Annotated in this window: 41 protein-coding genes; 19 read left to right on the top strand and 22 right to left on the bottom strand. The window is 41.2% G+C overall.

Features of this window, described 5'->3' with window-relative positions; all coding sequences use genetic code 11:
* Positions 1-608 (top strand): hypothetical protein (locus tag FL972_RS17570; protein WP_222116051.1); only part of this gene is annotated, 608 nt, incomplete at its 5' end.
* 13 nt (positions 609-621) lie between these two features.
* Here the strand turns inward: FL972_RS17570 and FL972_RS17565 are convergent.
* Together FL972_RS17565 and FL972_RS17560 are read right to left on the bottom strand one after the other, a co-directional pair.
* Positions 622-1,794 carry a tyrosine-type recombinase/integrase gene (locus FL972_RS17565; protein WP_144607301.1) on the bottom strand — a complete coding sequence of 391 codons (1,173 nt, stop codon included), beginning with the start codon at positions 1,792-1,794 and terminating at the stop codon, positions 622-624.
* A gap of 119 nt (positions 1,795-1,913) precedes the next feature.
* On the bottom strand, positions 1,914-2,873 hold the full coding sequence (locus FL972_RS17560; RefSeq protein ID WP_144607300.1) for a carbon-nitrogen hydrolase family protein: 960 nt from the start codon (positions 2,871-2,873) through the stop codon (positions 1,914-1,916).
* 92 nt (positions 2,874-2,965) lie between these two features.
* On the opposite strand from FL972_RS17560, the gene FL972_RS17555 reads away from it, so the two are divergent.
* Positions 2,966-4,093, top strand: coding sequence for an endo-1,4-beta-xylanase (locus FL972_RS17555; RefSeq protein WP_250161385.1), 1,128 nt, complete (start codon positions 2,966-2,968; stop codon positions 4,091-4,093).
* A gap of 57 nt (positions 4,094-4,150) precedes the next feature.
* Here the strand turns inward: FL972_RS17555 and FL972_RS17550 are convergent, their stop codons facing one another.
* From FL972_RS17550 to FL972_RS17540, 3 genes are all read right to left on the bottom strand, one after another.
* Positions 4,151-5,011 (bottom strand): ROK family protein, encoded by an 861-nt coding sequence (locus FL972_RS17550; protein ID WP_144607299.1) that lies wholly within the window; start codon positions 5,009-5,011, stop codon positions 4,151-4,153.
* A gap of 87 nt (positions 5,012-5,098) precedes the next feature.
* Entirely contained in the window at positions 5,099-7,426 is a 2,328-nt protein-coding gene (locus FL972_RS17545; RefSeq protein WP_144607298.1) for a PIG-L family deacetylase, read from the bottom strand.
* Positions 7,427-7,672: 246 nt separating this feature from the next.
* Positions 7,673-9,127 (bottom strand): DUF294 nucleotidyltransferase-like domain-containing protein, encoded by a 1,455-nt coding sequence (locus FL972_RS17540; protein WP_144607297.1) that lies wholly within the window; start codon positions 9,125-9,127, stop codon positions 7,673-7,675.
* A gap of 54 nt (positions 9,128-9,181) precedes the next feature.
* Here FL972_RS17540 and FL972_RS17535 point away from each other — a divergent pair, with 54 nt between their 5' ends.
* The 3 genes from FL972_RS17535 (at position 9,182) to FL972_RS17525 (ending at position 12,605) form a co-directional block, all read left to right on the top strand.
* A complete protein-coding gene (locus tag FL972_RS17535) occupies positions 9,182-9,661 on the top strand; it encodes a gluconokinase (RefSeq protein WP_144607296.1) in 480 nt (159 codons plus the stop codon).
* Positions 9,662-9,731: 70 nt separating this feature from the next.
* On the top strand, positions 9,732-11,105 hold the full coding sequence (locus FL972_RS17530) for an amidohydrolase family protein (protein WP_144607295.1): 1,374 nt from the start codon (positions 9,732-9,734) through the stop codon (positions 11,103-11,105).
* Between the two features lie 363 nt (positions 11,106-11,468).
* Complete coding sequence (locus tag FL972_RS17525) at positions 11,469-12,605, top strand: aldose epimerase family protein (RefSeq protein ID WP_144607294.1); 1,137 nt, start codon at positions 11,469-11,471, stop codon at positions 12,603-12,605.
* 46 nt (positions 12,606-12,651) lie between these two features.
* Here the strand turns inward: FL972_RS17525 and FL972_RS17520 are convergent, their stop codons facing one another.
* The 7 genes from FL972_RS17520 to FL972_RS17490 all read right to left on the bottom strand — a co-directional run bounded on the left by FL972_RS17520 (position 12,652) and on the right by FL972_RS17490 (position 20,459).
* Positions 12,652-13,389, bottom strand: a complete 738-nt coding sequence (locus FL972_RS17520; protein WP_144607293.1) for a hypothetical protein — start codon at positions 13,387-13,389, stop codon at positions 12,652-12,654.
* Between the two features lie 151 nt (positions 13,390-13,540).
* The gene (locus FL972_RS17515) at positions 13,541-14,371 is read right to left on the bottom strand and encodes a hypothetical protein (RefSeq protein ID WP_144607292.1); all 831 of its coding nucleotides are present in this window, start codon (positions 14,369-14,371) and stop codon (positions 13,541-13,543) included.
* Positions 14,372-14,498: 127 nt separating this feature from the next.
* The gene (locus FL972_RS17510; RefSeq protein ID WP_144607291.1) at positions 14,499-15,998 is read right to left on the bottom strand and encodes a glycoside hydrolase family 3 protein; all 1,500 of its coding nucleotides are present in this window, start codon (positions 15,996-15,998) and stop codon (positions 14,499-14,501) included.
* A gap of 382 nt (positions 15,999-16,380) precedes the next feature.
* The gene (locus FL972_RS17505) at positions 16,381-17,646 is read right to left on the bottom strand and encodes an MFS transporter (RefSeq protein ID WP_144607290.1); all 1,266 of its coding nucleotides are present in this window, start codon (positions 17,644-17,646) and stop codon (positions 16,381-16,383) included.
* The gene (locus FL972_RS17500; protein ID WP_144607289.1) at positions 17,643-18,122 is read right to left on the bottom strand and encodes a GNAT family N-acetyltransferase; all 480 of its coding nucleotides are present in this window, start codon (positions 18,120-18,122) and stop codon (positions 17,643-17,645) included. The genes FL972_RS17505 and FL972_RS17500 overlap by 4 nt, the downstream gene beginning before the upstream one ends.
* The gene (locus FL972_RS17495) at positions 18,119-19,768 is read right to left on the bottom strand and encodes a glycoside hydrolase family 10 protein (RefSeq protein ID WP_144607288.1); all 1,650 of its coding nucleotides are present in this window, start codon (positions 19,766-19,768) and stop codon (positions 18,119-18,121) included. The genes FL972_RS17500 and FL972_RS17495 overlap by 4 nt, the downstream gene beginning before the upstream one ends.
* Positions 19,769-19,772: 4 nt before the next feature.
* A complete protein-coding gene (locus FL972_RS17490) occupies positions 19,773-20,459 on the bottom strand; it encodes an N-acetylmuramoyl-L-alanine amidase (protein ID WP_144607287.1) in 687 nt (228 codons plus the stop codon).
* 152 nt (positions 20,460-20,611) lie between these two features.
* Between FL972_RS17490 and FL972_RS17485 the strand changes: the two genes are divergently transcribed.
* A complete protein-coding gene (locus FL972_RS17485) occupies positions 20,612-21,361 on the top strand; it encodes a DeoR/GlpR family DNA-binding transcription regulator (RefSeq protein WP_091654778.1) in 750 nt (249 codons plus the stop codon).
* On the opposite strand, the gene FL972_RS17480 is transcribed toward FL972_RS17485, so the two are convergent.
* The 3 genes from FL972_RS17480 to FL972_RS17470 all read right to left on the bottom strand — a co-directional run bounded on the left by FL972_RS17480 (position 21,358) and on the right by FL972_RS17470 (position 26,508).
* Positions 21,358-23,460 carry an acylase gene (locus FL972_RS17480; RefSeq protein WP_144607286.1) on the bottom strand — a complete coding sequence of 701 codons (2,103 nt, stop codon included), beginning with the start codon at positions 23,458-23,460 and terminating at the stop codon, positions 21,358-21,360. The two genes, FL972_RS17485 and FL972_RS17480, sit on opposite strands and share 4 nt — an antisense overlap.
* Positions 23,461-23,689: 229 nt before the next feature.
* A complete protein-coding gene (locus tag FL972_RS17475) occupies positions 23,690-25,360 on the bottom strand; it encodes a bifunctional metallophosphatase/5'-nucleotidase (RefSeq protein WP_144607285.1) in 1,671 nt (556 codons plus the stop codon).
* Between the two features lie 161 nt (positions 25,361-25,521).
* Positions 25,522-26,508, bottom strand: coding sequence for a c-type cytochrome (locus tag FL972_RS17470; protein ID WP_144607284.1), 987 nt, complete (start codon positions 26,506-26,508; stop codon positions 25,522-25,524).
* A 238-nt stretch (positions 26,509-26,746) separates the two neighbouring features.
* On the opposite strand from FL972_RS17470, the gene FL972_RS17465 reads away from it, so the two are divergent.
* From FL972_RS17465 to FL972_RS17455, 3 genes are all read left to right on the top strand, one after another.
* Positions 26,747-28,183 (top strand): amidohydrolase, encoded by a 1,437-nt coding sequence (locus FL972_RS17465; RefSeq protein ID WP_144607283.1) that lies wholly within the window; start codon positions 26,747-26,749, stop codon positions 28,181-28,183.
* Positions 28,184-28,307: 124 nt separating this feature from the next.
* Entirely contained in the window at positions 28,308-28,835 is a 528-nt protein-coding gene (locus tag FL972_RS17460; RefSeq protein ID WP_144607282.1) for a gluconate 2-dehydrogenase subunit 3 family protein, read from the top strand.
* 19 nt (positions 28,836-28,854) lie between these two features.
* Positions 28,855-29,217 carry a transmembrane 220 family protein gene (locus tag FL972_RS17455; RefSeq protein WP_144607281.1) on the top strand — a complete coding sequence of 121 codons (363 nt, stop codon included), beginning with the start codon at positions 28,855-28,857 and terminating at the stop codon, positions 29,215-29,217.
* A gap of 2 nt (positions 29,218-29,219) precedes the next feature.
* Here FL972_RS17455 and FL972_RS17450 read toward each other — a convergent pair whose 3' ends face one another.
* Genes FL972_RS17450 through FL972_RS17440 form a run of 3 tightly spaced genes read right to left on the bottom strand, consistent with a single transcriptional unit; the run spans position 29,220 to position 32,088 of the window.
* Entirely contained in the window at positions 29,220-30,635 is a 1,416-nt protein-coding gene (locus FL972_RS17450; RefSeq protein WP_250161384.1) for an NAD(P)(+) transhydrogenase (Re/Si-specific) subunit beta, read from the bottom strand.
* Between the two features lies 1 nt (position 30,636).
* Complete coding sequence (locus FL972_RS17445) at positions 30,637-30,948, bottom strand: NAD(P) transhydrogenase subunit alpha (protein WP_144607280.1); 312 nt, start codon at positions 30,946-30,948, stop codon at positions 30,637-30,639.
* Positions 30,949-30,951: 3 nt separating this feature from the next.
* Positions 30,952-32,088, bottom strand: a complete 1,137-nt coding sequence (locus FL972_RS17440; RefSeq protein WP_144607279.1) for a Re/Si-specific NAD(P)(+) transhydrogenase subunit alpha — start codon at positions 32,086-32,088, stop codon at positions 30,952-30,954.
* Between the two features lie 353 nt (positions 32,089-32,441).
* On the opposite strand from FL972_RS17440, the gene FL972_RS17435 reads away from it, so the two are divergent.
* The 5 genes from FL972_RS17435 to FL972_RS17415 all read left to right on the top strand — a co-directional run bounded on the left by FL972_RS17435 (position 32,442) and on the right by FL972_RS17415 (position 36,825).
* Positions 32,442-33,506, top strand: a complete 1,065-nt coding sequence (locus FL972_RS17435) for an NAD-dependent epimerase/dehydratase family protein (protein WP_144607278.1) — start codon at positions 32,442-32,444, stop codon at positions 33,504-33,506.
* Positions 33,503-34,411 carry a helix-turn-helix domain-containing protein gene (locus FL972_RS17430; protein ID WP_144607277.1) on the top strand — a complete coding sequence of 303 codons (909 nt, stop codon included), beginning with the start codon at positions 33,503-33,505 and terminating at the stop codon, positions 34,409-34,411. The genes FL972_RS17435 and FL972_RS17430 overlap by 4 nt, the downstream gene beginning before the upstream one ends.
* Positions 34,412-34,414: 3 nt before the next feature.
* On the top strand, positions 34,415-35,455 hold the full coding sequence (locus FL972_RS17425) for an MBL fold metallo-hydrolase (RefSeq protein ID WP_144607276.1): 1,041 nt from the start codon (positions 34,415-34,417) through the stop codon (positions 35,453-35,455).
* A 63-nt stretch (positions 35,456-35,518) separates the two neighbouring features.
* The gene (locus FL972_RS17420) at positions 35,519-35,869 is read left to right on the top strand and encodes an MmcQ/YjbR family DNA-binding protein (protein ID WP_144607275.1); all 351 of its coding nucleotides are present in this window, start codon (positions 35,519-35,521) and stop codon (positions 35,867-35,869) included.
* On the top strand, positions 35,866-36,825 hold the full coding sequence (locus FL972_RS17415; protein ID WP_144607274.1) for an ABC transporter ATP-binding protein: 960 nt from the start codon (positions 35,866-35,868) through the stop codon (positions 36,823-36,825). The genes FL972_RS17420 and FL972_RS17415 overlap by 4 nt, the downstream gene beginning before the upstream one ends.
* A 185-nt stretch (positions 36,826-37,010) precedes the next feature.
* Here the strand turns inward: FL972_RS17415 and FL972_RS17410 are convergent, their stop codons facing one another.
* Genes FL972_RS17410 through FL972_RS17400 form a run of 3 tightly spaced genes read right to left on the bottom strand, consistent with a single transcriptional unit; the run spans position 37,011 to position 40,665 of the window.
* Positions 37,011-37,541, bottom strand: a complete 531-nt coding sequence (locus tag FL972_RS17410; protein WP_144607273.1) for an FKBP-type peptidyl-prolyl cis-trans isomerase — start codon at positions 37,539-37,541, stop codon at positions 37,011-37,013.
* Positions 37,542-37,544: 3 nt separating this feature from the next.
* Positions 37,545-38,264 (bottom strand): class I SAM-dependent methyltransferase, encoded by a 720-nt coding sequence (locus FL972_RS17405; RefSeq protein ID WP_144607272.1) that lies wholly within the window; start codon positions 38,262-38,264, stop codon positions 37,545-37,547.
* A complete protein-coding gene (locus tag FL972_RS17400) occupies positions 38,251-40,665 on the bottom strand; it encodes a YfhO family protein (protein ID WP_144607271.1) in 2,415 nt (804 codons plus the stop codon). The genes FL972_RS17405 and FL972_RS17400 overlap by 14 nt, the downstream gene beginning before the upstream one ends.
* A 138-nt stretch (positions 40,666-40,803) precedes the next feature.
* Between FL972_RS17400 and ffh the strand changes: the two genes are divergently transcribed.
* From ffh to FL972_RS17375, 5 genes are all read left to right on the top strand, one after another.
* Entirely contained in the window at positions 40,804-42,141 is a 1,338-nt protein-coding gene (gene ffh, locus FL972_RS17395; protein WP_144607270.1) for a signal recognition particle protein, read from the top strand.
* Positions 42,142-42,367: 226 nt separating this feature from the next.
* Entirely contained in the window at positions 42,368-43,837 is a 1,470-nt protein-coding gene (locus tag FL972_RS17390) for a SprT family zinc-dependent metalloprotease (protein WP_144607269.1), read from the top strand.
* Positions 43,800-44,444, top strand: coding sequence for a hypothetical protein (locus FL972_RS17385; protein ID WP_144607268.1), 645 nt, complete (start codon positions 43,800-43,802; stop codon positions 44,442-44,444). Before FL972_RS17390 ends, FL972_RS17385 begins: the two co-directional genes overlap by 38 nt.
* A 10-nt stretch (positions 44,445-44,454) precedes the next feature.
* Positions 44,455-44,805 (top strand): hypothetical protein, encoded by a 351-nt coding sequence (locus FL972_RS17380; RefSeq protein ID WP_144607267.1) that lies wholly within the window; start codon positions 44,455-44,457, stop codon positions 44,803-44,805.
* A 375-nt stretch (positions 44,806-45,180) separates the two neighbouring features.
* Positions 45,181-46,314, top strand: a complete 1,134-nt coding sequence (locus tag FL972_RS17375) for a 6-bladed beta-propeller (RefSeq protein WP_144607266.1) — start codon at positions 45,181-45,183, stop codon at positions 46,312-46,314.
* A 165-nt stretch (positions 46,315-46,479) separates the two neighbouring features.
* Here FL972_RS17375 and FL972_RS17370 read toward each other — a convergent pair whose 3' ends face one another.
* The gene (locus tag FL972_RS17370; protein WP_144607265.1) at positions 46,480-46,956 is read right to left on the bottom strand and encodes a nucleoside deaminase; all 477 of its coding nucleotides are present in this window, start codon (positions 46,954-46,956) and stop codon (positions 46,480-46,482) included.
* Between the last annotated feature and the right edge of the window lie 200 nt (positions 46,957-47,156).

The following is a 47,156-nucleotide window of genomic DNA, read 5'->3' as shown; positions in this document are numbered from 1 at the left end:
CACAACGTAAAAGCATACCCGCAGTGGGGGAATTAAAAGCACAAACGATGAAATTAGAACTAAATTTTGATAATAGCACAAATGCCGAAAGTAGCACGTCAGCCCCCATTGCCGGGTATGCAGTGTTACCGGCTGGCGTTCTCGGTCCCGAATTTATTGATACGTCAAACAGGTCCGACCAAAGACACTACTGGCTGATGCCACCTGATAAATTGAAACCATTAAATGACGAGTTCAATTTTGACTTTGACCCTTGCCCATTTCCACGGCCTGATGGCTTTGATGGACTTGAAGTTGATTGGGGCAAAAGCAATTGGGTAAACCCACCATTTACCGGAATGGCAAAAGAACCAGGTAAACGCAAAATAGGCCCAATGGCTTGGGCAAGAAAAGCACTTGCGGAAAGGGACAAAGGCAATACCAGCGTATTGATATTTCCCATTTATCAGGTTCGGGTTATTTCGTTCCTTGAAGATAATGGAGCGGAAATAAGATACGCTGGTAAAATTAGGTGGCTTGCCGTTGAAGATAATACACCTAACCCGTGCAAGAGTTCGGATATTCAGCCCTGTTTGATTATGGTGCTGCGTCCTTACGCTTGCCGGTAACATCCGTATAAATCTAACTCCCCTCCCCAGTTTCGTGTATATCCGTTATGTGCGGAGTGGATTTGCCGGCTGTTTCTGAGGTCAAATTAATCAATTCGGTGATTTGATCAAGCGGAGAAACTACATTTTTGTTGGAAACGGCCAAAACATGGCTATAGATCTCTGTTGTCTTGCTACTGGCATGACCCAGCAGAACTTGGATCATCCTCAGATTGGTCCCCTGCTGCAATAAATGGGTTGCAAAGCTATGCCTAAGTGTATGAACCGTTGCCCATGGATTGGCTCCGCTTTTCTGTACTGCAGCCCTGAAAATATTCTGAATGCTTTTGACCGAATATTGGCCTCCTTCCTGCCCTTCAAATAACCAATAGGAAGGCTTGTATTGTCTGTAGTACCTTCTCAATTCCCCAAGCAAAATAGGCGATAAGACAGTTTTTCGGTCTTTTTTATTTTTAGACCCCTTGATAAAAAGATAGCCTTCGTCTGAGTGGATATCCCTTATCCGAAGGCGAATTGCCTCGCTGATCCGGAGCCCTGCACTGTAAATGGTAAGCAGGATCGTTCTATGTTTCAGATTGGATGTGGCTTGAATTATTCTTGCGATTTCTTCCTTGCTTAAGATATTGGGAAGCGTCTGCGAAGCCTTAGGGCGCTGGATTTCATAGTATTCTCTGGGTTTCCCCAAGACGTGTTCATAGTAAGCCTTGATCGCATTGATCAGACTATTCTGAGCTGATTCTGAAATTTTGTATTTGTTGATCTGATTGTAAATAAATCCTTCTATTTCCTCTTTGGTAATCGAGGTTAGCTCCCTTTGCTCAAAGAATCTCAAAAATTTGGCAAAGGCTGTGGAATAATTCCCCAAAGTAGCTGGACTGTAGGCCTTCAAGGTGAGTTTTTGCCGAAGCTGATCCAATGCTTCCTGGCTTCGCTCAGAAAGGGAAAAAACAGGTTGGGACTGTACCTGATTTTCCCTATCCGCTTCAATAAGCTTTTCACCGAATAGCTTCCTCACTTGGTGCAGATTCTCGGGAGTATTCACCAGACTCCAGAGCTTCTGAGAAGCATGATAGAAGCTGGTATTGAGCTTTTTGAATGCCTCCCGCTCTTTACCTAATTCATAGGGGATAAAAACTTTAAATCTGCTGGCTTTTGCCTGAGGTTTGAATACTATAATCTTGTTCATGGCTTTTTTTTGCCAAGAAAAATATTTTTTATCTGGATAGCCGGTAATTATCCGACAGTAGTCGATAGCAGTCGTTTGTTGTCGTTTGCAGTCGTTTGTTGTCGGATAATCTCACTAAATTAATCCTTGTTCATTTCCTTTACCGAATGTTGCCTTTGCCTGTTCACGCTTAGTTCTAAGATATCTGGTCTTGAGTAATGTCCTACAGGATCAAAATTCTGTCGCTCTTCCAGCACCCGGTTAAAGTCCAGTTCGGCAAATAAGAGTCCCTCGAAGTCGGCCCTGGGCTCCAAAACCCATTTTCCATCCGGTCCGGCTATGCAGCTGCCGCCATTCGCTAAGACTTCTGGACAATTCTTAAGAATCTCCCCCAAATGAAGAGTATCTGCGGGGAAATCAGATTGGCGCATCAAGCTGGAAACCGAAATAACAAATGACCTTCCTTCCTGAGCTATCATTCTCGTGATCAACTCGGTATTTCTGACTGCTCCCGGCCAAACTGCGACATGCAGGTTTTCACCCAATCCGTACAAGGCTGTTCTCGCTAGAGGCATCCAGTTCTCCCAGCAGTTGAGTCCGCCTACAGTAAAATCTTTTAGAGAATGCACCTGAAGCCCATGCCCATCACCTGGTGCCCAAGCCAGTCGCTCATCGTAAGTGGGTTGTAGCTTCCGATGAACGGACTGGATCCGGCCTTGTGCATCAATATAAACTAGCGAACAATACAAACTATGTCCGCCTCTATCTTGTGGTCTTTCTATGATTCCCAAATAGACAGCGAGTTGAAGCTGCTTGGCCAATGTCTGAATCTCCTCTAAGTCCCCACTTTCTATTTGAACTGCCTGTCTGGCATAATGGGCGAAGATCTCTTTTTGCATGCGATCATCCCAAGCCGAAGCATGGGTGATGGAAAGCCACCAGGGATAGCCCGGTACCAATCCCTCTCCAAATACGATCAATTCGCTTCTCTTTTTGGAAGCATCTATCATACAGGATTTGACTAGCTCCAGCGTTTGTGACTTGTTGAGCCAGATCGGAGCAATTTGGGCTAGAGCGACTTGAAGATGATTAGCTGACATATGGAGTAAATTATTTTGCTTTGATTGTAAAGACGAAGGAATAATTGGATGAATGGAAAGTGAATATTAAAGTAGACTTGCTAATTTAAAACATGCTAGCAACCTATTCTCAAAAATTTATACTTCCAACCTATTTGGTAATGCTGATCCTGCTCAATTTCTCCTGTCAGAAGCCTAAGCTGGAAAGTTTAAAGGATGAATTTTCCTCGGATTTCAGAATTGGTGTAGCCGTCAATGGCAGACAGGTCACCGGAGAGGAAGAAGGAGCAGATTCCTTATTGCATTTGCATTTCAATTCTCTTACACCTGAGAATGGCCTAAAGTGGAGCAGGGTACATCCAGAAGAGGGTAGGTATTCCTTTGAGTTTGGGGATGCTTTTGTGGCCAAAGGCAAGGAACTGGAGGCTTTTTTGGTAGGGCATACACTGGTCTGGCATCAGCAGGTTCCTGATTGGGTATTTCAGGTTCAGGAGGGACAATTGATAGATGCTGAATTGCTTCAAACGCGACTGGAGAATCATATAGAAACCGTAGTGGGAAGATACAAAGGGGATATCCATGCCTGGGATGTGGTCAATGAGGCTTTTGAGGATGATGGAACTTGGAGAAAGACCTCCTGGTATCTAGTGTTGGGAGAGGACTATATCGCACAGGCTTTCCGAAAGGCAAATCAGATAGATCCCAATGCAGAACTTTATTACAATGATTACAATGTCTGGAAACCGGAAAAGCGCAAAGCGATTTTGGAAATGGCTCAAGCTCTTCGAAAACAGGGAGTGCGAATTGATGGAATAGGGATGCAGGGACATTATCGATTGGATTTTCCAAGCTTGGACATAATAGAGCAGGCAATTCTGGACATCCATGAAGCTGGTTTTGATGTGATGGTAACAGAACTGGATGTGGACATCCTTCCAAGACCCAGTGATTTTGACGGAGCTGATCTGGAGATTTCTTTTGCAGAATCCGAGCGCTGGAATCCTTTTAAAGATGGAATTACACCCGAAAAAGAAGAAGAGTTGGTCAGGCGCTACCAATCTCTTTTCCAGCTCTTTCGAAAGCATTCAGATAAAATCAGTCGCGTCACTTTTTGGGGGGTGCACGATGGCAGCAGCTGGCTGAATAATTGGCCTGTAAGAGGGAGAACCAATTTTCCTTTGCTTTTTGATAGAAATAAGAGGCTTAAGCCAGGCTTTTGGGAAGCCTTTCGATCGGAATAAAAAAAGCGATTCCTATCAGAAACCGCCCTTTTTCACTTACTAAACCAACTTTATATCTTAAGTATTCACAATTTCAGGTTCAACGTCCACCAGGGCTACTGCACCGTGGATGGCTGTTTCGTCCAATTCGGACAATAAGATTTTGAGATTTTCTAAAACGGTAGGATATCCAAAGCTCTCCAAAGACTGATACAGGGATTTTTGAAATAAAGGAAAAGTCTTCCGAATGGATCCTCCTAACACAATAGCTTCCGGAGCCAAAGCGTACAATATATGCTTGATCAACTCTCCCAAGTGATGCCCAAATTTTTCAAATGCCTGAATAGCTTCAGGATCCCCGGCCATGGCTTTTTTGGCCATAGCTTTAGGCTTGGTCTGATAATAATTATGAAAGAATTTGCCACTGCAATAGTGTTCGAAATTATGGTCTAAATAAGGAGCGCTGCACCATTCACCGGCAGCTGAATTCACTCCGGAATACAAATGCCCATTGATTACAATTCCTCCTCCCACTCCGGTTCCCAGAGTGATTCCTACCAGGTTTTTATAGTTCTTCCCTACGCCAAACTTATGGACGCCCAAAGCGAAACAGTTTGCGTCATTATTGATGAAAATGGGCTTACCAATTCTTTCTGTAAGAAATTTACCAAGCTCTACATGCTGAAAAGCCGGAATATTTGCCAGTCCCAGCACAATGCCTTTTTCTACATCCACCAAGCCCGGAATCCCTATGCCTACACCTTCCAAATCATGATGCAAATAGGATTCAATAAAAATGGCGATGGTTTCAAGGATAAATTCCTGGCTTTCTTTGGCCGGTGTAGGGATAGTGCGGATATCTTCCAAATGTCCGTTAATCAGCACTCCACCTTTGATAGTGGTGCCTCCAATATCTAATCCCAATATGGCCTTTTGCATTCCTCGAGTTAAAATAGTGACTAAATAGGTTAATAGGTTGAAAGCAAATCGTATTGCTTGATGTACTCGGGTGCGAAGAAATGCTTTTTAGAGCATTCCTTCAATAGATTTTTCCAGTTCTCTCGCGGTAGCCAGGAATTCTTCCACATTCATATCTCTGAAGAAAATCAGACCATGGCTAGCCCGAACTTTGGCTCGCTCGTGCAGGTAGAAGTAGTTTTTCCCTAACAATAACTGAATATCATTGAGCTGTCCCACCCAGGTACGTTTGGCTACAGTGCTGAATTTTCCGTTATGGGAATAGCTAGGGAAAGAAGCATTTACCTGTGAAAGATAGCAATTGGTGAAGGAGTCTTCCATCACAGACATGTCTCCCAGGGAAACCGGAACGATGACATTGGCTTCGTGGGGTTCAAACTTAAACCAAACATTCCTGTAGCCTATGATTCTCAATTCGCTGAGGTCCTTTTCCTCTCCCCATTTTTTGACTGCTGCTGCCGTAGCCTGCAGTACTTTGTAGTGGGTATCAGGACCTGAACCTTCAGGATCCAGTGTTAAACTAATCTTCGTAGGGTTAACTTTTCGGAATAATTCCACGATCGGTTCTACGTCCCGCGTTTTATCAGGCTGTTCGGTAAAGATGTCTCCGGTATAAAAGCCCAGTCTGAGGTGATGAACGTTCTTAACTTGTACACCAAAGTGAGCCCAAACCAACTCTTCTTCAAATTCCCGAATCATGCCCTTCAGCTTTTGAATTTTGGATGGATTTTTTTCTCCGTCATAACTTTTTCTCAAAATACTGATGACATCATTGATAGTTTCCCGGAGCTGAGCCTTGTTTTTAACTTCATAAATAATCACCAAAGCTCTTACGACCCGGTGACAAAGTCCTCTTTTTCTTGCCTCAGCATTTTCGGAAGCCACATTTGTCAGGAAGTGGTAGACATCTTTGTCTGTTTTCAAACTGTATCCCACCTCGAAAAAGTCTTCATAATTCACCATTTGGATTTTGTTATCATCCAATAATTTTTTGGTGTGTTGAAGTGTATCAATGACAAATGTGTTGGTCACAGCTGTGAAGCCCGAAGTCAGCACAGAGAAATGGGCTTCATTGCTGGGTTCATGCAATTGATTTGTGATGTGAGGAAGGATACCTAATGAAATGTCATCATGGTGTGGTCCTGTATGAAGCAAGGTTTGGTTTTTTTCCTGTTCCAATCCTTTGGCCAGCTTATCCTCTACACTTTTCATCACCAGGCTGACAGTTTCTTCTGAAAGATCAGGGATCAACTTGCAGTATTTATCTGCTTTCAGGTCACTCAAGTTTAGCCTGTGTCCATATTTATTCAGCTTTTTGCAAAGCTCAATCACTGCTCTTTCTGTTTTTTCAAAAGTCCATTCTCCCTTTTGATAATAGCTGTCAAGGGAGTCTGTTAATTTGACTGCCGCTCCTTTGGTCAGGTAAAAGCGCCCGTTTTTCAACTTTTGAAGAACGGTAGCAGGGAATACATTATTCATCGGGGTTTCAAGAGAGTCCCGTACTATCCCGGCTTTGGCTTCACCGGCTGCAATAATAATCGCCACAGCTTCCGGGTTGTAAACGATAGTATCCAAGCCGATAGTTATCACCAATCTGTTGGCGGACACTTCAATGCCGCCCAAGTCTCCGGCTGCTACCGCCTGTGTTTCAAAATTGGTCTCAGTCAAGCGGGTAACTGAGTAACTATGAGAGCCCCTGGTGTTGAAAGCGATATGTCCGTCCGGCCCGATTCCACCGAGGAAAAATCCGATTCCACCTAATTCTCTGATTCTTTGCTCATATTCTCCGCACCATTGGTCGATTTTGTAAATGGATTCTTGCTGAATTTTTTCCAGTTCGTTTTGAGGGTCCCGAAATCTCAAGCTCAAGTCTACTTTCAGATCAGGAAAGACTTCTTTATAGCTCAGACCATTGGCTAAAGGAATTTCATCCGAATTGATGAGAATTGCTTTTTCCTTGGAAAGCCCAAATCCCTGGATGTAAAACTTATTGACATAGTCGTAAAAGGAATTGTGCTGGGAAGATGAAATGGGGTAAAATTCATCTATCTGCACAAAAGTCAAATCCTTTAAGACAGGCTTTTTGGTAGCTCCCAAGCCATACTTTTCCCGGATGTCTTTGCCTTTTTTGCTGTCCCAGTTTTCCAACAAATACTGAGTCCATTTGATGAAAAATTCAGGTGTCTTTCCAGTTGGTAAGCTAATGACGCCCTGTGGATTGGCTGCCGCCCATTCCAAAAACCGGCAGGCGGTAAGCAAACCTAATTTGGGAAAATTGTCAACCGTCAAGTAGGGAATCAGTGTGGAAATTTTTTCTACTCCTGATTCCTGCAAGAAGCTTTTCTCTACTTCGGATAGTGGGTACTTACTGAGCATGCTGGTGAGACAGTTAAGGGTTTCTAAGATTTATTATCGGTTTTTATTTCTTCTATTCCAAATAAATTAAAATAAGCAATCGGTTGTATTCCAAAAAATAATTGGAAAATCAATAAAAAGTAAAATTTACTATTGTTTACCTTTTGCAGAGCTTTAAATTATTTGTCTGAACAAATTTAAAAAACTTTCACTAATAAAAAACAACTTTAATAAAAAATTTATAAAAGTGTCGAAGGGAGTTGAAATTTATAGACTTCGCGTAAATGAAAACTTGATTCTGGCTTGGAAATCCTTGATAACTTTAAATATCTCTATCAGTGTGACTGATTGAACTTTAGTTAAAGAGTCAAGGGTTAGAAAGTTCTTAGGTTTTTCCTTTTTCTCAAGTATTAATCCTGCCTGATTTTCCAAACGGAGAGACATCAAATAATTGAAAGCATGGATTAATTCCTGAGTTTCAGGCATGGTAAATACCCCTTTTTGCCTAAGCAAGTCTATCCTTCGAACCGTGTTGGTTTCATGGATTTTATGTTTGAGCGCAAAAACCCTCGCCAAATCCACAATGGGACGCATGGTTTGTTTTAGGTTCAATTGCTTTTCACCGTCAATTTTTTCGGTTTTTATATTTCTAAAGAATGTCAGTGGAGGTTCGTACTGAAGTGCATTGTAGCCCAAATTGATAAAAAAACGCTCAGGTGCTTTTTCGAGGAGTTCTCCCATATAGTCTTTTAATTCCTGTAATAAATTCTCTTCTCCATAAATAGCCCTACAATCAAAAAAGGTGGAATAATTCATGGCTGTTTCCTGTGAGGCATCAGAGATCCAACTTTCATAATTTCTTTTCCAATGGGATAGCGAATGAGTCCATTTGGGATTCATTGCCATAAGTTCTCCATCACAAAAGTCAATTCCGATCTGATCCAAAGCCGTAGAAACCCGGGTGGCAAAATCCAGAAAATAGGCCCGAACCGCTTCTCGTTGTTCATTCGCTTTATCCTCATAGATAATGGCATTGTCCTGATCCGTTTTCAGAGTCAACTCACCTCTACCTTCACTTCCCAATACAAAAAAGACAAATTTGGCAGGAGGGCTTCCAATTTCTTTGATGACACGCTCGATGACTCGCTGCGTAATGGTGTCTGCAACGGTGGTGATGATCTGATTGACTATTCCCGCTTTCATTCCTCTTGAAAGCAAGAGGTGAATAATTTCCGGCATTCGTTGCCATTTATCCTTCAATTCCGTGATTTGCCTCGCTTCTTTTACGGATTGGATGAACATAAAGGGCCCCTGACTTTGCTCTGTCAGAATTTTGGTTCTGCTAATCCAGCCTATGTATTGCTCATTTTCTTTGACCAACAAATAGCGGGATTTGGTTCGGAACATTAATAAAAGCGCCTCTACGAGCGTAGCTTCAGGATGGATAGATACCATGGTGTGTTCCATGATATGTTGAATAGGCGTATCGAAAGCCAAGCCCTTTGCCAAAGCCTGATCCCTAAGGGTAATGTCGGTAACATAGCCTTGAATCTGCTGAGGAGATTCCCCTACAAATAGGCAGGATACCTGCTCTTTTGCCATTTGGGCTGCACAGGCTTGAATAGATGTGGAGGCTTTGGCCATGCGTAAGTGACGGAAATGTAGGTCACTGACATGTTTGGTATAAAATTGATCTGAAATAAAAGTTGTCCCGCTTTTCATCTTCCCCAAATTAGCTAATCTTTAGGATTGGAGAATAGAAAATTATAAAGCTTTATGTTAATCATTGTCACCGGTGTGTCAGGTACCGGTAAAACAACCTTGGGTTCTGCACTTGCTACCCATTTGGGTTTGCCTTTTTACGATGCGGATGATTTCCACCCTGCAGAAAATATTACAAAAATGAGTCAGGGCATTCCTCTCAATGATAAGGATAGGCAGCCCTGGCTGGAAGCTTTGGCTAGCAAACTCATGGAATCCAAAGCTGATGGTGGTTGTGTATTGGCTTGCTCTGCCCTGAAAGAAAGCTATCGGAAACTTTTGGCAGTGGATTCATCTGTTAAGTGGATTCATCTGAAAGGAGATAGGGATTTGATCTGGGCTAGAATGCTGGCGAGGAAAAACCATTACATGAAGGCGGAAATGCTGGACTCTCAGTTTGCCACTTGGGAAGAGCCAGCCTATGGATTGAAACTTTCCATTGATCAAACTCCCAAAGAGATGTTGCAGGAAGCCTTAGATTATTTGGATAATTAAGCTTTTACAGGATCGGATTGGAAAGGAATTGAGAAAACGCGAAATTCATATTAACCCAAAATTTAAAGCCATGAAGCCAATAAGAATATACCTGCTATTTTTCTTCTGTTTTTCGTCCGTTTATGCTTTTGCGCAGAAAGCTTTGGTTACCAATGTTCATATCGTGAGTATGGATGGGAAAGAGGTATTGAAAAACCAGGCAGTGTACATTGTAGATGGAAAAATAGACCAGATTATTCCTCTCACTGCACAAACTCCCAGGATGTATAGCGAAAATCTGATAGACGGACAGGGCGCTTATATATTTCCGGGATTGGCGGAATTCCATGCCCATCTTCCTGTTGAAAATGACGGAAACACTCAGCTTCAGGAGGAGTCTATGTGGCTCTATCTTGCCAATGGAGTATTGAGAATTCGTAGCATGCTTGGTCATCCTTCCCATATTGATTTGAGAGCAAGAGTAAATTCCGGTGAAACCCCCGGGCCTAGAGTGTATATTTCAGGGCCCTCTTTCAATGGTAACTCTGTAACTAGCCCGCAGCAGGCGGCACAGATGGTAAGGGAGCAAAAAGAAGCCGGTTATGATCACTTAAAAATCCATCCCGGAGTGGAGTTGGATGAGATGTGGGAAATTTCAAAAACCGCCAAAGAATTAGGAATTCCTTTTGGAGGGCATGTTCCGCTTGCAGTTGGGATAAAAAATGCTTTGGGAAGCGGCTTCAAGTCCATTGAGCATATGGACGGCTATATGGAAGGACTTTTGCCAGATAATCTGGAAATTGATCCTACCACTTCCGGGCCTTTTAATTTGAAATTGGTTGGCAAGGTCCAGATGGAAAAATTACCCGCCTTGATCCAAATGACCTTGGATCAGGGAACCTATTTAGCACCCACTTTAACCCTTTTTGACCGATATTTTGGCTATATCCCGGCTGATGAATTTCGTCAGGCTCCAGAAATGAAATACCTCCCCGGTCCATTGATACAGCAGTGGGTTAATGCCAAAAAACAAATGGAAAGAGCCGGAATGTTAGACAAAGAGTTTGTAGCTCCTTACCTCGAGTTTCGGAGAAAATTATTTATGGAGTTACATCAATCGGGAGTACCCATGATTATGGCCTCGGATTCTCCTCAGGTATTTAATGTTCCGGGCTTCTCTATTCATCATGAAATAAGACTGATGTCAGAGGCGGGAATGTCCAACTATGAGATTTTAAAATCTGGTTCGGTCGAACCAGCAAAATACATGGGAGAAGAAAATGACTGGGGCATGATCAAAAAGGGAATGGCTGCTGATTTTGTGATGGTTCAAAACAATCCTTTGGAAGACCTAAATACTATGCAAAAACCTTTGGGTGTAATGATCCGAGGGCAATGGATCAGTGGAGAAAAGCTACAGGCAGAATTGGATAGGATTGAGAAGAATCATGAAAGGAAGCTTTAGAGAAGTGAGAAGTTTGAAATCTAAAGTCTGAAAAAGTAGGCAGGGGCAGAGTCGTCACTGCGAACCCATCAGGCTTTTTTAATAGGATGATTTACTTGGAGTATCTCGTATATCATATTAAAAGAAAAAGCTTTGGATCGGGTGAAGCAGTCTTACATTAGCGGAAGTATGAAATCTCAAAAAGTAGACAGAGGCAGTTACAGTTGGCAGTGCTAAAACGAGGTTAAGCAGGGAGCGCAACTCCTGTGAAAATGACTTTCATTAAGAAGCTTTTCTGGGGCAAGGCTTTTTTCGAATTGGCTGAAAGAGGTCTTACCTTAAATTAACAATAATTCAAAAACCTATATTTACCTCCCAGACAATATGAAAAAATCCATCTTCTATTTCTCTCTATTTTTTGGTTGGGTATTCGCATCTTGCGATTCTCAACCCCATAGAGAAACAATTACCCAAGAACTCGAATTAATGATCAAAGCTGAAAAAGTAGCCGAATGGCAAGGAAAAGATGTGTTTAGATACACCTTAGATAATGGAACCATGAGTGTAGAGCTCTCCAACTTTGGAGGGTTGATTTCAAAAATATTCGTTCCTGATCAAGAGGGTAATCTTGAAAATATCGCATTGACTTTTGACTCAATTCCTGAATTCCTTACCAAACCTAATCCATTCTTTGGTGCGACTGCTGGACGAGTGGCGAACAGAATTGCGAAAGGAAAATTCACTCTCAACGGGCAAACGTACACTTTGGCAACCAATAATGGAGAAAACCATCTGCATGGTGGTGTGGAAGGATTTAACAAAAAAGTATGGGATGCAGAGCCGTATACCAACGATTCGATTTTGGGAGTTAAAATGACTTATGTAAGTCCTGATGGAGAGGAAGGATATCCAGGAACTTTAACTTCCACCCAATGGATTGAGCTGACACCTGATAATACGATCCGTATCCGTTTTGAGGCTTCTACTGATCAGCCAACCATTGTTAATTTGACCAATCATACTTACTTCAATCTTTCTGGAATTAAAGGCGATGTGTTGGATCATGAGTTTCAGTTTTGGGCGGATTATTACACTCCTGTGGATGAAGGCTTGATTCCTACAGGTGAAATCAAAGATGTGTCAGGTACGCCCTTTGATTTTCGGGAACCCAAAAAACTTGGTGATCAGATCGCTGCCAATGGAGGGGGCTTTGATCACAATATGATTTTGAAACAAGAACCATCAGATGAAATGATCCATTCTGTAAGAGTCAAGAATCCTGCAAGTGGGCGTGTGATGGATATGTATTCTGATAATATGGGAGTGCAGTTTTACACCGGCAATTTCATTGAAAATTTTGCTGGAGCTGATGGAAAAACCTACCAAAAGCACTGGGGTTTTTGTTTGGAATCCCAAAACTGGCCTGACGCGATCAATCATGAAAATTTCCCAAGCCCTATTCTAAATCCGGGAGAAAAATATGAGCATAGAATTGAGTATAGGTTTTCGGTGGAGGATTAAATATTAAAAACCTTCAAGCCCGAGGACTTTATCTTATTCTTCTACCTTAACCTTTGATGATCATTTTGAGAAATTCTTGAACGCTCTCAGATCTTCCTAAAGGCTCCAGTAAGAGAACAAATAAATTAACTCCTACAGCTAGGAAAGTGGCGGGATGCTTCAGTTTTCCATACTTCCATGCACCTAATAGAAGCATGCCCAGTATCAAAAATTGAGTGAAATATAATGGGAGCATGATGTCAATTTCTGGCCAGCTTTCAATATTTAAGCCTACGTAGACATTTTGAATTCCTCTTCCCAAGGCAGGCATCATAATCAGGAAAACTGTCGAAATCAACCACCAAGCGTGATTTTCTGTTTCTTTCCGATGAATGATACTTTGGATTACAGCTAATCCAAATGCAGTAATCATCACAATTTCAACTGCTGCCACCCCAAAAAAGAACCAAGGTTGGAAAGGTCCAAATTGCTCTGGGTTTGTCAGGGATCTTTCGGTAGTCACAATGTCCCGATGCATCATACTTAGAGCTGTGAGAGCAACTCCTCCTGCCAAAAACATCCCTATGATCCCATTAGTCTTGTGGCGGGGCAATTGACCATGAGTGGCAAAATATGGCTGAACGATTAAAAATATATACCAGATTGTTCCTGTGATATAATGTATGTGAACGGACCAAGCATTATCTGTGAAATCGCCCCAATAATCCCTGAAAATTCCCAGTTGCATAAATACCATCGGAATAAACATCCATAGATAAAGACTCTTATATCGATTTAGTCCCATGGGCTTTATTGGGTTAGTTCTTTTTTTATTTTCTCAATTCAAATTCTAGAAAATGATCATTAAGTTATTGAAAATTAGAGACTTTATTTGTTTTTTTTCATTGATAAAGGAATAGATGCTCGATTAAAACCCTTTATCAAAAAGACATTTCTTAGTAAATACTCAGTTTGGGTCTCTCTATTAAAATAGAGGAAACGAACTTGTTGATGGTTTTGGAGGAGCCTCCTATATAGTTGTAGACACCTACGGCCCGAGGTGTTATAACTGTATTGGGATCATATAATTTGGCTTTGATAGTACCTAAGGCTAGAATAGCATTTTGGATAGTGGTAGGATTGATTTCACTAGGCATAGGTATGATAGATGAAATATTATCTCCGCTGATCCCTAAGGTCTGCACAGTTAAAGTTCCAGCGATATTATTGGAAGATGCATTGGCTCCAATCGAAAATAAATTTCCCAAATCTACTCCAGTCTTATTCACCATGATATTGGCAGTTAGTCTCAATCCAACACCTACATAAACTGGAACTACTGCATCTCCATCGTCGGTGGATCGGATGATGGGGTCATAAGAGTTTTCTATTTCACTTTTTTCATACCTTGGAAGCACTTTGAATTCACCTTTTTCTTCATTTATAAACTCTACTCGGAAGAAGTCAGTGCTGTATTTGATGTAATCTAAAATGACTACATAATTATGGTTGGCGACTCCCACTGAAGTGGAGCCAAACTTTAATGCTCCATCTGAGGTCACTTCCGCTATTGCAAGGCGGATAGTTTCATCAGGCATAGAACCTAAAAGTACTCCATTATCAATTTCACGTTCCTGGAGGTTTTCAGTCCAGACCGGCAAAGGGTCAATAGGATGATATCCGTAAGAGCTAGCGTTTGAAGTATCCCCTAAAGTCTTTGGAATTTTTACAGAATTGCAACTTGAAAAAACAATAGCAGCAATAAAAAAGGATAGATGAATTTTCATATTGAAGAGATTTAACCTTCAAAATATTTATAAAAAATACAATATCCTAGTGGGAAAATACAAGGAATAGTTTCCACTTAAAAAAATGGTCCTATATATTAAAATTTTCTCCAGCCCTCTAAGGGACTCAAAACAATTTGAGAGTTTTCACCATTACCTCCTGCACCTCTTCAAATCTCTGATAGGCACAGATCACAGCTTCATAGTCTTCCTGATTTCCCAAATACTTAATGGCAAGTGGATTTCCAAAATGAACCAAAATACAAGGCTTGCTTTTTGCCAAAGCCTTGATCTCATCTAGTACATCTTGGTCCATTCCAAATTGATTTAAAGGCTTGTGACTGGGAACAAAAAGAGCTAAAATCACTTTTTCTGCCTTTTCAATGGCACAAAAATCCAGATTTAAATTCTGAGAAAAGTGACTTGCTGTCTGAGTAAAAAATTCTTTATATCCCAACTTTCCGGCCTTTGACAAAGCTTGAAGTTTAGCCTGATTAATCTCTCCCCAAATAACCGAAACGTAGTTTTCTGCCAGCTCTTTTTGAAGTCGGGAGTGCTGGTCCCAATTTAAAGCAGGAACCTCTATCGGCTTGTAATCCATCACGCCCAAGCGCTTTTTCAATTCCATAACTTTTCCAAAAACCACATCAACTTCTTCATTGGAGGCATTTACTGAGATTTTTTCAATCCCATCTGCTACATGATCCGAAAAGCAAAGGATATCATTTCCCGCTTGGAAAGCCTGCCATTCCAATTCTCCCGGTTCTTGATATAGATTAGCCACTGCTTTCATATTCAAAGCATCGGAGATGACCAATCCTTTAAAGCCCATTTCACCCTTTAGTAAATCAGTGATCAATTCGCGACTAATGCTGGCCGGAATGTCTTTCCCTCCAGTTAATGCCGGAACTGCCAAATGCCCGACCATGATCATTTCCACACCTCGGTGGATTCCATATTGAAAAGGTAAAAGCTCTTCGGCTTCGAGCTCTTCCTTGCTTTTATGCAAAATCGGTAAGCCCAAATGGGAATCCACCGCCGTATCTCCATGTCCCGGAAAGTGCTTCAGGCAAGCTCCTATTCCAGCTTTTTTCATCCCTGAATAAGCTGCAAAGGAAAGTTTGGCAACTTTCTCAGCATCATCTCCAAAAGAGCGATAGCCGATCACGGGATTGTTTGGGTTGGTATTCACATCGGCGCAGGGAGCCAAATTGAGATGAATTCCGGAGCGCTTCATGTCCATTCCCATGCGATAGCCTACTTCTTCCACCCATTTTTCAGCATCTTTTTTCAAAGCTCCCAAGGTAATTGCAAACGGATATTGAGGTGTCTTTTCTATCCGCATCGCCAAACCATATTCTCCATCAATACTGATCAATAGCGGGATTTTGGAAAGTTTTTGGTAGCGGTTAATTAGCTTGATTAATTTTTCAAAAGTGTCCGATACGTCTAAGGTTTCTGCTCTTTTTTCAAAGTTGGCCGCAGCGGAATGTCTGCTGTGGAAAAAAGTCAGCCCACCGATTTCCTGTTCCTGAATCAATTTTTCTATGGCCTGATAATTCTCCTCTGAATCATGGATAAACGCTGCAGGAGAAAAGCATTGGGCTATTTTTTGATTTTTGTTCATCTACTAATTGAAATGTTTCAAAATTGTAAGTACTTGTCCGCCAGGGCGTATTGAGAAATTGGATTTAGTGTCAGACCGAGTGGAGTCGAGGTCTCGTTTGTGAATTTTGTAAAGGTCTAGAGCTAAAGTGGTGAATAGTCCTTATCTATTTTATTTAATCCCTTGGTAAATAGTATTTTGAAAGGCTTCGACTCCGCTCAGCCTGACAACGACTCCCTGACTAGCCGTCAGACAGGCGCTTAGCCTGACAAGGACTCCGCTCAGCCTCATAGATATTCGTCTTTTTCGACTGAGTTGCCTACTTCGATATTCATTATTCAGCGTTCGATATTCTAAACTTTTAAGACTGGATATTCAATGCTGAGGTTCCAGCTTTCTGACTTTAGCTTTCTAATTTCTTCCCAAACTCCCTCGGATACTTCGCCACATAGGCCATCACAAAACTTGGAATGGTGGCCAAAACCACCCATACAAAGAAGCCGGGATAGCCCAACCATTCTTGCATATAGCCGGAAAGCATCCCGGGAAACATCATTCCCATGGCCATAAAGCCTGTAGCTAAGGCATAATGGGCGGTCTTGAAAAGACCTTCTGCCAGATAAATCAGAAAGACCATGTATGCAGCAAACCCAAAACCATAGCCTAATTGCTCAATGATGACTACTATGGCTGGAAATAGAAAGCTGTCAGGTTGCTGCCAGGACAGGAGCACGTAACCCAGATTCGGTGCATTGATCGCAAAGGCCATTGGCATCATCCACTTGCCCAATCCATCTCTGGAAATCACAATTCCTCCAATAATTCCTCCAGCCAAAAGTGAAATTACTCCCAAAGTACCATATAAATAGCCTACATCCGTAACGCTCAATCCCAAGCCTCCTGCCGTTCTTTCGTCTAAGAAGAAGGGAGAAGCCATCTTTACTAATTGGGACTCTCCCAATCGATACAAAAGCACGAAGGCGAGAGAGATACCGATATTTTTCTTGGTAAAAAAGGTCCCAAATACCTTCCCGAAGCTAGGTTGATCTTCTCTTTTAACCCGAACTTCCCGCACATTGGGTGTCGCAAAAAAGTTGATCAACGTCAAAGTCAACATCAATCCAGCCACAATGATCATGGTCCATGACCAGGCTTTGGTTGGATCACCCAAGCTTTCTTCCAAATTGCCTGCTATAATGACAATCAAACCCTGTCCGGTGATCATCCCTACTCGATAAAATGTACTTCTCAATCCCACAAAGAAACTTTGCTGATCGGGTTTCAAGGCGATCAAATACATGCCATCGGAAGCTATATCATTCGTGGCTGAAGCAAAAGCTCCCATCCAGAAAAAGGCCAAAGTTATCGTGAAGAACTGATTGAGTCCGGTCGTCAATCCAACTCCCAAAAAGACCAAAGCCAGCACCAATTGCATGCTGAGAAACCATTTTTTCTTATTTCCTACCAATTCCAAAACTGGGCTCCAAATTGGTTTGATGACCCAAGGCAGGTAAAGAAAGGAGGTATAAAGCCCAATATCCGCATTGGAGATCCCTAAGCTTTTATACATTACCACAGAAACAGTAATAATAATGACATAAGGAATCGATTCAGTCAGGTAAAGGGATGGTACCCACATCCAAGGGTAATTGGGTTTGGTTTGACTCATGATTTTCTTAATAATCGTTCATAAACACTGACATCAGAGCCTTCAATTACCTTGGCATTTACTGCTTTTTCATAAAATTCCGCAGGCCCCACTCCTCCAATAATGGCATAAGCATAGCCCATTTCCCGAAGGGATTCGAGCGCTTTGATCAATAATACTTTACCGATTCCTTTTCCTCGCTCAGATTCCAAAGTACCTGTTGGTCCGAAAAAATTTCTTGCTGTACTCTCGTAGCAAGCAAATCCCAAGAGTTGATTTCCCCGCTGAGCAATCCAACAGGAGACCGGCTGTCTGCTAAAGGCTACCTCAACTTCCGATTTCCAATAAGCTCCGAACTCTTGCATTACCCATTCACTCACCAAGTGCTTTTCCGGAGCAATGGCTCTTCTGAAAGTGATTTTCTCCTTGGATTCTAAGTTTTTTTGAAGCTCCAGAATATCCGGTAAGCCAATTAACCTGACAAGCATGTCTTTCATGGGCGTGATAATTTGGGTGTTTGAAATACTTGGGTTTGTACTATTCTTCCATAATGATCAATCCATCGAATCGCCAAATACTCGGTATTTAAACTGGCCACTTCCAGGAATCGTGCTCTAGAGCCACCCACCCATGCTGTATGAATCACTGCATCATGAAGGCTAGCCAAATCATTTCCTCCCTGAACCATGGCATATCGGATGGCGGGATCCAGTGGCTTCTCCAAGCTGATTTGAGTTTTATTCAGGTTTGATTTGACGTCTAAAACAACCGGGATTTCTATAATCGCTTTTTGCTTAGGTTCAAATGAAGGTGGGAGTGTAGGTTTATCATATACCTCATTCTTCAACATTTTGGCGATGTCTTGATTCTTCTGATAAATGGATTTTGCAGAGAAAAAGGCGCTTCCATGTACCTGAGGTAAGGTCCTGGCATAATTCACTTGGGTATTGATCTCAGCTGGATTTTTCCAGGCCTCATCCGAATCTTCGCGGATTTTATAAGGTCCATGTCCTATATAAATTGGAACGTTAAAACTGTTATTGGACCACCAGTCTGCCAAGGCTCGATGGGAAGCCAATCGATGATTCATGCTCCAATAAAGTTGTGGAATCAAGTAGTCAATCCACTTATTTTTCATCCAAAGCAGTACATCTGCAAAGAGATCATCATAGTTGGTTTGACCGGCCTGAGTAGGAGAACCCTTTGGGTCTTTACTTTGATTTCTCCATACTCCAAAAGGAGAAATACCGAATTGAACCCAAGGCTTACTGTTTTTGATAGTTTGGTTGAGTGCAAAGATCAATTCATTGACATTCTGCCTTCTCCAATCATCCCGAGACTGACCTGGTTTTTTGTACTTATCATAGGAGGCTTTATCCGGAAACTCCAACTTCCCTTCTCTGTAAGGGTAGAAATAGTCATCAAAATGAATAGCATCGATATCGTAATTATCCACGACCTCTTTGATGATTTTAAGCAAATGCTCTTTCACTTCTGGAAGTCCTGGATCATAGTACCACTTACTGCCATATTTCAGCATCCAGCTTCTATGTTGGTTGAAGTCATGTTCCGGGCTGAGTTCCTCAGTCTTCAGATCCATGGTCGCTCGGTATGGATTTAGCCAAGCGTGAAATTCCAAACCTCTATCATGAGCTTCTTTGATCATCCATGTCAAAGGGTTTTCGCTGGTAGCAGGAGCCTTGCCTTGCTTTCCAGTCAGGTATTTTGACCAAGGTGCATAGTTGCTTGGATAAAAAGAGTCGCCTGCAGTCCTAATCTGAACGATTACGGCATTGAAGTTCAAATCTTTATAATAGTCCAAGAGTCCAATAAAATCCCGCTTTTGTTTTTCCCATGAATCAGTTGAAGAAATGGGCCAGTCAATATTTGCGACAGTGGCAATCCAGACACCCCGAAACTCCCTGGGCATTTCCGGTAAACGATAACTCAAAGGTTGCAGGGTTACAGGTGCTTTGGGAAGCTCCTTTACCGGAAGGGTTTGTTTTGGGGACTCAGATTGAGGTATTTCAGCCCGTTTTGAACCATTATTCGGGGTGGCCACTTTTTTCTGAGTTTTACAGGCAGAAAAGCAAATCAGCAAAAAACAAATAAAAAGCAGGGATGAAGAGGTGCTTCTAAGCATAGAATTAATAGGTAGTAGGGATGGGTTTGAGGTTTAGATCACTAAGGTTTTTTCGAAGTTTTTTCATAAAACTATCTCCAGGGTCTGTTTTGATAGTTCTGTAGTCAGGGTCTGCTTCTTTCCATAATTCTGTTTCCTGGAAAAGTTGATATTCATGATGACCGATGACATATTCCAAAGGGTATTTTTTTCTAAGGTACCTGATTAGATTCTCGTTGGCTTTTAATTGAGCTTTAGTAAGAGGTGCTTCAGGCCCTCCCACATTTTCAATGCCTATTGCGCAGTAATTAAGCCCTATCGTATGCCTTGCAAAGGTGGTGTCAGGAAGAAGTCTAAAGATGGTGCCATCCCTATCAATCAAAAACTGGCTACTGACATTTAGATTACTGGCACTCGTCAAATCTTCTCTACCTCCCAAAGTGGGTGAATCGAAAACGTCAAAAGTGACCTCTATATTATCAATTGCCGTCCAGTGAACAACCACCATTTGAGGGCTGATGGTGGCTTGTTCTTTATCCAGGCCGTGCCTTTCTCTTAAGTATTGAAGTGAGAGTTGCTCTCTTGTCTCATTCCAGGTGATTGGCTTTTCTACTATTCTAAAAGTAGCCTGAGGGCTGCAAGCTGAAAAAAGCAAGGCAATGAAAGAAAGACAAATCGTGTTGAAACTGTATTTTTTCAAGTTCAGGTTCATAGCAGGCTGGGGTCTTTTCAACAGCTAAACTACCTAGAATATTGCAGGTTTGGGAATGATTAGGCGCAATTTTTTGCAAGCACTAACGAGCACCTTTATACTTTTGCAAGTTTTTGCTGTTTTTAGTAGCTTACGTTTTTATCACCGATTCCATGCTAAAAGAAGAAAGACAAAAGTATATCCTAGACCAGGTTCATTTACATCATAGAGTTTTGCTGACAGACCTCTCTGATTCGCTTAATGTGTCAATTGATACGGTTAGGCGGGATGTAAAAGAGCTGGCAAAGGAAAAGAAACTTAAAAAAGTCCATGGAGGAGCGACTTCTTTTGGTTTTATGAACTTCAGTAAGGATGATGGCAATATTTATCTTCTTTCCAAAAAAATCCGGATTGCTGAAAAGACAGTTTCCCTGCTTTCTGAAGGTCAGGTGATTCTGATGAGTGGAGGGACGACCAATATGGAAGTCGCCAAAATGATTCCACGAAGGCTTCCCTTAACTGTATTCACGCCCAGTTTGCATGTCGCCATGCAATTGTTGGAATTACCGGAAGTTGAGGTGATTTTTCTGGGAGGAAAGCTATTGCACGAAGCCAAATTTGCCGTAGGAGGAACTGTAGTAAACTCCCTCAACCAGCTGAAAGTAGATCTTTGTATTTTGGGAACAGGCTATCTGGATGCAGAGCATGGGTTGACAGAATTTGACTGGGAGGTGATTCAAGTGAAACAGGCCATGATCCGTGCTGCCAAGAAGACAATCATACTTTCTGTCTCCGATAAATTACACACTGTGCAAAAATACAAGACCTGTGATCTGACAGCTGTTCATACCTTAGTCACGGAACTTCATCCCACCGACCCGGTTTTGGATGCATTCAGAAATTATGATTTGAAGCTGGTTTAAGGGTTTTGTCTTTTTCCAGGATTGTAAATCTCCCGAGCATTTTTCAAGACTTCTTCCTTGTCCAGTGTCATAGGCTTTAATTCCCTTGCTAAAAATCGCTCCATTTGATCTGCATAGTGCGGACTTTCAGGACGATTACTGGCACCAAATACATTGATGGTTTCTATTTTTGGTAAGCCTTCTCCAAACTTGACCATCATGATATAGGATTCTCCCTGTACACCTTTCCGCATTCCATTTTCCCAGTTCTGCGATCGCATGGCGGCAATCACATCATCCAGGCCCCAAAGAGGAAGCACTTTATCACCTCTTACCAGCTTTTGATATTCGCCCAAACCGACCAATTCTTTTCCAAAATGCGCCTTGAAATGCGCTTTGGCAGCCCGAATACCTTCTGCTGCTTCTTCTTTTGTAAGCGTGGTTTCAAAAGGCCTTCTCATTTTGTCAAACTGATCCCACCAGTAATAATAGACAAAAGCAAAAAGTGCAGCTCCCTCACTTTTCACTCCGGCAGATTTATCCCAGTTTTTTAGCACTTGTATTTGAGGAGCAATGTCAGAAAACTCAGCGCTATCCAATGAAAACATAGCCTGCATATTAGTTCTAAATGCAAGTTGACTAGGAAGTTTTTGATCGAATTTTATTTGTTCAAATTGCTCCCAAGAGATTTTTCCTGAATCCGGCATGATTTCCCTAAATCTCAGTGAGCGGTTATTATCTCTTTTGGAAAAATTCATCTCAGAGGGGAAATCATTTTGGTTTAGGTTATCCGAAAAAGCAGAAGCTTTAAAAGGGGAATGATTCGTATTATAGAGATATCCTGAGTTGGGATTTACTTGCTGAGGTAAGTCTCTAAAGTCATGGTATGCAGTCCAAAGAGTTTCTCTTGTATTTCCAGCTACAGTTCCGGTATAATCATACCCAGGTTTTCTAATAGGCAATAGTCCATTACTGACATAAAAAATGGTATCAAACTTATCCGCATAGACTGTATTGAAGCTGGTCAATTCCATTCTTTCCATGGCGGATTTCCATTCTGTAAAGTTTTTAGCTTTATTCATTCTCCACCATTGCTCTGGTGCGCCGATTCTATCTAAGGCACCCAATCGAATGGAAAAAGTTCCCTGATCAGTGACTAAGGTTGGGCCGTAAATACTTTTCCAGATGGTTTTAGGGACAGGAATCGTGAGCCAATCCCATAATTTTACTTTGAGCCAAATGGTCTTTTCCTCCAATGTCAGCCATTCTCCATCGACATAATATTGATCAGGGTTGTCGGGATTGCTTTGCAATTGGTACAAGTCCAGAAGATCCGGGAAGTTGACAGTATGTGCCCATCCCAAATTCTCATTGACTCCATGGAAAATCATAGCTCCCCCAGGAAATAAACCTCCCAACATGTTCCAGCCTTCCTCAGAATGCAAATGTGCCTCATACCAAGCGACTGGTCCTTCTAGCGGTTGATGTGAGTTGATAGCCAAAAAGCTTTCTCCTGAATCCGTTCTATCGGAATGAATCGCAATTGCATTCGAACCTTTGGGATTTGGATCAGGAAGAAGTAGCGTCACCTCACCGCTAAATATAGCTTGAACAGCTCTGTCAGCCCCCGACATTTGGGCCAATGACAAAATATATGCTGAAGCGATATCTGCTGTGCTCACCGGAAAGGCACGACTGTAAAGCATTTCTTTTGGATGCTGCAATGCATAATCGTTGATGCCAGCAGCATAGCCTTCCAAGACTTTTTTAAACTCGGCTGAAAAGGAACTTTCGTATTTCTCTTTAGCTATTTTTTGGGTTTCTAATAGCTGAACAAAAAAATCTACAGCTGCCCCTTCTTCTCCATAAACTCTTCCTACCAAGGCTTTGCCTGCAAGCATGGTTTTTTGAATTGTTTCAAAATCATCTTCCGCATGAGCCCAGGCCAAGCCATAAGCAACATCTGCATCGGTTTTTCCAAAAATATGGGGAACTCCAAAATCGTCTCTCGCTATTTGAATCTGTGAACTGTCCCAGCCGGACTCTTGGTGGACCGAGTTGCATGAACTCAGAAATACTATAAAAAGTAAAAAACTGCCAAATGAATGGTCAATGCGCATAGAGAAGATTTTAATCGGGAAATTAGAAGGTTAACGTCAGTTGTACAAGCTTGTTCGTAAAACAAAAATGAGGCTGTCTCATAAATAGCTCTAGTGTAAGCTTGAGCGCCTGTCTGACGCAGGCAGGGAGTCGAAGGCCATTTCTATCGTTGTGGCCAACATTTCGACTTCGCTCAATGTGACAAATTGCACTTTTGAGACAGCCTCATAGGGTGAAAAAGCAACTTATTTATTTAAACTGATAATCTACGCCGTAAACCTGGGTAAGTAAAGTAGGAGGAGCATCGAGTGCCACAGCAGATTTGGGGGCGATAGGACTTACCGGCGAATTGGCTGCCAGATAATTTTTCATCGCCTGATGCAAAGTATAGGCAGTGTTTTCTGTTTCCATGACACCTTTGAATCGGCAAAGCATATCATCAGGGTCTCCATCTCTTTCACAGGCACAAATGCTGTACACTCTATCAGGATCAATTTGTTTTCCATGAATCAATGCCTTCTGAACCCGTTGACCTTCCTCTCCAAAAGCCAAAAATTCGATTTCCATTCCTCTGAATTTGATGACCCATCCTCCAAATCGTTTGGATGCGTCTTTTGCAAATACATTGTTCAATTCCTTTTCCAACCATTCCTGAATTTGTTGTCCAGTTACTTTACCGGTACGAATCATAGAATCCACGGGCAGCATATCGAAAATGTATCCGTTGGTGATGGGGATATTTCCAGTTTTGTCAGGAGTCGTGTTGGGAGGACAAAACCTAAAACCATTTGAAAGGACTATATCTACCTCTGGAACCTGCCAACTCACGGCATCCAGAATCATGGTGTCTATAGGGTTTTCTATAACAAAGTACCGGTAGAGCGGAAGAGTACTATATCCGGCAATTTCAAAAATATCCTCTTGAAAAGGTCCTTCATTATTCTTGATGAGTTGAGATATTTTTGGGTCGGCTTTATTTTCTGTTGCGGATACCTCCAGCAATTCATAGTGATCAGACACCACCTTTCCATCTTGAATTTTTAATTCCAGCTTGCCTACAAATGAACCGAAAGCGCCGGGCTCTACCACTTTGGCATATTTTGATTGAATAGGTTTTCTTACTCTTTCATGGGTATCTCCACCGAGTATATAATCCACTCCCTCACAAGCCGGAATATTAGCCAAGTGAATCTGTTGTGAAAGACCTAAATGGGCAATAATCGCTACAAAAGCACATTTCTCCTGATTCCGAAGGACATCCACGTAGTGAGCTAGATTTTCTTCCGGTTTGGTATAGATGATCCCTTTGCTGTAGTTAGGGGACTGTCGGATAGGGACCAAATGATCGGTATACCCCAAGAAACCTATTTTGACACCATTTACTGTCCAGATATGGTAAGGAGGAAAGATCAGCTCGCCTTTTGTCTCCTCTCCCAGGTCGTGATACATATTGGCGCAGATTTTTGGGGCATGAAGCGAACCCAATAAATGCTGCATGGCTTTTTTGTAATAAATCACCTCCCAATTTCCGGGAAGGTATAGGTCATAACCCATTTCGTTGAGGAGAGGGACCATCGCTTCACCCGTTGTCCTTACAGATAGCTCGGAGCCTTGAAACATATCCCCCGTATCTATGACAAAGCTGTGTTCAGCTTTTGCTTTCTCCTTATCCAGAAATGTTTTGAGATGGGCATATCCTCCCGTTTTTCGATAGACAGCCTGATCATTTTCCCAGAATAACTCATCATGTGGATGGATTTGGCAATGCACATCCGTGGTTTGAAAAATACTGATGGTGAAAGAGCTCTTGTCTTTTTCTTTAGGTTCAGCTTCAGCAGGAAGACTGCCAAGACTAAGAAGGCCTGTTCCTGTACCGATTGCTCCCAGTTGGGAAAGGAATTTTCTTCTACTTGCTTTCATGGTTATTTTTGGGTTAATGGTAAAGAAAATCTCTGAATACGAGATTTTTGGAAAGGGTCAGTCTTCCCATTTAGACCCTAAAATACATCCAAAAAGTCTTTGGGTTTTGTGATTAGGATCACATTGCAAAAGAAAACCCTGAATTTCTTCAGGGCTTTAGCTTAGTTGGCTGAGGCTGTAAAGCGAATTACCTGATTCCGTTTGGGTTCGAGTGTTCTCAGATAAGCATAAATCGCTTTCAGGTCTTGTTCTGTCATTCCGGCATACATAGTCCAAGGCATAATGGTGTTAAATTCTCCCTGGGGAACTTGAGGGATCACATAAGCTGAATCGGTGTATTGTTTAAATCTTTGAACAAATGTTGCTTCGTCCCAATTTCCGATCCCTGTTTCAGGGTCAGGAGTAATATTGGATGAGGTTACTTTTGACCCATCAGGAAAAGGAAAATCTCTACCTCCTTCGAATGCTACTTCCTGAATGATCATTCCTTGAGGGTCTGCTTGAGTATGACATTCTATACAGCCTGAAGCATTCACAAGGTATTTTCCATAAGCCACCTGATCAGCCGGGTTTGGTTTTTTCATTGGCTCGGGATCTTTTGGTAAGGTGTTAAGGATTAGACTTACTGGAAAATCTGCTTTGGAATCAGGAACTTCACTTTCTACACTTGGTAATGAACGTATATAGGCAATGATGTCATAAATATCTTCAGGATCCATTTTTCCATAATACTTATATGGCATGAGTGGGAACATAGCTCTCCCATCATTGGTCACTCCGGTAGTTATGAGTCGATAAAGTTCTCCGTCTGAATAGTCTGAAATCCCAAATGGAGTGATGTTTTTGGCGTAAAATACACCTGGGAAACCCATCCCGTGATCAAATCTATCTCCTCCTTTACCAAGTGTTCCGGGGGCAGGAGGACCCGAAAATAATGAGAAATCCCGTTGAGAGTGGCAGTCCATACAGACGGCTACATGATTGGCGAGATAAGCTCCTCTTTCGATTCGGTCAGCGGTGTACTCAATTTTCAAATCTTCTGCAGGTGATACCTTGGGAAAAACAATGTTGAGGTAGGCGAAAACGCAAAGAAGAAGTAAAACAATTGCCCCTAACATCCAGCCTAGGATTTTAAATAATTTATTCATGGTGCGTAAAGGTTTGGTTATCAGAAAAGTACAAATAATAAAAATTAGATGGAAATTTTTGGGTATAAAATCAATATTTCTGTAAATGAAAAAATAATTGAATATTAGAATGGCATTTTTCAAAGAATTGATCAAGCTGCTTAAATGCAGATTCTATTTTTTCCTGTAAAAATCTTTGCCTGAGCTGTATTTCAGCCGTATTTTCGACTAACCTTACCAATTAATCAAAACTAAATTTATGATATCTAAAAGAAAGACATACATTCTATTGTTTGCTATGCTCTGGGCTAATTTTTCCATGGCACAGGAAAAAACAATTTTGAATAGCCTGGATCAAAAGGCTGAATTTTATGGTGCGATTTCCAAGCAAATTTGGTCCAATCCTGAATTGGGATATTTGGAAACTGAGAGCTCTGAGCTTTTGCAAAAGACTTTAAAAGATGCCGGATTTAGTGTTAAAGCAGGAGTGGCTGATATTCCTACTGCATTTGTGGCGGAATTTGGCTCAGGAGCTCCAGTGGTAGGGATTATGGCGGAGTTTGATGCTTTGCCTGGAGTCTCCCAAAAGGCAGCTCCTTTTAGAGAACCAGTTGTGGAAGGTGGAGCCGGTCATGCCTGCGGCCATCATCTTTTTGGTACGGCCTCAGTCGCTGCAGGAATTGCCGTAAAAGACTGGATGCAACAGAATAAAATTACCGGAACTATTCGTGTATATGGAACACCGGCTGAAGAAGGCGGTGGAGGAAAAGTGTACATGGCTAGAGCAGGGCTTATGGAGGATGTAGACGCGATGTTGCACTGGCATCCTGGATCCAAAAATGATGCTTCTGCCAGTTCATCTTTGGCTAATATTTCTACCAAATTCAGATTCTACGGTGAAGCTTCCCACGCTGCTGCAGCTCCTGATAGAGGAAAATCTGCCTTAGACGGGGTGGAAGCGATGAATTTCATGGTTAATCTTTTACGTGAACATGTACCACAAGAAACAAGGATGCACTATGTAATCACCCGTGGAGGTGAAGCTCCAAACGTAGTTCCAGCATTTGCTGAATCTTATCATTACGTGAGACACCCGAATGCAAGAGTGGTTAAGGAGATCTTTGCCAAAATGGTAGCCGCCGCTGAGGGTGCTGCGCAAGGCACACAGACTAAAATGGAGTATGAGGTGATCAATGGAGTTTACAATCTTCTCCCTAATGAGACTTTGTCCAGAATTATGCATAAAAACCTTCAAATGGTAGGTGGTTTGAAGTACAGCCCGGAAGAGACAAAATTTGCTCAGGATATTATTAAGACCTTTCCTTCCGGAGTAAATACCTCTCCAGAGGATGCCCAAAAAATCGCTCCATTTGAGGTAAATGAGAAAGGTTCTGGAGGTTCTACTGATGTAGGAGATGTGAGTTGGTTGGTACCTACGGCCGGATTGAATGTTGCTACTTGGGTGCCGGGTACATCTGCCCATACTTGGCAGGCTGTAGCCGCCGGTGGAACGAGCATTGGTCAAAAAGGTATGATGATCGCCGCAAAGACCTTAGCTTTAACAGCTTCAGATATATTCAAAAATCCAAAAGTAACTTCAGAAGCACAGGCTGAGCTGAAAAGAAGACAAGGAGAAGGGTTTAAATACGATGCCTTGGTTGGAGATAGAACAGCTCCGTTGGATTACAGAAAATAAAAAATTAGATAATAATCAACTCCGGCCTAAGGTCGGAGTTTTTTCTTGCCATTGGTGGAATTATCAAGCCTCATTTTTGAATGGATTTGTAAAAAACCTAACTTGAAAATCTATCCTTATTGCTATGAACAGAAGAAAATCTCTAAAAATCCTGGGCGCCTCAGGACTTGGAATCGCAGGATTGGCAATTGCTGATTGGAAATGGGAGTTGGTAGACCAATTGACTCACAAAGGCTTCTTTACTTGGAAAGAGGAAAAATTGATTTCGGCCATAGCGGATACGATTATTCCGGAAGGACTTCCTGCTAAAACGCCTACTCCTGAAGCAAAGCCCATCGGCGCTATGAGCACAGGTACGGATAAATTCTTGTTGCGTCTTTTCGAATATTGCTATGAAGAAGACACCCATCTGCTGTTGAGAAATCAGTTGGAGGCTTTGGATAAAACCAACTTTCTGAAAAAAGAACAGGCAGAACGGGAGGAGATTTTGATGGCCATGGCTAATTCTGAAATTGAACAGGAGAAAGAGTTTTTTAACCTCATGAAATCCCAGACTATTTATGGATTTACCACGGTTAAAGAAGTAATGGTGGATTATAGAGGCTATAAAGTCGCGGCAGGAGGTTTTTCTGGGTGTGTGGATGTAGCCTAGTTTATCTTTCCCAATTTCTATGAATATCACAAAAATATTTTACGCTGCTTGGGCAGTATTATTTGCCCTTTTTGCATATTGGCAATTCAATGACCCTGACCCCGAAGTCTGGGTAAGTACCTATGTTGTAGCTATTATCTTTTGCCTCTTAGGCTTTCGGGGCATTTTCCCAAAAATTCCCCTGACTGTATTAGTGGTAGCCTGCTTGGTAGGAGCCATATATTTTTGGCCTGAGTCTGTTAGCGATTGGATTGTACAGGAACTGGAACAAAAGAATCTCAGCATGAAAACTCCCCAAATGGAGGAAGCCAGAGAAACTTTTGGTTTGATGATTATCGCCTTGGTGATGCTTCCCGGTTTGATCAAAGCCTGGAAGGAATAGATTTATAGGTTTTTAACCTCAGCTATCAATTTCTCAAGTGAATCTTTTGCGTCTCCGAATAGCATCCTGTTTTTCGGATGGAAAAACAGTTCGTTTTCGATGCCTGCATAGCCCTTGCCCATGGATCTTTTTAGAACGATCACATTTTTGGCATTCCAAACCTTGATAATTGGCATTCCGAAAATAGGGCTATTAGGATCATTTTCTGCAGCTGGATTGACTACATCATTGGCTCCAATGACCAACACAACATCGACACTATTCATAGATTCATTGGCATCTTCCATTTCCAAAAGTTTTGGATAGGGAACATCAGCTTCTGCCAATAATACATTCATATGTCCAGGCATTCTTCCTGCTACAGGGTGAATCGCATAAGTCAGTTCTACTCCCTTTTCTTCCAGAATTTTCTCCAGATTATGAACAGTGTGCTGAGCTTGTGCCACAGCCAAACCGTACCCGGGTACTACGCTTACTTTATTGGCATAAGCAAGCAAAATTGCGGCATCAGTGACGGATATTTCTTTGACAGTTTCATGACTTCCTTCTTTTCCGGAAGAGCTATTACTACCACCTCCAAAAGATCCGATTATGACGTTGGTCAAGGATCGATTCATAGCGGTACACATGAGTACAGTTAGAATAGTTCCTGCTGAACCTACCAAAATCCCTCCTGTCAGCATGGCTTGATTCCCATACAAAAAGCCTCCAAATGCAGCGGCCATTCCAGTGAAGCTATTTAGCAAGGAAATGACTACCGGCATATCAGCACCTCCAATTGGCATCACAAAAAGAACTCCATAAAGCAGAGAGGCAAACAACAAGGCATAGATGAAACTCATTTCTGAGCATCCTACTACCACCATCCAGGCAGCTAATCCAAATAATAAAATCAACAGAGCAATATTGATGAATTGGCCTGCAGGAAGCGCTTTGTCTCCGATTTTTCCTTCTAATTTCCCATAAGCTACGATAGAGCCAGAGAAGGATACCGAACCAATAATCAAGCCCAAGAGAATTACCAAAAGCATCCCTGATTCTGTTTCCTGACCATGTCGTAAATGATCGAATTCAACAAGAGAAATGACTGCAGCACAGGCTCCTCCCATACCATTGAAAAAAGAAACCATCTGGGGCATGGCAGTCATTTTTACTTTGAGCGCCATTCGGGTGCCAATGACAGTTCCAATGATCAGTCCAGCCAGGATAAGGGTATAGTTGAGCCATTTATCGGCAGTAAGTTCTTCTTTGAAAAGTATGGTTGCTATAATTGCCAAACCCATTCCATAACCGGCAATTAAATTCCCTTTTCTTGCCTTGTCCGGGCTGGAGAGCATTTTCAAACCCAAAATAAACGTAATAGAAGCGCCTATATAGCAAAGCTCCAAAATGCTGAGTCCTAGTAAATCTGTCATCATATTACTTGGATTTTTTCTTAAACATTTCGAGCATTCTGTTGGTGACCACAAATCCACCCACCACATTCAGCGTACCCAGAATAACTGCTAAAAAGCCCAGAATTAATGCATAGTAGTTGCTGGGATCTGCTTGGAGCATGATGATAATAGAGCCGATGATTACGACCCCATGAATCGCATTGGCGCCAGACATCAAGGGAGTGTGAAGAACAGCGGGAACATTCGATATCACTTCAATTCCCAGAAATACCGAGGTGATGATCAGGAATATGAATTCCCTGTTTTCATAAAAAAGGCTTAATAATTCTTCCATAGTCTAGACTGGATTTCTGGGGAAAAGGATTGATTTTACGCGTTCGCTTTGGATACTTCCTTGGTGAGTGACACAGGTGTTGAAAACAATATCATCATCCCAATTCAGGTTTAAAGCGCCAAACTCTCCGATTATCAGTTTGAGGAAATTGACCATATTTTTTCCATACATTTTACTGGCATCCAAAGGCATGGTGCTCGGTAAATTGGAGTTTCCAAGGATACTGACTCCATTGGAATTGATGGTTTGATTGTCTTGGGTAAGCTCGCAGTTTCCTCCAGAGGATGAAGCTAAGTCTATGATGACCGATCCAGGAACCATTTCGGCAACTGTTTCTTTGGTGATCAATAGAGGAGCTTTTCTGCCGGGAATCTGAGCGGTACAGATGATGATATTTGATTTCTTAGCATGCTCCTGGATCAATGCCTGCTGTTTGGCTTTGTATTCTTCGCTTTGTTCGACAGCATATCCTCCTGCTGTGGCTTCATCCTTGGCGCCTTCCACTTTGATGAATTTGGCTCCCAAACTTTTCACTTCCTCTTCGGCAGCTGCACGCACGTCGAAAGCTTCCACAACTGCACCCAAGCGTCTTGCAGTGGCAATGGCTTGCAGTCCTGCCACCCCGGCACCTAAGACCAAAACTTTGGAAGGAATGATGCTTCCAGCAGCGGTCATAAACATGGGGAAGAAACGAGGGGAATGAGATGCTGCCATCAAAACAGCCTTGTATCCAGCCACCGTTGCCATGGAAGATAGTATATCCATCGCCTGTGCCCGGGTAGTTCTGGGGACATTATCCATAGAGAAGCTCGTGATGCCCAGTTTTAAAAATCTTTCCACCAAACCTTTATTTGAAAGAGGCTGAAATACACATACAAGTACTTGTTCCGCTTTCAAAGTTTCCAATTCTGTAGAAGTTGGTGGATTGATTCCCAGGATCAAATCGGCTTTTAGGACATCTTCCCTTTGGAAGATTTTTGCACCTGATTTTTCAAAATCAGTGTCAGAAACGAAAGCATGGTTTCCAGCTTGGCTTTCCACCCACACATTTACTTCTAAGGAAATAAGGCTTTTTACACTTTCAGGTAATAAGGCAACCCGATGTTCTCCCTCGGGTTCTTTTAAAAGGCCAATGGTCATGGACGGTGATTTGATGCTAACTCCCTCAATTTAAGGGTTTATTAGGTAAATGAAAATCCTTTGAAAATTAAAGTACTTAAAGAATCAAAAATTACTTGTTATAGTCCCTTCTCAGATCGGTTACAAAAAAATATTGAAGGAATTTATAAAAGTTGATTTGGTTCTAAGGTTTTCAAATCAGAATCAAAATGTCGATTTGAAGCCTTTAAGGATAGGTTTAATTGATTTAATTAATGAATATGAATAATGCGATATTGTGAGATTCATGCAATTTGTTTAAGTCTTTCAGCAATTTGTATACTTTTTTGGGTTTTGCTTGTTAGACCTTTGTACTCTATCAAAATCGAAAAATCATGACTTCAATAGATTTATCCAAACCAGTTTTAGTTACAGGAGCAACGGGTTTTGTTGCCGGGTGGATTGTTAAAAAGCTTCTTGAAAAAGGAATGACCGTCCATGCAGCTGTAAGGGATCCTGAAAACGCCAAAAAAACCAATCATTTGAGGGATTTGGCAAAGGATACACCCGGGGAAATCCTGTTTTTTAAATCTGATTTACTGGATGAAGGAAGCTATGAGGAAGCCATGAAGGATTGCGAATTGGTTTTCCATACCGCTTCTCCATTTACCTCCAATTATAAAGACCCTCAAAAAGACTTGATCGATCCGGCCGTAAATGGGACAAGAAATGTATTGGAGCAAGCCAATAGAACAGCCTCGGTAAAAAGAGTGGTAGTGACCAGCAGTTGCGCAGCTATTTATACCGATGCAAGCGAAGTAGCTCATACACCGAAAGGAATGTTGACTGAGGAAATATGGAATACAACTGCCTCTTTGGATTATCAACCTTATTCCTATTCCAAGACTTTGGCAGAAAAAGAGGCATGGAAAATTGTTAAATCCCAGTCTCAATGGGATTTGGTGGTGGTGAATCCATGTTTGGTACTAGGACCGGCAGTAAATCCGGGAACAGCGACTTCAGAGAGTTATACCATCTTAAAACAGTTGGGTGACGGCACTATGAAAATGGGGGTTCCAAATTTAGGTTTGGGGATCGTAGATGTTCGGGATTTGGCAGAAGCACATTTGAATGCAGGTTTGCTTCCTGAGGCAAATGGTAGAAATATTATCTCTGCACACAATACCAATATGCTGGAAGCCGCAAAAATTCTCCACAAGCACTTTGGGGATAAATATCCTGTTCCAAAGAAAGCTCTGCCCAAATGGTTATTGATGCTGGTCGGACCTTTTGTCAATAAAATGATTACCCGAGATTTTGTAAAAAAGAACGTAAACGTAGCCTGGAAAGCAGATAATTCTAAAAGTATCCGAGAACTTCAAGTGAGCTATAGATCGCTGGAGGAAACAATGGTGGATTCATTTCAGGTGATGATTGATCATAATTTAGTAAAAGGGTGAAAGAGGTTTTTATCATAGATTCCATATCAAAGGCCCATCAGGTTCTTGGCTTACCCAAACTGCTTCATCCGTTGGTTTCTGTGGTCAGGCAAAAAGATATTCAGCTAGAGCAGATTCAAGAAGGAATGAAAATCAGGATAGATTTATTCCAAATCTGGCAAAAGGAAGGAATGGATTGCGAAATGGGATATGGAAGAAGTTCTTATGACTTCAGGGAAGGCACTTTAGCTTTCATCAAAGCTGGCCAAGTACTCACTGCTGGAAATAAGGAGATGAACCCAAGTTCCGAAGGTTGGCTGCTCTTATTTCATCCAGACTTGATAAGAAAAAGTGATTTGGGGGAAAGTATCCATACCTATGGGTTTTTTGATTATGAGACAAATGAGGCTCTGCATGTGTCAGATGGGGAGAAAAAGTCATTGTCAGAGTTGATCGAAAAAATTGAACTTGAATTAAAGCAACCTATCGATAGGCACAGTCAAAATTTGATTCTAACGAATATTGAATTGCTATTGGGGTATTGTCTGCGATATTATGACAGGCAATTTTACTCCCGAACCAACCTCAATCAGGATTTGGTTAGTCGATTTGAAAAAATCCTTCGGGAATACTTTGATTCAGAAATGCCCGGAGAGAAGGGGCTTCCGACGGTCAAATACTTAGGTGAAAAAATGAATATGTCATCCAGGTATTTGAGTGATTTGTTAAGAAAAGAAAGTGGAAGAAATGCACAGGAATATATTCATCATATTCTAATTGAAAGGGCGAAGAATTCACTTTTGGGAACCAAAGAAGCGGTATCTCAGATTGCCTATCAACTGGGATTTGAGTATCCTCAGCATTTTACCAAACTTTTTAAGAGTAAGACTGGAATGTCGCCTCTGGAATTTAGAAACTTGAATTAAGCCATGCCTTTTCGTCAATTTGGAGGAAGAGTGACAGATTCACTCAAAAATAGATATCAGCAATCGCCTAACTGGAGCGATGGTAAATTTCAGAATTTACAGGATACCAGTATGAGTATTAGCCTGAAAGACTTTCCTAAAATCCTGTACCAGCAATTAAGTGGTCGTTCTGATAGAACACCTAATAAGCCACTGCCTATCAGGAATTTTGATCATCAGAAACTAATGGATACTTCTGAGAAGATGATGTATGCCTGGTATGGTCATTCTGCGGTATTCATGAGGCTCAACGGATTGAATATGTTGATCGATCCTATGCTTGGGCCAGATGCATCTCCCATCGGACCCATCACTACCCAACGATTTTCGAAAGATAGCCTGGATCTGATCGATGATTTTCCTGAGATTGATCTCTTGTTGATGACTCATGATCATTATGATCACTTGGATTTTGAAAGTATTAAGAAGCTGAAAAATAAAACCAAGCGATATTTTGTGGCTTTGGGATTGAAAAGGCATTTGGTCAGTTGGGGAGTGGATTCAGCCTTGATCACCGAGTTTGATTGGTGGGAGGAGCAGGAGCTGGGAGGTATGAAAGTTACTTTTACCCCAACACGACACTTTTCAGGGCGGGGACTCACGGACAGAGCAAAGTGTCTTTGGGGAGGATGGGCTTTTCAGACTGCAGCAGAATCCATCTGGTTTAGTGGAGATGGAGGCTATGGTCAGCACTTTCAGAAAATCGGAGAGCATTTTGGTGGATTTGACTTCGCATTTATGGAATGTGGGCAATACAATGAACATTGGAGACAAATTCACTTATTTCCGGATGAATCAGTTTTTGCTGCCCAAGATGCTTTTGCAAAAAAGATTATGCCTGTGCACTGGGCGGGATTTACTTTAGCTCCTCATCATTGGAAAGAGCCAGTAGAAATTTTCACTGCAACTGCAAAAAGCCGGCAAATGGATTTTGTGATCCCTCAAATAGGAGAGTTGAGAAGCGTGGAGGAAAATCACTGGAAAGAGTGGTGGAGGGAATATTGAAAAATTTCAAGGAATTTTTCCTGAGATAAACTCTGAAAAGGTAAATTGATAAAAAAACATTCCTTGACCTTAGCCTATTTCAGAGAATACTGCCTTGCCAAACCGGGTGTATCAGAAGATACTCCCTTCGATGCTAACACGCTTTGCTTTAGAGTGGGAGGGAAGATTTTTGCAATCACTGACATAGAACAATTTGATTTTATCAACTTAAAATGTGATCCAGAGCAAGCTATTGAGCTAAGAGAACGCTTTTCTGGAATTACTCCTGGATACCACATGAATAAAAAGCTGTGGAATTCAGTGTCTGTTTTGGGTGAGGTTCCCGATCAATTGATTTTAGATTTGGCAGACCAATCTTATGAGTTGATATTTGCTTCCTTACCAAAGAAGTTACAAGCCGAAATCCTACCATGACATTTTTTTCAGTTTCAAAACTCAGTAAATCTTACCAATCTATTCCCGCTTTGAAGGATTTTTCATTGCAGATGGAAAAGGGAGATTTCATTTCGATAGTAGGTGAAAGTGGTTCTGGAAAATCAACACTTCTAAGAATCATGGCTGGTTTGGAGACAGAGGATGAGGGAGAGGTATTATTAAATGGTGAAAAAATTCTCAACCCTAAGAAAAAGCTGGTTGCAGGATATGATGAAGTCAAGTTGATCCATCAGGATTATCACTTATATCCTAATAGTTCGGTGGAGGAAAATATACTCCGGCCTCTTTTGCATTATGATAAAGCTTATGCGAAAAACAGGCTTGAAACCTTGCTTCGACAGTTCGGGCTAGAAGGATTCAGAGAAAGACTTCCCAGACAACTTTCAGGAGGACAGCAGCAAAAAGTAGCTATAGCCTCTGCTTTGGCCATCGAACCTGAGGTCTTATTGTTAGATGAACCATTTTCCTCTTTAGACACCATTCAAAAGCATCAATTAATAGCAGATTTGGGTAAATCCTTGAAGGAAATGAATTCCTCGGTGATTTTCGTGACCCATGATTTGGATGATGCGCTTAGATTAACTGATAACCTGATCATTCTTCAGAAAGGTAAAATCATACAACAGGGGAATTCTCGAGAACTTTGTGAGCATCCGAAGACGAGATATGTGGCCCGGCTTTTCTCTCCAATCAATTTGATTCCTGACAGGATCAATAATTATTTAAGGCCTAATGAAGTCAAATTGAGGACTAAGGGAGGTTTGTTGGGGCATGTGGTAGACTCCCGTTTTTTGGTCCACTACAATTCCCTTCGAATTCAATTAAAAAATGGTGGAGAAATCTGGGAAGTGGATGACACTGCAAGAAAATACCAGGTAGGCGATCGGGTGTATTTGCTTTGGGATGAAGAGAAGGTAATGGTTTTGAAAAAATAAAAAACCCTCCAAAGGTTAAATATCCCTTGGAGGGTTTCGAGTAGTTTCACTAATTGGCTGATATCCCTTTCGAGGTCAGGCTGAGCGGAGTCGAAGCCTTTTGAGTAAATAATTACAAATAGAATCTAGGTACTGCCAATTGCCTATTTTTCAGCTTTCAAAATTTAGCTTTCTGAATTAATCTTTCAGCCTTCCTCATGTTCTCCATGCTCTCCATGAACATGTCCATGAGAAAGCTCATCCTCTGTAGCTTCTCTCACCTCGATTACAGTTCCTTCGAAATGCAGATCAAAACCCACCAATGGATGATTAAAGTCCAATAATAAATTCTCGCCTAAATCCTTGAGAACCTTTGCCTGCATGGAATAACCGTTTTCATCCATCAAGGGTAAAAACTCTCCTTCTTTGATCATTTCCTCCGTAAAGCCTCTTTCTTTTGAAAATTGCTCTTTGGGAAGAGTGATCAACAATTCGTCATCAGGCTCTCCATAAGCTTCTTCTGTTGTTAGACTGAAGTTAAAATCATCCCCTTCTTTTTTACCGGCTAATAATTCTTCAAACTTTTCCGGAAGTCCACTTTGTCCAAAAAGGAAGTAGAATGGATCTTCTTCATCTCTCACTTCCACGCTGAATGGCACGGATTCTATATCATCTTCTACTTTGCTAACTTTTAGTTCGTAGGTTAATCCTACCACTGCGTTTTCTGTGATTTTCATTTCTTACTTGATTATGCCGTATTTCAGGCGAATGCTGATTCTTTCTTTTAATACTTCCCACTTGCTGCGGGGAGTTGATTTTTCCAAAGGTTTGGTAGCCTTGAAAACGAAATATTGATAGTCTTTTTCTTCGTAGAAAACGGAATATGTTTCCATTTTCTCCAAATAAAAACCATTTGCTGTGAGACTTTTGATCAGATCGCCTGAGTCTAAAGGCTGATCGATTACCTGAAGTTTTTCTGGTTCATTTTCAATCATCCACTGAAGATAACGCGGAGAGGGAATATGGATGAAAACTACAGAGTCCTGATTGGCATGTTGTTGTATAGTCTGAAAAAGCCTTTGATGCTGGTCCACAGGAATATGTTCCAAAACATCCGGAAATACGATGAAATCAAAGCTTTGCCCTATTTTTTGAAAATCAGACATATCCGAAACTTCAAACTTCAGGTTGCTTTGATCTTTCCATAGAGCCCTAGCCTTTTCAATACTTTCTGGGGAAATATCTACAGCCAAAACTTCTCCGTCCTTGACCAAATTGGCCAGTAAATAAGATACTGTTCCGATCCCACATCCAACTTCCAAAACTCGGTGATGTGATTTCAGGCCAGCCATCACCACCTTATCCAAAATGCTGAGATGCCGGGAATTGATTCCGGTTTTTTCCTGTTTTTCGGAAAACTGGTCGTAAAAACTGACTACTTTATCTTTAGGATCTTCCATTTTTCTCTTTGAATGTCATCATTACTCCACCGATCAAAGCTACCAAAATCAGGTACTGGAAAATGATCATTGGAGTTTTTGTGGAAAGATAGCTACTCGGGGCAAAGGTAAAGACTATTTCATGACTACCCTGAGGTACATCCAACCCCCTCAATAAATAATTGGTTCGCAGGATAGGAGTTTCCTTTCCGTCTATGGTAGCAATCCAGCCTTCTGGATAATAGATTTCGGAGAAAACAATCAATCCCGCTTGATCCATTTCTGCTTGATACCGGAGTTCGTTGGGGCTTTGAGAGGTCAAAGTGACTTGACCTACTCCTCCAGCAACTTCCCCAAACTCACCGGTATTCAAAGTAGCCTGGGTTTTGGTATCAATCTCTCCAATTTCCTTTATTTCTTCTTCATTGCTTGCAACAGAAGAAACTTGAAGCGGTACCCAAGCAGGACCGTTTGCTTCCGGGTTTTGGAAAACTGCATTAGCCTCCTTTCCCGCGATCAGGTATTTGGTATTGAGCATATTGATAACTCCAATGCCATCCCAATCGAAAGTGCCTTCCTGGGCTTTTCCAACAAAGGACTGAATCTCATCTTGCAATTGATAATCAATCAAATCCTGATAGCGTCTCAGTTTGGCACCATGGTACCCACCTAAGCTATATAACCTGTAGCTGGTTCTCGCTCCTTGCGTCAAAGACTCCGTTAGACTCAAAACTCTGAAGTATCCAGGATCCGCAGTGATTTCCTTTTCTGCAGGAGTCTCCGCGAAAAATTGTCGGGATGGATTTCCCTGAAATGATTCTTCATTTAAATACCTTCTATTGATACTCCACAAATCTATGCTGACTAAAAGAATCAAAGCTGCTCCGAGAATCATGTCCGATATTTTTCCTTTGATTCTGAAATAAACCAAGGCAAAAGCAGCTGCAATCAAGCCAAAGCTTTTCCAGGCAGATGCAGAGAGCATGGCTTTACGGTCTTTTTGCAAAGCGGAAGCTAACCAGTCCGGTAAGCTTGAATCTACTGCCCCCTCAAAACGGAAAAATGCACCTGAGGCTATTGCCAAAAGCAATACCAGGCCTCCTACAATGGCACCCGATAGGTACAAGGGTTTCAAGTCACCTTTTTGAACCAACCTTTCCAAAGAAATCATTCCCAAGACAGGTATGGCAAAAAGCGTCATTCCCAATGCCATGGACACAGCCCTAAACTTGTTGTATCCCGGAAGTACATCAAATAGGAGGTAATTAAACCAAGCTAGATTCTTGCCCCAGCTAAGCATCAGTGAAAAAATGATGATGACTCCGAAAGCGATCAAGCTTTCCTTTGGAGCAGCCCAAAAACCCAGGATTGCCAGAAATACCAATATCACTCCTCCATAGATAGGACCTCCCGTAAATGGCTGATCGCCCCAATAGGTTGGAGCAGATTTAATAAATCCATTGATTTGTGCAGGGTCCACTCCATTGTTTCGTAAGGCTTTTTCAGCCTCTGAATTTTTGGGAAGGGGAGTTTGACTTCCGCCACCGTAAAAATCAGGAACCAAAAGAGTGAGTGTTTCCAGTTTACCATTGGACCAGTTGAATGCATAATCCTTATCCAATCCGGCAGATTCCGTTTCCAAAGTCGCTTTTCCGCGGGTTGAGTATGGACTGTACTCCAAGGCGGTAGCCAGTCTTCCCAAATTCCCGCCAACTGCTAAAATGGCTCCAATAGCTAGATATCCAATCGCTTTTGCAATAGGTGCGATTCCTTCTTTTTTCCAATCAAAAGCAAGCCTTACCAAGACATAAATCACTGAGACGATTAAGGTATAATAAGTGATTTGAAGGTGATTGAATTTAAGTTGTAGCAAAAGGCCGACAGCCAATAAAGCGGCGCCCAAAATATGCTTCTTTTCAAAGGCCAAATGAATACCCGCAAGAATCAGCGGAATCAGGCAAACAGCCCAGATTTTCGCATTATGCCCTGCTTCTAGGGAAAGTAGGTTATAGGTGTTGAATGAAAACGCGATAGCTCCCGCAATGGCGAATATGGATCGAACACGAAAACTCAACAATAAGATATACATGCCCAGCATCCCGAAAAACAGACCGTTGATAGGGTGTGGAAGACCTAAAGTCAAAACAGATACCAGTGCATTGGTGATGTCGCCGGGAAATTCCAAACTGATAAAATAAGCCGGCATACCTCCAAACATGGAGTTGGTCCAAAGTGCCTGTTCACCCGTTTCGGCTCTATAATCCAGAACTTCCTTGGCAGACCCTTCCCATTGAAGTATGTCGCTTTGGAAGATGACTTTTCCATCGAAAACCAATGGAGAAAAGTAAAAAACGATCAGTAAGTAGAACACCCCAACGCCTATTAGATGCGGGAGGATTTGTTTTTGAAAATTCAACTGCATGGATGGTGATTTTCTTAAAATGGACAGAAAGCGTGCAAATTAGGAATTAAAAGCCAAAAGCCCGTGGGATTTAGCGCAAATAGACTTTCCTTGGGGCGTGAAAATTAGTACTTTTGCAGCAAATAGCGGAATAACCACATGTTTGATAATTTAAGTTTGAAACTGGACCGGGCTTTCAAAACCCTGAAAGGAACCGGAAAAATCACCGAAATAAACGTTGCAACCACGGTTAAGGAAATCAGAAGAGCCCTAATCGATGCTGACGTTAACTATAAAGTAGCCAAGGAAGTCACTGACACCATCAAGACCGAAGCCTTAGGGCGGGATGTGTTGATCTCTGTATCTCCGGGCCAATTATTGGTGAAAATCACCCAAGAGGAGCTGACCAAATTGATGGGCGGCACCAAGGCGGATATCAAACTCAGCGGAGAGCCTGCGGTTGTTTTGATTTCCGGTTTGCAGGGTTCTGGTAAAACAACCTTTACCGGAAAACTGGGAAGCTATTTGAAAAAGCAGGGACGTCAGGTCTTGTTAGTAGCCTGCGATATTTATCGTCCGGCTGCGATCGATCAGTTGAAAGTTTTGGGTGAGCAAATCGGCGTGGAGGTTTATGCCGAGCCTGAGAATAAAAATGCGCTGGAAATTGCCAACAATGCGATTGCCTATGCGAAGAAGACCGGGAAAAAGACGGTGATTGTCGATACTGCAGGTCGCTTGGCAGTGGATGAGCAGATGATGAATGAAATCGAGGCCTTGAAAAAAGCTTTGAAGCCTTCTGAGACCTTGTTTGTGGTGGATTCTATGACAGGTCAGGATGCTGTGAATACTGCCAAGACATTTGATGAGCGTCTCGATTTTGACGGGGTGGTATTGACCAAATTAGATGGTGATACCCGAGGTGGTGCTGCTATTTCCATCCGTCACGTGGTCAATAAGCCTATCAAATTTATCTCCACCGGTGAAAAGATGGAGAATCTGGATGTGTTCCATCCGGATCGTATGGCCCAGCGAATTCTGGGTATGGGTGATGTGATCTCTTTGGTAGAGCGTGCTCAGCAGTCTTTTGATGAGGATGAAGCCAAAAGAATCAATGCTAAAATCCGTCAGAACAACTTCAATTTTGATGACTTTCTGTCTCAGTTGGAGCAGGTGAAGAAAATGGGAAATATCAAGGACTTGATGGGGATGATCCCTGGAATGGGTAAGGCGATGAAGGGATTGGATATAGATGATGATTCATTTAAACCGATCGAAGCGATCATTCGCAGTATGACGCCTTTGGAAAGAGAAAACCCGGATGTGATTGATGGAAGCAGGAGAAAGCGAATCGCTGACGGTTCGGGAAGAACAATCACTGAAGTGAATAATCTGATGAAGCAATTTGCCGATATGCGCAAGCTGATGAAGCAAATGAATAAAATGGGCGGAGCCAAAGCTGCTATGAGTAGAATGATGCCTGGAATGGGAAGAAGATAAATGCAGAAGTATAAAGTAAGAAATCTGAAAAACCCGGTCTGAAAGGATCGGGTTTTTTGGTGATAAAATTGTGTTAGTCATTGGACTAACTATTTTATGATTTTTTTCTTGGATTTTTCGATTGAAAACTATTTTTTGCGATTGTTAAACTTTTAATAAATATGTTTTATAAACCAAACCAAACCAAACCAAACCAATATTTAAATGGAGTGGTGTATGGGCAGTGATGCTGGGGGTATTGCTTCTATCTTCCTGCCTGGAAGATGAAAATGAGCAAGCTTTTCAAAAAATCAATCCTGAGATTGAAGCAGCCAAGAGCTGGTATGAAAGCTTTGATAAGGAGTACCAACCTGCTGAAAACGCAAGACAATCGTCTAAAGCTAAAGGCAAGCCCGATTGGAGTCAATCCAAGATTTACCGACAAGCTGATGGGAAAAAAGTCATCGAAGTAAGGTTTAATTTTGAGCAAATTGACATTCCCAGTCATTTGAAAACGGAAGAATTGTCTAAAAATTCAGTGCTTCAAACCTTGCTGTTGTACCCAAAAGAAAATGGAACTTATATTCCTTATTTTTTGGTCATTTATCCGGATGACCCAAATTTCCAATTTGAGCAGGAGGATTTTCATCGGGGTGCTTATCAATCTATTCCCGAAGAATTTTCCGGAGTTTACCGATTTTACCGATGGAACGGTAATTTTATTGGAGGATGGCGTATAAAGAATGGAGTCAAAACACACCGATTAAAAGAATTCAAATCAAAAACCAAAAGTGAATCCTCGAGAATTTCATCAGGTACACTTTATTGTTATGTAATAGAGACGACATGGTACACCTACACCTGTTTTGAAGGAATTGGCTGTACCACTCCCCAGGAAGATGGTCGTGATATCAACGGAGTTGAGTGCGAATATGTTTTAGCTCCTCCTTCGCCCATGGATCCTGATACGGGTGGCGGCGGAGGAGGTACTCCGCCAAGCGGTAATGAATGTGAGCAACCTGAAGGGAATATTTTGGATGTACCTGTAGAGTGTGAGGAGGAGGAAATTGATTTAACTAAGTTGTCAAATTGTCATCAGTTTCTTATAAATGAATTGATTGGTTCATCTCAGGCTGAATTTCGTGTGATTTTCGAAAAATTTTCAGGCTCATTACCTCCACCATACAACTTCAATGTAAAATTTCAATATGGTAATTGTCCTAATTCATCTGCTGGTTGCACTTCTCCTTTACTAATAAATAATGAAGCTGTTATTAATTTAAATAAATCAATTATTTCAAATTCTACAGATTTATCTATAGCTCGAACAGTCCTACATGAAATGCTACATGCTTATTTTTTGTTTTTAGAAGATTTTCCGACAGAAAACCAAGATTTAAATACTCTGCTAAATTATTATATAGCTAAATATAATATTCCTAGTAATATAAATTATAATCCTATTCATCATAACTTATTTGTAGAAAATATGTTTTTAAATGATATAGCTCTTGAGTTACGTAATTTTGCAGAAGGGTTAGGTTATCCTACTTCTGTTTTATCTAATAATGAATTTTTCATTGATATGGCATGGGCTGGGTTAACTGATACTGATGTGTTTAATAAGCTAAGCATCAGCCAAAAAAATCGTATTTCAAATATTTATTACTCTGAATTAAATGGAACATCGTCAATTGGTACAATCGCTTGTAATTAATTATATTTTTGTTTTTTTATTCGGATATGTGAGTACGGGGTGTACTCCGAAAGGGTCAACAGCCAACCTAGACAAGAGGATTTACCCGTTTGTTAATTGGTTATTTGCACAAGAAAATCAAAGAAGTGAAGCAAAATCAATTTTACTGTTGTCTGAGTCAGATAATTCTTGGGTGGAAGATTATTTAAAGAATTCAACTGACATGAATAATCTAGAGGAATTGGATGGGCTTTCATCCAAGAGGTTAGATGAAGTATTGAGTAAAGAAGATTGGACTTATATTCTTGATCACTCTAAAGAAAGATTGGAGTTTGATTCCTTGCTTTTGGGTTCGAATATTGAACTTATCTCTGAAAATGAACTAAGGGCACTAATTTCAAAAAGTTCTGACAGGTTAATAAAAAGACACTCAAATGAACTATTAAGAAAGTTTCAAACATATACTGCAATCTCAAAACCGATTTTCTACCAAAATGGCAACTATGTTTTTTTATATATTCAAACAAATACCTTAGATGGGATGGATGGCTCTGAAGGCTTTGCTATATACAAGAAAACGCAAGATGCTTGGGAAAAAGTGGTAGTAGTTGGGTTAAAGGACTTTTAAATTTTAGAATATGTCAAAATTGAAACTAACAGCATTTTTTGTCTTACTCTTTACCACCTCCTGCCTTAGGACCACTGATGAAAAGTGTATTTCAGTCCTTACTTCTGAAGCTCAAATTCAGGATTCTATTCCCAGTGGGTTGAAGATGGATGATAGGATTTACTCAGTTTGGATCAAATTAAAAGGGAAAGTGGATCATGATATTCAATTCAATGAATTTTCCCTTCCGGCTGGTGTAGTGGATACCTTGATCACGAATCGGGATTGGTATAGTCCTACTTTCCATTATTCTCTTTCAAATGAAGAGGGAGGGAATGTTGAATTGGATATTTGTGTTGGGTTTTCCTATTCACTCTTGTGATTTGAAAATTATCCGAATTATTAGAATCAATCGAAGCCCAGTCTGAAAAGATCGGGTTTTTTATTAAAAATTTTATTCTTTCTTTCTTTCGAAAACAATTAAAAAGAAAGATTATGAAAAAAAATTATTTTAACTCTATTTCTATTTTTTGGTCTGTATATTCAAAATAGTTCTTTTGCCGACGCAACAAGATATTTTTGCACAGAAACATGGTCTAATGGGCACACTACCTATACAAGAGAAAACCATTGTTATGGAACACAATCAGGATGCGAGGCTAGTTGCCAAATCGCAGAGGGTTGCACAAAAGAATGTGCGGAAGATGAAGATCAGGCAGCACCAGGTTTTGGATAAAAAAATGCTCCATATAAAATTATGCAAACATTAAGATTTATTGGATTTTTAATATTTGTTGGGTTAGGTTGTAAAAGTAATGAGCAATTTATTATACCAAAACAAATTAGTGTACAGCCACAGGCTAAAATCATTTCCTTAGACCAAGTTTTCCGAAAAGTTAAGGTACTTACACTACAAGGGGAAACAGGGCTTTTTTCGATTTATCGAATGATGCCATATCAAGGAGGGTTTTTATTCACAGACACCAAAAAGGAGAGGGTTTATATTTCTGACGCTCGAGGTAAAGTTAGCCTGTTCATGGATCAAAAAGGGGAAGGGCCTGGCGAATATCGTTCTATTTGGGACTTGAAAATTCATCCAAATGGAGAGGACTTTGCTATTTTGGACCGAGGATTAGCAAAGGTTTTGATTTATGATTCAAAGGGTAATTCGGTTAAAGAGTTGTCTATGAAAAGGCGCTTGATGAGTTCGATTAATTCCTTTGATTTTTTGGATTCTGAAAGCCTCGTATTTTTCACCAGCGGATCGCCGGGTGTTAAATTTTTGGTTTTAAACTTATCTACTGAGTCTTTAGAGTTGAAAGTTCCAATTGAAAATGAATTGGATGGTTTAGCTTTTGGAAATGACAGGTCGATGACATTTGTCAATGATAGGATTTCTGTTATTTATCCTTTAAGCCGAAAAATAGAACGGTACACAACTGATTTTTCCAGAGAAGAAGATGTCTTTTTGGATTTTGATAGGTATCAGATTTCGGAAGATGAAATAAAAGAAATAGCAAATGACCAGAACAGAATGTTTGAGTTAATTCAAAATGATGTGAATAAAAAAGCACATTCATTCTCTTTGGTGGAATCTCCCAACTTTTATTTTACTTCCTATTATGTAGGCTCCTTTCAAAATGGAGAATATCTTCATACCATTATCAAGAAAAGAGATGGAGAGAATTTAACGTATAAAGCTGTAGCCATCGATGGTGTAAAAGTGGACTTAGTACTAGTTGGCAGGAATCAAGGAGATGAGATGATTTATTCTTTAAATCCTGAACAAATTGAAATGATGAATTCAGAAAATATTTCGATTTTATCAAATGCCTTCAAAATTGATGTGAAACCTGAAAAACCAATATTAATATTTGGTACCCCTAGATAAGTAGTAGTTAAAAAGTATTTTAAAAACCCGGTCTGAAAGGATCGGGTTTTGTTTTCTGTGCTGAACAAATCTTGATAATGCTTTTTGAAAACAACAGTTTTACCAAAATTTCTTGCTTCTTGCCTCTCGCTTCTAAATTCTATCCTCTAATTTCGTTTCTAACCTTTAATACACCTTCTTATCCTCTTTCTTCTTCCATAGCTCGAATACTTTTTGGGATTCCTCCCGCATTCCGTTGAGCATGGGAATCTTTCGGTCGGCTGGATCGATTTTGATTTCTTCATAGATAAAATCATCGTCGAATCCTGCATCGGCTGCGTCTTCTTTGGTGCAGGCATAAAAGACTTTACTCGGCCTGGCCCAGAAAATAGCTCCCAAACACATGGGGCAGGGCTCGCAAGAAGTATAGACTTCACAGCCTTCGAGCTGAAAATGTTGGAGGTTTTTGCAGGCATCCCGAATAGCGACCACCTCTGCGTGGGCTGTAGGATCATTGTTTTTCAATACGCTATTTGAACCTTTTCCAATGATTTTTCCGTTTTTGACGATTACACAACCAAAAGGTCCTCCATGCCCAGCTTCCATCCCGTTTTGGGCTAGTTCGATGGCTAATTGCAAAAAGTGTTTTTGAGATTCGGTCATTAGGTAAAGTTAAAAGTTTAATGCTTATGCTTAGCCCAAAAGATCAAGTTTCTGGCTTCTAAGAGATTGCTTCTCCGCCGCGGCGGATCGCAATGACGATGCTACATTGCTGCGTGCTTTTTTCACCACAGAGGATTATTTAAATTTTAGATTTACGAAGTACGAATTACGGAGGACAAGGAAGCTTTTGTAGCTTAATT

It is taken from the genome of Algoriphagus algorifonticola (assembly GCF_007655305.1).
Taxonomy (GTDB): Bacteria; Bacteroidota; Bacteroidia; order Cytophagales; family Cyclobacteriaceae; genus Algoriphagus; species Algoriphagus algorifonticola.
The sequence above is the reverse complement of the archived record's forward strand: the minus strand, read 5'-3'. Positions and strand labels throughout refer to the sequence as shown.

Bases quoted from the DNA above. Each gene is read 5' to 3' on its own strand.
- FL972_RS17370 (WP_144607265.1), bottom strand. From the start codon at position 46,956: ATGACCGAATCTCAAAAACACTTTTTGCAATTAGCCATCGAACTAGCC.
- FL972_RS17480 (WP_144607286.1), bottom strand. From the start codon at position 23,460: ATGCGCATTGACCATTCATTTGGCAGTTTTTTACTTTTTATAGTATTT.
- FL972_RS17490 (WP_144607287.1), bottom strand. From the start codon at position 20,459: ATGAACCTGAACTTGAAAAAATACAGTTTCAACACGATTTGTCTTTCT.
- FL972_RS17560 (WP_144607300.1), bottom strand. From the start codon at position 2,873: ATGTCAGCTAATCATCTTCAAGTCGCTCTAGCCCAAATTGCTCCGATC.
- FL972_RS17460 (WP_144607282.1), top strand. From the start codon at position 28,308: ATGAACAGAAGAAAATCTCTAAAAATCCTGGGCGCCTCAGGACTTGGA.
- FL972_RS17510 (WP_144607291.1), bottom strand. From the start codon at position 15,998: ATGAACAAAAATCAAAAAATAGCCCAATGCTTTTCTCCTGCAGCGTTT.
- FL972_RS17520 (WP_144607293.1), bottom strand. From the start codon at position 13,389: ATGGGACTAAATCGATATAAGAGTCTTTATCTATGGATGTTTATTCCG.
- FL972_RS17565 (WP_144607301.1), bottom strand. From the start codon at position 1,794: ATGAACAAGATTATAGTATTCAAACCTCAGGCAAAAGCCAGCAGATTT.
- FL972_RS17470 (WP_144607284.1), bottom strand. From the start codon at position 26,508: ATGAATAAATTATTTAAAATCCTAGGCTGGATGTTAGGGGCAATTGTT.
- FL972_RS17550 (WP_144607299.1), bottom strand. From the start codon at position 5,011: ATGCAAAAGGCCATATTGGGATTAGATATTGGAGGCACCACTATCAAA.
- FL972_RS17400 (WP_144607271.1), bottom strand. From the start codon at position 40,665: ATGCAGTTGAATTTTCAAAAACAAATCCTCCCGCATCTAATAGGCGTT.
- FL972_RS17410 (WP_144607273.1), bottom strand. From the start codon at position 37,541: ATGAAAATCACAGAAAACGCAGTGGTAGGATTAACCTACGAACTAAAA.
- FL972_RS17405 (WP_144607272.1), bottom strand. From the start codon at position 38,264: ATGGAAGATCCTAAAGATAAAGTAGTCAGTTTTTACGACCAGTTTTCC.
- FL972_RS17425 (WP_144607276.1), top strand. From the start codon at position 34,415: ATGCCTTTTCGTCAATTTGGAGGAAGAGTGACAGATTCACTCAAAAAT.
- FL972_RS17495 (WP_144607288.1), bottom strand. From the start codon at position 19,768: ATGCTTAGAAGCACCTCTTCATCCCTGCTTTTTATTTGTTTTTTGCTG.
- FL972_RS17535 (WP_144607296.1), top strand. From the start codon at position 9,182: ATGTTAATCATTGTCACCGGTGTGTCAGGTACCGGTAAAACAACCTTG.
- FL972_RS17530 (WP_144607295.1), top strand. From the start codon at position 9,732: ATGAAGCCAATAAGAATATACCTGCTATTTTTCTTCTGTTTTTCGTCC.
- FL972_RS17450 (WP_250161384.1), bottom strand. From the start codon at position 30,635: ATGATGACAGATTTACTAGGACTCAGCATTTTGGAGCTTTGCTATATA.
- FL972_RS17515 (WP_144607292.1), bottom strand. From the start codon at position 14,371: ATGAAAATTCATCTATCCTTTTTTATTGCTGCTATTGTTTTTTCAAGT.
- FL972_RS17445 (WP_144607280.1), bottom strand. From the start codon at position 30,948: ATGGAAGAATTATTAAGCCTTTTTTATGAAAACAGGGAATTCATATTC.
- FL972_RS17555 (WP_250161385.1), top strand. From the start codon at position 2,966: ATGCTAGCAACCTATTCTCAAAAATTTATACTTCCAACCTATTTGGTA.
- FL972_RS17390 (WP_144607269.1), top strand. From the start codon at position 42,368: ATGCTGGGGGTATTGCTTCTATCTTCCTGCCTGGAAGATGAAAATGAG.
- FL972_RS17415 (WP_144607274.1), top strand. From the start codon at position 35,866: ATGACATTTTTTTCAGTTTCAAAACTCAGTAAATCTTACCAATCTATT.
- FL972_RS17485 (WP_091654778.1), top strand. From the start codon at position 20,612: ATGCTAAAAGAAGAAAGACAAAAGTATATCCTAGACCAGGTTCATTTA.
- FL972_RS17525 (WP_144607294.1), top strand. From the start codon at position 11,469: ATGAAAAAATCCATCTTCTATTTCTCTCTATTTTTTGGTTGGGTATTC.
- FL972_RS17435 (WP_144607278.1), top strand. From the start codon at position 32,442: ATGACTTCAATAGATTTATCCAAACCAGTTTTAGTTACAGGAGCAACG.
- FL972_RS17540 (WP_144607297.1), bottom strand. From the start codon at position 9,127: ATGAAAAGCGGGACAACTTTTATTTCAGATCAATTTTATACCAAACAT.
- ffh (WP_144607270.1), top strand. From the start codon at position 40,804: ATGTTTGATAATTTAAGTTTGAAACTGGACCGGGCTTTCAAAACCCTG.
- FL972_RS17385 (WP_144607268.1), top strand. From the start codon at position 43,800: ATGGAACATCGTCAATTGGTACAATCGCTTGTAATTAATTATATTTTT.
- FL972_RS17455 (WP_144607281.1), top strand. From the start codon at position 28,855: ATGAATATCACAAAAATATTTTACGCTGCTTGGGCAGTATTATTTGCC.
- FL972_RS17475 (WP_144607285.1), bottom strand. From the start codon at position 25,360: ATGAAAGCAAGTAGAAGAAAATTCCTTTCCCAACTGGGAGCAATCGGT.
- FL972_RS17440 (WP_144607279.1), bottom strand. From the start codon at position 32,088: ATGACCATTGGCCTTTTAAAAGAACCCGAGGGAGAACATCGGGTTGCC.
- FL972_RS17505 (WP_144607290.1), bottom strand. From the start codon at position 17,646: ATGAGTCAAACCAAACCCAATTACCCTTGGATGTGGGTACCATCCCTT.
- FL972_RS17500 (WP_144607289.1), bottom strand. From the start codon at position 18,122: ATGAAAGACATGCTTGTCAGGTTAATTGGCTTACCGGATATTCTGGAG.
- FL972_RS17375 (WP_144607266.1), top strand. From the start codon at position 45,181: ATGCAAACATTAAGATTTATTGGATTTTTAATATTTGTTGGGTTAGGT.
- FL972_RS17380 (WP_144607267.1), top strand. From the start codon at position 44,455: ATGTCAAAATTGAAACTAACAGCATTTTTTGTCTTACTCTTTACCACC.
- FL972_RS17465 (WP_144607283.1), top strand. From the start codon at position 26,747: ATGATATCTAAAAGAAAGACATACATTCTATTGTTTGCTATGCTCTGG.
- FL972_RS17545 (WP_144607298.1), bottom strand. From the start codon at position 7,426: ATGCTCAGTAAGTACCCACTATCCGAAGTAGAGAAAAGCTTCTTGCAG.